This is a genomic window from Paenibacillus anseongensis (assembly GCF_009757995.1).
GTDB lineage: Bacteria > Bacillota > Bacilli > Paenibacillales > NBRC-103111 > Paenibacillus_E > Paenibacillus_E chondroitinus.
This window is the reverse complement of sequence record NZ_WSEM01000033.1, coordinates 1-57,671: the sequence shown is the minus strand read 5'-3', so window position 1 is coordinate 57,671 and position 57,671 is coordinate 1. Positions and strand designations below refer to the sequence as shown.

Below are 57,671 nucleotides of genomic sequence, written 5' to 3'. Positions count from 1 at the left end.
GTACACGCCCGGCACATCCGTAACAAACATCGCACCAGGTCCTGTCATGGCATAGACCAAGTCAAAAATCTTTAGGGAGATATGCGCCAAAATAATGATCAAGCTCATCGTAATAGGCTTCAGCTGCGGTAAAATCACCTTCCGAAGCACTTGCCATTCCGTTGCGCCGTCCACACGTGCCGCTTCCCGGAGTTCTTCGGAAATGTTCCTTAATCCGGCCAAATACATCGCCATGGCGAATCCCGACATTTGCCAGATAGCCGCAATCGCAACAGCAATAATAGCGACTGGAAGGCCGACATCAATCTGGCCTACTGGAATTTTGGGAATAATTTGCGTGCTTACAAACCAGCTGGGCACATTCGTAACCCCAAGCGACTTCAGCAATAAGTTAACACCAGTCGTTGGATTCAAAATCCATTGCCACACAACCCCGGTTACAACAAAAGAAAGCGCCATCGGAAATACGAATATGTTTCGAAAAAATGCTTCCCCCCGGATCTTCCGATCAACCATCACCGCCAGAAATAAGCCAACAAACATCCCGCCGGCGATGAATAAAGCCGTAAACATCACCGTATTTCTTAAATCCGCTTGAAATCGGAAATCATTAAATAAAAAAGCATAATTACTGAATCCTGCGAAGGTCAGGTTTTTAACGAGTGTATTCCACTCTGATAGAGATACGTAGCCGGTCCAGGCTATAAAACCATACACGAATATGGCGATTGCTACTAAAGACGGCATCAGCATAGCGATAGGCACAAGCTTCTCCGACTTCCAACGAAAAGCGTTCATCGATTCACACTCCAGAAAAACAGGGCCAGATGCCTAAATCCAACATCTGGCCCTGACGATTTTTCAAACCTATTTCTTCATGCCATTGGCAGTTTGTGCTTGTTTCAGCGCTTTTGCCGCTTGCTCTACATCACCTTGCGTTACAAAGATATTAATTGCTTGGTTCGCTTGTGTCGTAAAGCCTTCAGGCGCTGCCGAGCCGTGAGCCATACTTGGCGTCAGCTTGCTCTTTTTAAAATCTTCGATTGTCGTTTTGCCATAGATGTCGTATTTGGAAACGTCCGCATCCACCCTTGCCGGAATGGACCCCTTCAACGGGTTAAACACATCTTGACCTTCTACCGAGCCAAGAACCTTCAGGAACTCTTTAGCTGTCGCTTGGTCTTTGGAATCCTTCGGCAAAGCAAACGTATCCGTTACGACCATGAAGCTGCCGTCCGTATTCGGGGAAGCCACCCATCCAAAATCCTCATTTACTTTCAGTTTCAAATCCGTTGTGAAATATCCTTTTGCCCAATCTCCCATGTTGTTCATTGCCGCTTCACCATTGGCCACCAACTGGGCGGCATCCTGCCAGTTACGTGCAGCATGATCTTTATTTGTATAAGAAAGCATCTTTTTAAAAGTTTCGAGTGATTTTTTCACTTTTGCATCGTCGAATGGAATTTCACCGGTCCATAATTTTTTGTAATCGTCAGCGCCAAATTCGCCGAGCAAGACATTTTCGAACAACATGGTCGCTGTCCATGGTTCTTTATCACCCAGTGCCAGAGGCGTAATGCCCTTCGCTTTCAACGCATCAGCTACTTTAACGAATTCATCGAAATTCGTAGGCGCTTTCAAACCATTCTGGTCAAAAATTTTCCTGTTATAGAAAATGACGTTCCCCCGATGAATATTAACCGGTACCGAGTAGATATTGCCGTCCTTGCTAACCATCTCAATCAGGTCTTTCGGAAACTTATCCTTCCAACCTTCCTTGTCATATAGGTCATTCAATGGGCTGACTTTACCAGCTGCCACCCAGCCTGTATTCAGCTCTGCCCCACCATGAACTTGGAAGGCCGAAGGCGGGTCTCCGCCTTGCATGCGGCTGGCGAGAACAGCTTTGGCATTGGTTCCGGCACCGCCGGCAACAGCCGCATTAATGACTTCAATGTCCGGATATTTATTTTTGAACAGTTTAATAAGTCCTTGAAGGCCCGCTTCTTCACCGGCACCCGTCCACCAGCTGAAGATTTCCACTTGTTTCTTGCCAGCAGCCGGAGCCGGCGTAGCTGGCGCTGCCGATGCGGCAGGCGTGTTTGCGGCCGCAGCCGGAGTTGGAGCCGGACTGTTCGTCGCCTCGTTGGTAGTGGTGCCGCATGCCGTAAGAAGCGAACCCGTTAATGTTACAGTCGAAAGAATCAAAGATAATTTACGTTTCACAGTACTTCCCCTTTCAGATCGCTTTTGTATGAAACCGCTTTACAAAATTATCTTACTCAATTGGGGAAATTCTTTTAATGAGGTAAATCTATCTTTTATTCCGTTATTTTGCACAAAACGCAATCCCTGTTAGTTAAGCATGCTTTGACCTATAATCCCCGGGCGACATGCCCTTTTGCTTTTGGAACCATTCGCTGAAATAACGGGGGTTGGGGTAACCGACAGACTCTCCAATCTGATAAATCTTGAGGTTGCTGGTGCCAAGAAGCTCACAGGCTTTCTCAATGCGCAGCATCGATAAATAATCGCTGAACGATTTGCCCGTTTCTTGGCGGAACAACCTGCTTAAATAGTTCGAAGTCACAAACAATTCGTCCGCAATCTGATTCAGATGCAGATCCTCTGTGAACCTGGCGCTCATCATTTGAAGCGCTTTCTTAATCAAGTAGGAGCTGGGCTCCTCAGCAACCTTTTGCTCCTGTTTATCAGGGGCTGCTGCCTCGTTGGCGCACAGCATCTTTGCTTTCTGCAAAGCCACCTCGATCTCTTCCACATCCGAAGGTTTAAGCAGATAATCTACAGCTCCTAAGCGAAGCGCTTCTTGAGCGTATTTAAAATCACCATACCCGCTCAGGAAAATCACCTTAGTGCTCGACAGCAAACGACTTTCTTTTTCCAATTCGCGCAATCTGGCAACTAATTCAAGCCCCGTCATATTGGGCATGCGAATATCCGACAACAGAATATCGACGGGATGCTCCTCCATATATCGGATAGCTTCAACCCCGTCTTGAAAGACTTGAACCAGTTCGATGCCGAGCACTTCCCAATTGATATGTTCGCTTAAGCCTTCCCGAATCCAGGTTTCGTCATCAATAATGACGGCACGGCAACCGGTCGTCGTAGTCATCGAGTCATCCTCCGTCCTATTTCAATTTTCCGTTCATTTTCATTGAGAGCTGGCGTAATTCATTCGCTGCATCTTTAAAAGATATTTCCGGCTTGGCAAAAGATGTAATGATTTTGGCCAAAGCCCTTTCTTCAATTTCCACCATTGCCGGATAATAACTGATAGATGGCTCAATTTTGGCCATATCCATACTCTTTAAAATTAAGGCAAAGTCCGGTCTCGTCTCTTCAAAAGAGGGATCGGCCAGAATGGAGCGTCTTGCCGGAATCCCCCCCTGCTGCGCATAAATCATTCCCCCGCGTTTCCCGGTTGCATATTCAAGAAATTTCCACGCGTCCACAGCGTTTCTGGAACTTGCATTAATGGCAAGCGTCCAACCATGCTGAAATGGGACACGCTTAATATGGCCAAACTGATCTTTGGTGCCTGGAATTAGCGCGATTTTGATAGCATCTTTATTGGGGTCGCTGTTTTGCTTGATCATTGGATACGCCGCATTCCAGTATGGCGCAGCCATAGCGATTTCCCCTGCGATTAAAGCATCACGAGTTCTGGTGAAATCCCAGCTTAGCAAATCCTGCGGGACCACTTTCTCCTGAACCAGTTTCTCCAAATATTTGCCCGCTTGAACCGATTCCTCCCGATCCAGCAAGACGTTCCCGTCTTCCTCATTCAGCACGTCGCCTCCATACGACCACAACAGGGATGCGAAGATCTTGGATCTTTCTTCCGGCACAACAGCGGGCATCGCAAGCCCCCATCTCGTAGGAGAAGTGGCGTTTTTACTTCTGGTATACGTTTGGGCTAACTCGAATAATTCGTCCCAGGTTTCCGGTGGATGAGGAATTAAGTCGCTTCGATAATACAAAAAGTGCGTGCTAATATCTGTCGGCAATGCATAAGTCGTATCTTGATATTGGTAAGTGGCCAAAAAATCGCTCACATCAAACGACTGGATATCCGTCAAATTTTTATCATTCATGAAGGAATCTAACGGAAGAATGGCATGCACGGCCGCAAATTGGGCAATAGAAGTGTTCGGAATCGAGACAATATCGAATGACTCTGTCCCAGCCAGCAGCTGCGTGCCGACAGAAGTGAAATAGACATCTCTTCCCAATTCAATATACTCCACCTGGATCCCCGTATCCGCTTCAAACGTCTGGGAGATTTGACGCATCGCCGTCGATTCCGTACCGGTACGAATCAACACTTTTATCTTTTTGGGGCTCGCTAATGCTTTAGGAGAATCCACGGTCACCCGATCCAATAAGAGCAAGCTGCTTAACGCCCAGACGAGAAGCAAAACGAACGAAACCAACATCAATCGATTGAAATGCAGCATTTTCAAATGTTATGCCCCCTCTTGATCCTCTTGCAACGCAGCCAATCGATAAGGGATTGTAACCGTTACCAACGCACCTTGATCCTCACCTGCCGCTACCTCAATGCCATACTCCGTCCCGAAAGCCGTCTGAATTCTCTGCTGCACATTTCGCAGTCCCACATGGTTGTTTGAAGTTGCATTTTGCAGCAAAAGACGGACATGTTCCAGATCGACCTGCCTACCCGTATTCGAAATGACGATCAGAACATTATCTTCGCTTCGAAATGCTTTGATCATCACTTTTCCGCCATCCTGACTCTTGGATATCCCATGTTCTAAAGCGTTTTCAATTAGTGGTTGCAAAATAAGTGGCATCACATTGACATAAGCAACTTCGGGTTCCAGCTCAATTTCATAGTACAGCTTGTCTCTATAGCGGAAGGATTGAATTTGCAAATAGTTCTCCACATGCTCAAGTTCTTTCCCCAGTGTTGTCCATTCCTGACCGGCATTAAGGGTGAACCGAAAAAACCTCCCCAAAGCCGTTACCAGCTTGCTGATGGATTCCGCTTTATGCTTCTTGGCCATCCAATAAATCATATCCAGCGTATTATATAAAAAATGAGGATGGATCTGCATTTGCAGCGCTTGAAGAAGCGCCTCGCGTTTTTCCTTCTGCTGCTTTTCATTTTCATGAATGAGCCTTTGAATACGGTCCATCAACCGATTAAAGCTGAATTGCAAGATGCTGATCTCTTGAATGGGTCCTTGCGTATCCCGTACATGAAGATTGTCTTTCGCCGCAAATGCCATTAACCTGGCAAGATTAATAACCGGCTTCGAAATAGCGGTAGCCAAAAGAAACGAGACAATTACGGCGACAAGCGCGCCAATGGCCGACATCATTAACAAATACCGCAATATTTTTTGATTGGGGCCGATTAATTCATTGATGGGGACGACCGCCGTCATCTTCCATCCGCTAATTTGGGAGGTATCGAAGGCGAGCAGCCATTTGCCATCAACAATCTGCAGCCCTTGGCCTTGAGCGGGCAAGGCTTGAATGGCTTGGCTTATTTTATTATTTTGAGACAGCTGGGGGTCCTGTTGATAAATCACATCGCCGGAAGCATCCGTGACTAATAATGAGCCTGTTGAACCAATTTGAACGTTTCGCAAATGCTCGCTTATAAAACGATCGTTAAATTGCACAAATAAATAACCGCGAAGCTTTGCCGTATTACTGTCAATGAGACGCCGAGCAGCCGTTACGGACGCGCGAACCGGTGTTTCGAAACCGTCTTTTAGACGGTAAATCGACCTTTTATCGCTGAACCAATTCATCTTTAAGGGCTGACGCTCAATCTGATCCATAACAAACTGAATATTGACGCGATCAACTTGCTCATACGTGTAAAATAAATTTTCTGTCGAAAGAACCTCATGTCCAGCCGTTATAAAATAGATGGCACGAATATGCTCAAGCCTGCCACGAAACAGGTTGGAATAGACCATATTTTTAAATTTCTGATTGGCTTCGAACAGTGGATAGGAGGAGTCTAAGGGGCCGTTTAAAAAATCAAGCGACTGTTCATACAACAAAGTCCAAGTGAGCCGATCAATCTCGGAAAGATTGGCATCCAAAGCACGCTGAGTTTGCCCAACGGTCTGCAGCAAATACTGACTAACCTGCTTTTGAAACAATTCATTTTCCTTTTTGTAGGTAATATACGTGATAACGACTAGCGGAAGAATCATGAGCAGTAGAAAAACGGACAGCAAGATCGTGCGAATAGAGATTAGTTTGCTGACATTATTGAAAGCGCTCACCCTTTCCACCGATTAAATACACGAATAATCTATCACGTTCCATTTGAAATGTTTGTCGAAATAAGCGAAAGATCACATAAAATAATAATAAATTGTTGCAAAAAAAGAGAAGATGCTCCGGAAGCACCATCTCTACATGATTGTTTATGAAGTTTCACTTATTTTTTCGAAACAGGAATCCAGATTTCACTTCGAAAGTTAGGGGATGTTACGTCTTTGCTTTCATTCCATAAGATTTCCGGACCATCCACTTGTTCGTAGCTTGACGATGGAAACCACTCGGAATAGATGCGGCCCCATACCTGTTGCAGCGTTTCCGGGAAAGGACCCACAGCCTCAAATACGGCCCACGAAGAGGCGGGAACTTCAAGTGCAGCCAGATGATCTGGGCACTTTTTCGTGGTAGCCGCTCCTATATAATGGTCGAGCTCCCCTTTCTCTTCCATCCTCCCTTCTGAAAAGTTGGCTGACCCGCTAATGAGCCCGCTTGGCGTCACATTCGAAAGCGATTTAAGTTCTTGAATGAGCTCTGCGTTTAAGCTTCCCCACATCGCGGCGATCTCTGGATTTACTCCCTCAAAAATAATCGGTACCCTTTTCTTCAGTCCCACGATGCGAAATGCTTCTTTCTCTTCAATCCGGTAGTTCATGACATCTCCTCCTTTAATGGTGAGCTGGAAGGTCAGTCTTGGGTAAGCTTTTAACGTTTGCCCTGTCTCTCTTGCCTCGGTTGGCGTTATCCCATGTATGCTTTGAAAAGCTCTGGTAAAAGAATCCGGTGAATTATAGCCGTATTTGACCGCCAAATCAATAATCTTGATTGCGCTATGGTTCAGCTCAAATGCAGCAAGCGTAAGCCTTCTACGACGTATATATTCCGATAACGAGACACCGGCCAGGAACGAGAACATTCTTTTAAAATGAAACTCCGAACACATCGCTATTCTGGCTGTTTCTTTGAAATCAATCTCTTCCGTCAAATTTTGTTCGATATAAGCCAAAGCACCATTCATGTTTTCAAGCATCTCCAAGCTCACCTCCCTCGCTTATCTATACAATAACAATTGTACAAAGACAGCATCCGACTTTTCGTGCATAATCTTGTAGGGTTCTTGGTTAAAAGAAGAAGAAGAACAAGAACAACAACAACAAGGACAAGAAGAAGAGACTGTCTTGAGGTTTTTTAACCTGTGGACAGCCTCTTGTTGTCATGATAATCAAAAACTTTGCACCCGCGCTTGCTTTTCCTTCATAATCGGCATCAACAGCCATGCTCCAACCAGGAGCAAACAGCCGCTGAGTACATAGACCGAAAGCAGTGAGGACATATCTTTTAAATATCCTGAAATCGACATGCCCACCACCATCATGCCCATAAAAATGGGGGTTATCGCCCCTCCGACCCTACCCATATAAGCGGCTTCTGTATTTTTCATGATAAGAGTTTGAATGCCGACTTGAATGCAAGGGTAAAATAACCCGCTGAGCGCTTGGAGCGCAAAGGACAGCAGCAATATCTTCGATGCTCCGACTGCAATGGTACATATGGCGCTGACCAGCAAGCCCACTGCAAGCAAAACTTGCGGCTTCACTCTCTTGGCTACCGTCATGATGAAAGCTCCGCCAATCAGCATGGCCGCGCCGTTCGTCATTAGAAACCACTGCATAAATGATTTATCCTGATCTAAATTTTCAATCGTGATAAAGATCATTAGGGGCTGAATCATCCCCGCAGCAAGCCCTGAAGCGGCAAAAGTTGCACCCAGGGTTCGTAATGAACGGTTAGACCATACATAGCTGATTCCAGCTTTCATCTCGGACATAAAACTACCTGTATTATGCGCGTTCGTTTCCTCTGCGTCACGAGGCAAAAACGACAAGATGACGGCAGAGGTCAGGAAAAATAAAAAGGTCAACAAAAGGGAAACCTGAATACCGAACTGCATGAAAATAAAAACACCAATGATCGGACCGACAATGGTAAAAATGCCGATTAACGATTGCGATAAAGCCATGACACTTTGCAGTTTGTCAGCGGCAACGTGTTTCTTATAGAGCTTCATCGCGGAGGGTTGCGAAAATTGAGATAAACTCGCTGAGATCAGTGTTCCAATTAATAGCGCATACCATTCACCCATCACTAGAGCGAGCAACACGACTAACACGGAAATAGCTGATAAAAAGTCACTCCAAACCATTGTGCGCTTAGGTTTCCAGCGGTCCGCGAACGTCCCTCCGATGATGGCGAATAAAAATATCGGAGCAAATTCAACGACGGAAATAAGTGAAACAAACTTAGGATCATTATTTGTTAGATCCGTCACATATAAAAGTACGGCAAAATTTCTTATCCATACGCCTAACTGCAGGAACACCCGCGACAGGATAATCGTTCGCACATATCGATTCGTAAACACGTTAATACCCCATATCTTTTAAAATTCTAGACAGCATACGCAGACGTTCGCCATTGAGCTCATCATCTTCGCTAAGTGCTTGGCTGAATAGTTTAATATCTTCGTTAATTCGATCGTTATCCGTACAGACGGCCACGGTCATTGCATCTCCTTGCAAGCCTATACGGTCAATCACCGGATTCTCGGGATCGTATAAGTTCTTATTTCGGTACGCCTCTTCACGGAAATACAGCATGCTTCTTGTTACAAGAATGGCAAGATCAAGAACGCGGTGCAGCGGCAGCTCTTCCGATTGCCTTGACCACTTCTCCCCTGTGTATCTCCAGACCTTGGCCGAAATGTCGACCTTCCCTCTGTCGTTCCATTGTGCCAGTCCCAGCGAAAGTCCTTTCGCGTCGGACGTATCGGCGTATCTGCCGTCTACTTGCTCATAATTTTCGGAAACAATGACAGGCTTATGTTTTAAAGATGTTGGTATTTTCATTTGGTTAGCTCCTTTGATTGGGTTTGATGAATTATCAATTTAGTAATTTAGTAATTTAGTAAATTAGTAATTAAGTAATTTAGTAAACCACTAACCCGATTCTATCTTGATGTTTCGGATAAGTCAACACTATTCCTGCTTAGCCATCTTCCATGTCGGTAGCACCTAGCAAGTGTGCCGCTACGAGCAGGCTGGCATAACGGCGGGAAGGCCGGGCCGAGGCTGAGACTCGGCTGTGGGAACTACAAGGCGCTATTTCTGCGAAATAGGCCGATTTTGCGACGAAGGGGAACTGCGGGGCCTTATTTCTATGGATTGGGCGGATTTTCCGCCAAATTCTTAGAAATAAAGCCCTGGAGTTCCCCGTAAAGCTCTGCAACAGCCCTGAGGGCTCAAATAGCACCCTCAGGGTCCACTATCCGCCGCCGCACGCAGCCCAGCAAGTCAGCGGCAAGAGCTGGCAAACCAAAAAACCTGATCTGCAAACAGATCAGGTTCATCACTTCCAAAATCCTTACTCTCAGGCGCCCCCTAGTCGCTTTTCGTTCAAATGACTCGCCAACTGACTCGTCCGCCGTTTATTCAGCGGATATAAAAATACAATGATCAGAAAAATGACCAGATAGACGATGCCTGGTACTAAAGTGGCTAACGTGTAGATGCCATCTAACGCTTCTTTGGTCTGAACGGATCGAGCCGCATCATAGCCAACCGAACCGATAGCCACGCCGCCGATCCCGCCTGCAAGCGCTTGCCCGACCTTGCGGGCAAAGGAATACACGGAATACACCGTACCATCCTCCCGCACGCCGGTCACATACTCCTGATAATCAATTACATCGGTGACGAATGCCCATACGACTAAGTTGAAAAACGCAAAGCCGAACATACCAATAGCGGAAATAAGCACGAATTGCCAAGCTGTCAAATACGGCAAGAAATAGAGCGTAAGGTAGACAACGGAGGAAAGCAGCATACCTGCTGCGGCTATTTCCTTTTTACCAAACTTGTGTACCAATGATTTCACGAAAGGAATCGCGATAAATACCGCAGCTGTCTGAATTAATCCAGCCATACTCAACATCGAAGCGCTTCCAAAATAATTTTTAAACAAATACACATTCACTGCGCCTACCAGCATCGAAAGCATCATAAACGTGAGCGATGCAATCAGAATAGAGATCAGCGGTCTATTTTTTAACATGCCTTTTAAAGTTGTTCCTAGATGGACCTTATTCTTCTGCGCTTCCGGTATCCTAATCCGTTCCGTTGATAGTTTGTAACAAGCCATGTAGCAGGCAATCGACAATATGCCAAAAATAATAGCGGCCAGCATGAACCTGTTGGAATCTGCTTTATTGTTAACAAACAGGATCAACGGCCCGATCACATTGATAATTAAACTCGCGAGCATAGCCCCCATCGTCCTGAATGTCGATAATGTCGTGCGCTCCACCGAATCGCTCGTAATCACAGACGCCATGGAACCGTATGGAATATTAACCGTGCTGTACAGCGTTCCCCAAATCAGATAAGTGACAAAGGCATAGGCCATGTAGAACCCGTCGGACATCCCCGGGATTTTCACGAACATTAGAATACCGGATATGACGAGCGGAAAAGACATTCGGAAGATCCAAGGCCGAAATTTGCCTTGAACCCCCGCTTTTCTAGTGTCGATGAAACGCCCCCACACGACATCTGCAACAGCGTCCCAAAGTCTAGCAATGACAAAGACAAGGCCGATCGTCGCCGCATGAATTTTGAAAATATCCGTATAATAAACCATCAGGAACGAGCTCACGAGGATAAAAAAGAAATCATTCCCGAAGTCGCCGAACAAGTACCCCAGCTTATCTCGCATCCCAAAAGGACGGCTTGCCTTGATATTGCCCGTTGTTTCAGACACATTGTGAATAACCAAATTACTCATCGTATCCCCCCGCTACATGTGTAACTCAGATCAGATCCTATTTCTTAGATTTCTTATAACCGAAGTCTGGAATAGCCAGCCATCTTTTGCGAAGCTCATGTGCCGCATATTTTGGCTTCCGATCCCTTGTGAAAATGCCCTTTTTGTTTCCTTGAACCCGTATAACGCCTTGAGATGTGTTAAAATCCGCAAAATTCCAAACCTGCTCGCCAACAAAGGTGCTGAATTCATCAAATACTTCGTGATTCGCCCGCAGGTACTCGACCTGGAATTCTTCGGTAAACATCACAGGGTCTACATCATGCAAGCCGGCAATCGTGTCCGCCCCATACTCGGTCATGATAATTGGCTTACCCGGGCAGCGTTTGCCCCAGCCATCCAGTTCCTCGCGCAGCTTGATTTTGGCTGCTTCCATATCGCCGCTTTGCACATACCAGCCGTAGTACCTATTCAGTGCAAGCACATCAACAAGCTCTGCCACTTTGCACGTTTCAGGCGTTGACTTCAGGTGTGTGACAATGGTCACAGGTCTTTTTTGCGGATCAAGTTCCTTGGCAAGCTCGACGAGCGGCTTGAAGTAAGCATCCGCTCCTTCTTCTTCTGAAGCCGGCTCGTTGGCAATAGACCACATCACGACACAAGCGTGATTTTTGTCACGCGCAATGAGTTCCCGAATGACATCCTGATGATGCTCTTGCGTTCGAAGCTCCTCCCAAGTTTTCCGCTTCGCCCCGCCTCCGAACATCGCCATGAAATTCAAATGCAGCCCGACAGCAGGCGTCTCGTCAATGACAACAAGACCTTCAAGATCGGCCAGCCTCATTAACTCCTCTGAATAAGGATAGTGAGCTGTACGGAATGAGTTGGCACCGATCCATTTCATCAAGCGGAAATCGAGAACATTCGCCGCTTCGTTAAATCCTCTTCCATGAATCGCCGAATCCTCATGTTTCCCGAACCCTTTAAAATAAAAAGGTTTATCATTAATCAGGAATTTCCCGTCTTTAACTTCAACGGTTCGTACACCAAATGGCTGTTCGTAAACATCTACAAGCTGTCCATTATCGCTAATCTCAACTTTAAGCGTATACAAATAAGCATTCAAAGGTTCCCATAGCTTCACCTCTTCGATCTCGATCATCCCCTGAAGTCCGCTGCTTTCTCCCACAACAAGGCCAGACTGATCAACAACCGTTGCCTTGACTTGTCCTTTTCCCGCTATCTCGATCTCATACTGAACAAGTCCTTTATGCTGGTTCAAATTGGTTAAAATAGTCACATCTTTCACATACACATGTGGTGTCGTATAAATCTTCACCGGTCTATGGATGCCGGCATAATTGAAAAAGTCAAAATTCGGGCTGTTTTTCGCAACAAGGCCACGACCCGGAACTTCCTGCTCACTGTAGATTCCTACCGGCAGCGTCGTCTCATCCACGATATTGTTCACGGCGACTGTCAACCGATTATGGCCTGTAGTTAAAAAGGAATTAATTTCCGCTTCAAACGGTGTAAATCCCCCCTTATGCTCCATAACCGCTTCCCCATTCACATAAACGACAGCTCGATGAGTAGCCGAACCAAACCGCAAGACAATACGCTCCGACATTAGCAAATTCAAAACCGTGAAATCCCGCTCATACCAGACCCAGCCAACGTGGTTTCGAATATCCGCCGTAACGCCTACATCGTTGAAGGAGGACGGCACTGACATCGAGATGGTCTCAGTAAGCGCTGAAGCGAACCATTTCTCTTGAAAGCCCTTTCCAAAATCTAATTTAAAATTCCAAATCCCACTAAGATCTATGATTCCCCGTGACTCTGATACGATTGGATATAACATAATACCCGCTCCTTTTTATTCTCATTTGCAAACTCAACAATTAAGATTATACTAAGTTAACCGACATTCTAAGTAGGACGAGAAATGCATTTAAGGGATTATTTTAACGTCCTTGTATATAGTAAGGAGATTCTTATGAGCGAGTTGCAACTTCATCTATCCGCAATTAGCACCACATTGTTTCACTTAACGGACATTAACACCGTCGTTCTGACGAGCAGCGGAACTGTTTTGTTAAATCATGAGCACGATAGTATCCCTGAATTTCTAAATAGCTGGCAGAAGGAAGATATCGCGTTCCTTGCCGCGGAAGCTCAAATCTCTCCTGTACAATGCTGCAAATACACGAATATATGGGGGGTTACCTACTTAGCCAAAGCTTTTCACTTACATGAGGAACGTACCAAAATCATGGTTACGGGGCCTTTTTTGCTGCAGGTTCCAGACGTCAATAAACTGTACTCGAAGTTCAAGCTGGATCAAGGAAAGCGAATTGAATTAGAAGGTTTTTACAGAGGAATGAAATTAATCAGCGCCGCGAGGGTCCAAAGCATGGCCAATGTGTTCGAGCAAATCGAAGGCATTTCGCAAACGGATATTCGAGAGCTGGAACTCCAAACGGAACCTGTTCGGTCCCCCCGTCAGAGCAAAATCGAACTTATGCTGCAGCAGCCTGATGAGGCCTTTATCGACCTGATTGAATTGCGTTATCAAATTGAGCAGGAAATGATGCAAGCCGTCCAGCATGGGGATCATGAAACTTTGCAAAAAGTGCGCTCCAAAATGAAAAACCTGTATGACTTCTCCGAAAGGTTTCCAAACCAACCGGTAAGAGCTTTAAGAAATGCGCTTATTATTTTAAATACTTTGCTACGTATCGCTGCCAAAAATGCAAATGTTCAGCCCTTTTTCTTGCATCAAATTTCAGAGAAATTTGCAAAGCAAATCGAAAGGACCGAAACGATCGATTTTCTCAATAAAGTAATGACGCTCATGTTCGACGAATATTGCCGTCTCGTGCGCCAGCATGCGGTAAAGGGCTATTCCCCGCTCGTTCAAAAGGTCGTTCAATTTATTTCCCTGCATTATAATAAACCATTAAGCTTAGAGGAGCTTTCACAGGAGTGCCACGCACATCCAGCCCATATTTCAAGGCAATTCAAAAAAGAGACAGGAATGACCTTGACCGACTTCCAGCAGAAACAGCGGATTGAGGAAGCAAAACCGTTGCTGCGTAATGGCGATTTAGCCATCAAATGGATTGCCGAATCCATTGGTTTCGATGATGCCGGCTACTTCACACGTATTTTCAAGAAACTCGAGGGCATGACGCCAACGCAATTTCAAAAGAGTTAAATGAAGCGTCCTTCGTCTGCTTTACATTGGAATATGGACAAGTTAAATGATACAATATGGGAATAATATGAAAAAAAACAAATCTGAGGAGTGACACAAATGGCATTAGATTTTTACTTGAATTTCAATGGGAATTGTCGCGAAGCGGTGGAATATTATGCAGAAGTATTCGGTGCTGAACAACCGAAAATCATGACCTTTGGCGATACGCCGTCAGACCCGGCTTACCCGCTCCCGGAAGAAGCGAAATCCATGGTTATGCACGCCAGACTAACGATTAGCGGCAGCACAGTGATGTTCTCCGATGTCTTCCCGGGTATGCCTTTTGTAGCCGGAAATAATATTTCCTTATCCATGGTCAGTAAGGATATCGAAGAAATCAAATCCGCTTTCCATAAGCTGAAAGAAGGCGGCAAAGTAGGTATGGAACTCCAAGAAACTTTCTGGAGCAAATGCTACGGCAGCTTGGAAGACAAGTTCGGCATCCAATGGCAGTTTAACTACGATAACGGCGAAGTCGTCTACTAATTCCACGGATGAACAAAAAACACGTCCTCTCTTTCCAGGGAGAAGGCGTGTTTTTGTTTATAGAATGGGAGAGATCAGCTTCGAGATGGATTCCAGGAATCGTATGCGAAGAGAGCGCTTCTCATATTCCTCCAATGTTAGTTCCATACAGCCTTCCATGTCCTTCCAAAATGTGGCTTCCAGCTTTTTCGCAGTTTCCTCGTGATACATCAGCGCATTCGTCTCAAAATTAAGCCGCAGGCTTCGAATATCGAAGTTAGCCGTCCCTACCGATGCCATTTTCCCATCGATAATGATCGTCTTCGCGTGTAAAAATCCATAATCATAGAGGTAACATTTCACGCCGGCGCGAAGCAGTTCCCCCACATAATAAAGAGAAGCCCAATGCACAAACAAATGATCCGCTTTCTGCGGAATCATAATACGAACATCAATGCCAGACAAAGCAGCTATGCGCAGAGCATTGAGCATGCTCTCTTCGGGAATAAAATACGGCGTCTGCAGCAGGATCCGTTTTTTGGCCATATGAATCATTTTGAGGAATGTGTACACAAAATGAGGCCATTCCTCGTTGGGCCCACTCGCCACGATCTGTATCGGTACCTGCTGCGAATTGCCTCCTTCTTCACGTTCTGGAAAATAACACTGATCCACTTCGACTGCTGTCGAAGAAGCTAAATTCCAGTCCAAGATGAAACGGGACTGAAGCGCTCGAACCACACTCCCCGTTAAACGGAGATGTGTATCCCGCCAAAATCCGAAACGAGGATCCATGCCGAGATATTCATTCCCCACATTGAACCCGCCCATATAGCCAATTTTGCCATCAATAATGACTAACTTCCGGTGATTGCGATAGTTCACTCGATAGTTCAAATAAGGGATTCGCGAAGGGAAAAAAGCTGCTTTCTGCCCGCCTGCTTTCAGAAAATCCCGAAAGAAAGAATCCTTTAAAGAACGTGAACCAATATCATCATACAAAAATCGAACGATGACCCCCTGCTCCGCCTTTTTCGTTAACGCCTCAATAATCCGCTTCCCCAGCGCGTCATTTTTTACGATGTAATACTGCATATGAATATGCGATTTCGCGGCTTCGATTTTCAACATCAAATCACTGAATTTGCTTATCCCATCCGTGAAGATATCGACGCTGTTATCCTGGGTTAGAAATGCGTCATTCGAGGACACGTTCAAATAAATCAAATCACGGTATTCGCTGACCATCGGATTCAGATAGGTCATCGTCCCGTTCATCAGCTGCTCCCGCTGCTCAGAGATGACCGTCTGCATTCTTTCCTGCATACGCTGATTCCATTTGTACAGCTTTCTGCGGCTTAAATTTTGCCCTAACATCACATAGAGCAGAAAACCGAGAATCGGAATAAATAGCAGCACCATTAACCATGACCAGGTAGCCGCCACGTTCCGGCGTTCCAAGAATACGACCGTAAGAGCAAGTAAAATATTAACAATAAAAAGTACAGTAAGTGCGTGCGATATCCAATCCATGTTGCCACTCCTAACCGTTGTTGTCAGTGGATCAGGAATATTATACCTTATTTTCGGCAATTTCGAAAAAAACCTCGTATTCTGGCTTCAGAACACGAGGCTGATCTTGTATTAGGCTATTTTTTTAATTAGGCATAACTTCCGTAAATAGTAAACGCCACCTACTTTAATAACATCATCCGAATATGCTTCTATGAGTGTTCCTGAGTCTTCTAATTCGCCGTCAAACCACACCTCAACAGGTGTTTGAAATAGCATGCAAAGATACATATCCGCGTCGGTTAAACAATCTGTCGTCTTGCTCATCTGAACAACTGCCTCCCTCACCATTTTTCACCTGACAACATACATATCGTCATTTGTAAATGATAAATGAAGAGGAGGTAGGTAAAAAAGACTGGAAGCTATGAGCCTCCAGTCCTGCTTTTTCCCTTTATTTGACCATTTCCTTATAAAGTCCGATATACTGCTGCGCGGACTTCTTCCAGCTAAAGTCGCCTTTTTTCATGTTCATCTGAATTTTCAACCAGGCGTCACGGTCATTTTTGTAGAAAAAGACCGCACGGCGGATCGTATGCAGCATATCGTGCGCATTATAATCTCTAAAGGAGAAACCGGTTCCCTCGCCTGTAAACTCATTATATGGCAGAACCGTATCCTTCAGTCCACCGGTTTCACGGACGATCGGCACAGAGCGATACCGAAGCGCGATCAGCTGACCAATCCCGCACGGCTCAAATTGTGAGGGCATTAGGAACAAATCAGAAGCCGCATAGATTTGATGCGCCAATGCCTCGTCAAAGCAAATTTGAGCAGATACTTTGCCAGGATGCTTCAATGCCGCTTGCTTGAACATCTCCTCATAGTCGTATTCGCCTGTCCCGAGTACAACGAGCTGGATGTCTAGCGACAAAATTTCTGGAAGGACATGCTGGATGAGATCTAGCCCTTTTTGCTGCACCAAACGTGTTACGAGGGCAATCATCGGGACATCTTCTCTCACTTCCAATCCTAGCCGCTCCTGAAGTGCTGTCTTGTTCAGCTGTTTTTTAGGCAGTGAATCCCGGTATGTAGACACCAGATGCGGATCATTCATCGGATCAAATACTTCATAATCAATCCCGTTCACGATTCCCGTCAGCTGATCCCTGCGGTGGCGCAGCAGGCTATCCAAATGTTCGCCAAAGTACGGCGTTTGAATCTCCTCGGCATAGGTCTGGCTAACCGTTGTAATACGGTCCGCGTACAGAAGCCCTCCTTTTAGGAAGCTCGCACCACCATGCAGTTCAAGCGCTGTTCCGGTAAAATGATCCTCGGATAAGCCAAACAGCTCCTTAAACAACGATTGGCTAAACACACCTTGATATTTCAAGTTATGAACAGTCGTTAGCGTTTTAATCTCGCTATAGAATGGCAAATGTTGATAATGAGCCTTCAACAGCACGGGAATCATGCTGGCTTGCCAATCGTGACAGTGAATAACATCCGGCTGGAAGTCGAGCAGCGGCAGCGTTTCGATAACGCCTTTGCAGAAGAAAGCAAAACGTTCTGCCTCATCGCCATAACCATAAACGCCGGAACGATTGAAATAAAATTCATTGTCCACGAAATAAAAGGTAACCCCATCCTGCTGCAGAACTTGAATGCCGATATATTGCTTTCTCCAACCGACATAGATATCATGCGTCACAGCCGTAGTCATCGCTTCCCGGTACTTGGCAGGAATCCCGCCATATTTAGGCAAGATAACCCGTACATCCAGCCCTTGCTGGATAAGTTCTTTCGGCAATGAACCGATCACATCGGCAAGACCTCCCGTTTTAATAAAAGGAACTGCCTCTGAAGCTGCAAAGAGTACTTTCATCTTTCCACTCCTCCTGATAGTCGAAAAGCCGCCTATGGGAAGGCAGGCTTTTCGGATTATATCTAGTTATGCGCTTAAGAACGATACCGATTAGATCACTTTCGTTTTTGCCGCGATGAACGGCGCTTTGTTGTCACCTGTCAGGACACGGCCGCGGGAGATGAAGACATCCTTATCGAGAATCGCATTCTCAATAATAACATTTTCTTCGATTTCGCAGTTTTGGAGGATAATACTGTTTTTCACGTAAGCTCCCTTACGGATTTTCACTCCGCGGAACAAAATGCTGTTTTCTACCTTACCTTCAATGGTGCAACCGTTTGCGATCAACGCGTTTTTGGCTGCGGCGGATTCCAGGTATTTCGCAGGCGGTTCATCCTTTACCTTTGTATAGATCAGGTTCTTCTGGAAGAACAATTCTCTCCAGATCACTGGATTTAACAGCTGCATGCTGTGCTTGTAGTAACCTTGAATCGAATTCACGATGCCTACATGCCCTTCAAATTTATAGCCATACACACTAAGCTTATCAATATTTTTCATGATACCGTCGCGAACCAGGTGATCATACCCTTGAGCCAGGCAGGATTCTACCATGTCCAGCAGCAGCGCTTTGCTCATAATATACATTTCCATGGAAATGTTATTCGTCCGCAGTCTGCCCGTGTGATCCTCCATAAGCGTTACTTGTCCGTTATCTTTGACCGCCAAGCGGCGGAACTTCCCTTGAATGTCCTCATCCGTTTGCTTATAGATGACAGTAATGTCCGCTTGCGTATCCTCGTGATGGCGGATAACATCGCGCAAATCAAGATTGCACACCATATGGCTGCGGGAAATAACAACCAGCTCTTCTTTCCCACGGTAGAAATAATCCCGATGGCTATAGAATTGGTATAGGTCACCACGTGAAATGCCTGTTGGCTCATCCAAGACGGATGGAAGGACGAACAATCCACCGCGCTTTCTGTCCAAATCCCACTCTTTTCCCGACCCCAGGTGATCCATCAAGGAACGGTACTTGTGCTGTGTAAATACGGCCACATTGTCAATCCCAGAATTCACCATGTTCGACAATGTAAAATCAATTAACCGATAACGTCCGCCGAATGGTACCGATGCAGGGCAGCGGAAATAAGTCAGTTCTTCCAAATCGTCCGGTTCATTCACTAAATTAATGACACCCATTACATGTTTCATCTGAGATCATCCCTTCTGTTTGGCAGTCGCTAATACTCGTTCATTGCCGCCTATGAGTGTAATTTCACCGTGACCGTCTACAACAGCGCCATCTTCCACAATCGTGTTTTCCCCAATAATCGCTTTGTTAATCGTTACATTATTACCGATTTTTGCATTTGGCATAATAACGGAATCCTTTATTTGGCTGCCTTCCCCCACTTGTACACCAAAGAACAAGACAGAATGATCGACATCTCCGAAAATCGCACAACCCTCATTCACGAGTGAACGCTTAATGTTCGCAGTTGGCGCCACATATTGAGCTGGTTGATATGGATTTTGGGAGTACACACGCCAATCTTTATCATTCAGATTCAGCTCATTATGATCATCGAGCAAATCCATATTTGCTTCCCACAAGCTGTCAATGGTACCGACGTCTTTCCAGTACCCCTCGAACGGATAAGCGTACATCCTTGCTTCATTCCGGAGCATCATCGGGATAATATCTTTCCCGAAATCCTTACTGGAATCCGGATTCTCTTCGTCCGCAATCAAATACGATTTCAGAACGCTCCAGTTAAAAATATAAATACCCATGGAAGCCAAGTTGCTGTTCGCTTCTTTTGGTTTTTCGGCAAATTCAGTTATTTCCTGATTCTCATTTACGCTCATAATTCCGAAACGGCTGGTTTCTTCCCATTTCACTTCGATAACGGCGATACTTGCATCAGCTTTCTTCTCTTTGTGGTAGGAAAGCATCTTATCGTAATCCATTTTGTAAATGTGATCACCCGAGATGATCAAGACATACTCCGGATCATACTGCTCAATAAATCCAATGTTGCGGTAGATGGCATTGGCTGTACCTTTGTACCAGTCTCCGCCTTTTTGTTCCATGAACGGAGGCAACACAGTAACACCGCCATTTTTGCGGTCCAAATCCCACGAACTGCCGATTCCAATATACGTGTTGAGCACGAGTGGCTGATATTGCGTCAAGACACCAACGGTATCTATGCCTGAATTCGTGCAATTGCTAAGGGTGAAATCAATGATACGGTATTTCCCGCCAAAATGAACAGCAGGTTTGGCCAAATTATTCGTTAGTACGCCTAGTCTTCGTCCTTCTCCACCAGCGAGGAGCATGGCAACACATTCTTTACTGCGCATCTCTGATTTCCCCCTTCAACTTCGTTTTCTCTAGTTGGAATTCTTTTACACATTTTATATAAACAGCCGCAAGCGGCGGAATACACAGTGACAAGCTATAAGGCAGTTCGTGATATTTTCTTTTTTCACTTGTGATCGGCAGCTTGTTCCCTTGGCCGGAACCTCCGAACTCTGGAGCATCGCTGTTGAAAACAACCTCGTACATGCCATTGCGCGGAACGCCGATTCGATAATCGGGATGCACCACCGGTGTGAAATTACAAATGAGAATCAGATCATCCTCAGCCTTATTTCCTTTGCGCATGAAAGTGACGACACTTTGGCTTTCATCATGCGGATTAATCCATTTGAAGCCGTCCGGACTATGATCCTTTTGCCATAAAGCCGGCTGGTCCAAATAAAATTGATTGAGCGCCTTCACGTAAACGTGCATTTGCTCGTGTTTCTCATAACCGTCCAGCAGGAACCAATCCACTTCCTCCTGGTCCTTCCATTCGTCGAATTGACCGAATTCGCTGCCCATGAACAGCAGCTTTTTGCCAGGGTGACCTGACATATATCCGTATAAAACGCGCAGATTGGCAAATTTCTGCCAATAATCGCCTGGCATCTTATGTAGGAGTGAACGTTTCCCATGGACAACCTCATCGTGAGAAAAAGGTAAGACATAATTTTCACTAAAGGCGTACATGAAGGAGAACGTGATTAATTTATGGTGATATTTGCGATGAACGGGATCCAGCTTCATATAACGCAGCATATCGTTCATCCAGCCCATGTTCCATTTATAGTTAAATCCAAGCCCGCCATCATGCACAGGTGCTGTCACCAACGGCCAATCCGTAGAATCCTCGGCCATCATAAGCGCATCCGGATAATAAGAGAACACAACTTGATTCAATTTTCGCAAGAAAGCGACAGCTTCGGGATTATCATCCCCTCCCCATTGATTCTTAAGGGGCTTCTCATTCCATCTGCCGAAATTCAAGTGCAGCATGGAAGCTACAGCATCAACCCGGATACCATCGATATGGTACATATCCATCCAGAAAATTGCGTTTGAAATAAGAAAGCTTTGCACTTCCGGCCTGCCAAAATCAAATGTAAGTGTCCCCCATTCCAACTTCTCGGCTTTGCGAGGGTCTTGGTATTCATAAAGCGGCTTTCCGTCAAACTGCCTTAAGCCATGAGCATCCTTGCAGAAATGCCCAGGGACCCAGTCCATAATGACGCCAATCCCTTTTTGATGACAACGATCGACGAAATGCATGAACTCTTTCGGTGAACCATGCCTGCTCGTAACAGAGAAATAACCTGTCGCTTGATAGCCCCATGAACGGTCAAACGGATGCTCGGCAAGCGGCATTACTTCAATATGTGTATAACCCATCTCCACAGCATAATCGACTAGCTCATCCGCAAGCTGGTCATAGGTATATAATTCTTCACTATGTCTGTCTTTTTTGCGCCACGTACCTAGGTGCACTTCATAAATCGACAAAGGCTTGTTATAGGCGGGAGCCAACTTCTTCTGCTCTAACCAAGCCTCATCCTGCCATTCGTAGCCATCCAAATCGACAACGCGAGAGGCAGTGCCTGGACGCACTTCCGAATAAAAGGCGTATGGGTCAGCTTTCAACAAAATTTGACCTGTCTCACTAAGGATTTCGTACTTGTAATGATCACCTTCACTGGCCTCAGGAATAAACAGCATCCATACGCCGAGTGAACTGAACTTCTCCATGCGGTGTTTACCGGATTGCCATTGGTTGAAATCGCCAAGCACGTTTACTTGTTTGGCATTAGGCGCCCATACAGCGAAACGAACTCCCTCATAACCTTTCCTTTTGCTAACATGCGCCCCTAGGATGCGATAGCTGTGATACAGGGATCCTTCATGAAGTAGAAACAAATCTTCTGAGCTGGGTGTACCAACATTTGCCCCCATGTTATCCCTCCCATAATCGACCTTTTTCTTCAAAATATGGATGTAATAAATAATCACATACAGTACAAATACAACATGCAGGTGGAGAATTCCTTCAAACCCTCATATTAAAAAAAGGAAAATCCTTAATCCTGGGTGAATTACTAAAGTGACAGTCATTTGAAAGGTGGAAACCAGATTATGAAAGACAAGGTGAAAGGACTTATCGTAGGTTTAACGATCGGTTCGTTAATTAGCGGTACAGCTGCTTTTGCGGCTAGCAGTCAAATTGAAGTGGCGTTCCGCAGCATCAAATATATGTTTGATGGTGTCGAAAAAGTGCCTGCAGATGGAAAAGGTTTTGTTTACGAAGGTTCTACTTACGTCCCTCTTCGCTTCGTGAGTGAAGCTCTGGGAAAAAAAGTCGAATGGGATGAAGCCAATGAAACCATTTGGATCGGAATCAACCCGAATCAAATCGTTGCTACTTATCAAGGCGGTACGGTGACAAGAGGTGAGTTCGATACTTTCTTTGCGATGCAGGGCATTTTCAATAATGGCCATGCAGCTTCAAAAGATAACCCTGAGTATCAAAAAAGCGTTTTGAACCAATTAATTCAATATAGAATTCTGTACGGTAAATCTTCCGAGGCTGATCAAAAAGCGGCGAAAGATACAGCGTCTGCACAAATGGCAACTTGGAAATCCCAAAATGGCGAAGCCAAGTTTCTGGAAGAATTGAAGAACTTCAAAGTTACTGAAACGGAGCTTCAATATTACCTCGTCGGACGATTAACAGCAGAAAACTATATCAAATCCAGCGTTACTGATGCACAAGTTAAAGCCAAATATGACGACAACCTCAAACAAGATAAAGATTTTTATACGATTGCTTCCGTCCGCCATATTTTGATTGGTTTAACAAATGCGGACAAGAGTGTGACCCGTACGAAAGAAGAAGCGCTTAAGCTTGCTAAGGATGTCGAGCAAAAACTTAAGAATGGTGAAGACTTCGCGAAGCTGGCTAAAGAATTCACAGACGATCCTGGCTCCAAAGAAACCGGCGGTCTTTATGAAGATGCAGAAGTTAGCGGTTGGGTACCTGAATTTAAGAAAGCGGCGATTGAGCAACCTGTCGGCGCTGTAGGCGACCCCGTTGAAACACAATTTGGTTACCATGTGATCAAAGTCGAATCCAGATCCGTGAAATCTTTCGATTCCGTCAAGGATTCAATAAGACAATCACTGGAGCAAGCTCACTACCAACAATTTGTAGAAAAAGAATTGCCCGGTTTGATTGAAAAGATCGATTTAAGTGAATAAATGGTGTACAATGAATGTTTGTTAAAGTATACAAGTTGAAGGATGGAATGCAACATGTTTTATGCAAAAGACTGGGTAGATTATGAACTTCTCGACACCGGCGGCGGCGAAAAGCTGGAACGCTGGGGTACGATCGTATTGAGAAGACCTGACCCGCAAATCATTTGGCCTTTGGAAAAAGAAACACCCGCATGGCGTCAAGCCGATGCTCATTATCACCGCAGCTCCAGCGGCGGCGGACAATGGCAGCAGCATGCTGAACTGCCGGAACGCTGGACCATCACCTACGACCAGAAGCTGAGCTTTTATATTAAACCAACCAGCTTCAAGCATACGGGCCTCTTCCCTGAGCAAGCCGTCAACTGGAAATGGATGATTGATAAAATCCAAAACGCCGGAAGACCGATCAAGGTATTGAACCTATTCGCTTATACAGGTGGAGCTTCACTTGCCTGTGCTTATGCAGGAGCAGAAGTTTGCCACGTTGATGCCTCCAAAGGTGTTGTGCAATGGGCGAAGGAGAATCTGCATCTAAGCGGCATGGGTAGCCGTCCTGTACGTTTCATTACGGATGACGTATTCAAATTCGTGCAAAGAGAACAGCGCCGCGGCAGCAAATATGATGCGATCATCATGGATCCTCCCTCTTACGGGCGCGGACCTAATGGCGAGACTTGGAAACTGGAGGATGACCTCTTCCCTTTCATTCAAACCTGCCAGACGATCTTGACCGATAATCCTTTGTTCCTGTTAATTAACTCTTATACAACAGGTATTTCGGCTACGGTCCTGCAAAACATCTTAACGATGGCGATGAAAAGCAAGCATGGCGGTACGATCTCAAGTGGAGAAATCGGCCTGCCGATCACTCACTCCGGCTTAATGCTCCCTTGCGGTATTCTGGGACGCTGGGAGTCCTAATATGACTGGAGCTAAAGATGTTTCGGGAGCATCGCAAATTCCGATCCTTTTCGAAGACAACCACATTCTCGTGGTAGAGAAGCCCGTGAACATGCCAACACAAGAGGACGACTCGCGTGATCCTGATCTGCTGAATGTCCTGAAGGCGGATATCAAGCTCCGGCACAACAAGCCTGGCAATGTCTACCTCGGGCTTGTCCATCGGCTTGACCGTCCTGTAGGCGGCGTGATGGTCTTCGCCAAAACGTCTAAGGCCGCGTCACGGCTGTCGGACGCGGTAAGAACTAGGCATCTCGACAAAACGTATGTCGCTATTGTGCATGGCAAACCGCCACAGCCGACGGCAACGCTGCGTCACTGGCTCTGGAAGGACACGCGGACGAATACCGTCAGCGTTGTCAAACCAGGCCAGCACGAAGCCAAGGAGGCTGTGCTGGATTATAAGCTGCTCGGCAGCCAAGACGGTCTCAGCTTGATTCAGATCAAGCTGCATACCGGGCGGCCGCATCAAATCCGCGTGCAGATGGCCGCCATCGGCTGCACGCTGTACGGCGACCAGCGCTACGGCAGCGCGGTCAACAAGCCCGGCCAGCAGCTAGCGCTCTGGGCGACGGCTCTATCCTTTGAGCATCCAACACTCAAAGAGACGATGCGCTTTCGGTCGCTGCCGCCTGTGCAGCGGCCATGGAGTGAATTTACAATCCCAGAATTGTAAATTCACGCCGAATCGGGGGTCGCTACTGCGATTAATTAGCGACTTTCCCCAACAAATAAATAAGCAGTTTCTGATTATGGGCGGAAACGCGGCTCAGGTAAGTGTCCAGCAGTTGTTCACGGACTAACGTACCTCGCTCGCATTCCGCTTTTCCTTTGTCTGTTACGTGCACCCACACGATACGGCGGTCTTTCTCATCCCGCACCCGTACGATTAATTCACTTTTCTCCATACGATCTAATAGCGTTGTAACCGCAGCAGGTGTTGTAGATAGATATTCGATTAGATCTGAAGGCTTCATACGCTCGTTCGTCATAAGCAATTCTAATACGTTAAGTTGCCCTTCTGTAATCGTAGGTGCTAATCCTACTTCCATCTGGCTCTTCAATTCCTTAGACAATTTCAGCCACAGCTTTCCAAACTCATCGGAATACAACCTCACATCAACTCGCTTCCAACATCTACTATAACGCAAGTATAGCACGCATTTTCACTGGTTAAAAGGTTAATGCCGTTAATACTTTCCTACAAAAGCTGCACATTTCCGGGACATGCTGTGGCATGTTGTCGAGCCATCCACAACTTTGTCCGAACTTGAAGAATGTCTCGACTTCTTTTAACATTCCGCCCACTTCTAACATATACTGTGAAGCAGTCAGATTTGCAGATTACGCTAAGGAGTGGTTCAACGTGGACGATTGGAAAATGGAGCTTGGCAAAAAGGCACTTGAGGCCGGCATGCTGAAAGACCCACAGTGGCTGGATCGATTAGACGAACCGATGCCCCTGTGGGTCTTATTAGAGTTAGCTTTTATGCTGATGGAGAAGCTGGATCCACCTACGGTCAGTTATGACTGAGGGAAACGCAGAACATCTATAATGGATTCTGTTTTGGTAACAGGGATAAGCTGTTTGCCTTGCGCTTTACGATCTTCCAGTGGCGCTGTCTCCGTCGAGAAGCGAAGCTTCTCTCCATTACTCATTACGGCTGTAATCTGATAATCCATTTTCACTATGAATGTTCGGATTAAACCTGTTCCGTTCGGTCTCACACGCTTGCCTTCTTTAAATTCAAAGGTGAGAATACCTTTTCCTCCACGCCCTTGAATCGGATAATCTACGACAAGGGACCGTTTGGCATACCCAAGGTCTGAGATAACGAGCACTTCCCCCTCATCCCCATAAATCCACTCAGCCGAGACGACATCATCGTCATCTTTGAGCTGGATGCCGCGCACACCCGCGGCTGCACGGCCCATCGGGTTTACTTCTTCCTCGCGGAAGCGGATGCTCATGCCCAGCTTCGTGACAAGCAGGATTTCCTTCGTGTTATCGCTGAGATGAACATGAAGTACTTCATCTTGCTCAGCAAGCTTACAAGCAACAAGTCCATTGGAGCGATTCGTCATGTACTCTTTGAGCTCCGTACGCTTCACTTGGCCCTTGCGAGTGACGAACACAAGTGATTTCGTTGGATCCTCAAAGCCTTTGACCGGAATCACATTAACGATACGGTCTTCTTTGGCGATTGGAATGACATTGACGATAGCGGTACCATTTTCTTTCCATTTGTACTCTGGCACTTGATGGACGGGCAATAAGTAGTATTGACCTTTTTTCGTGAAGATCAGCAGGCTCTCAATCGTATTCACGTCTAGCAAGAAGCGCAAGTAGTCGCCTTCCTTGAGACCTGTATTTTCCAGTTCTCCGCCAGATCGTGTAAACGACAGCTTGCTAGTGCGTTTCAAGTAGCCTTCGTTAGAAAGCGTGACGAACACGTCTTCCGGATTGACGAGCACTTCCAGATTAACTTTCAGCTCCTCAACCTCGCCCTGAATCGCTGAACGGCGCTCAATGCCGTATTTCTTCCGTATTTCGCCCATTTCATCTTTAATGACACCTAAAAGCTTTTTCAAGCTGCCCAAAATGCCACGCAAATAAGCAATTGTTTTTTCAACATCTTTCAACTCTTTTTCAAGAGTTGTAATTTCTAAATTCGTTAACCGGTATAATTGCAAGACGAGAATGGCGTCCGCTTGACGCTCGGAAAAGCCAAATTTCTCCATCAGATTGTTTTGAGCATCCTGCCGATTTTTGGACGCTTTGATCGTTGCGATCACTTCGTCCAAGATGTTAAGCGCTTTGACTAGCCCTTCTAGCACGTGAGCGCGGTCTTCCGCTTTCTCAAGCTCATATTGCGAACGGAACGTGACAACTTCCTTTTGATGTTCAATGTAAGCTTCCAGAATTTCGCGAATGCCCAATTGTCGCGGCGCTTTATTAACAATCGCCACCATATTGAAATTGTACGTGACTTGCAAGTCCGTCTTCTTCAGCAAATAAGCTAAAATCCCTTGCGCATCCGCTTCCTTTTTCAGTTCAATGACAATTCGTAATCCGTTACGTCCGCTTTCGTCCCGAACCTCCGCGATACCCTCGACTTTCTTCTCAAGACGGATGTTTTCCATTGCCGTTACAAGACGCGCTTTCACGACCTGATACGGAATTTCCGTGATCACAATTTGTTGTCTTCCGCCGCGCATGTCTTCGATCGCTGTTTTGGACCTTATGTAGATACGGCCTTTGCCAGTACGATAAGCTTCACGAATCCCCTCTTCGCCCATAATAATCCCGGAAGTAGGGAAGTCAGGACCTTTAACGATGGTCATTAACTCTTCAACTGTCATCTCAGGCTTGTCGATCATCGCTGTACAAGCATCAATTATTTCACGCAAGTTATGCGGCGGAATTTCAGTCGCAAAACCTGCCGAAATACCGCTTACGCCGTTCACTAGCAGATTCGGATAACGCGCTGGGAGCACAACTGGCTCTTTCGTGGAGTTATCAAAATTATCTTTGAACATGACGGTACGTTTCTCAATATCACGAAGCAGTTCCATCGCAATTTCTGAGAGCCTTGCTTCTGTGTACCGCATCGCTGCCGGCGGATCATCATCCAGTGATCCCCAGTTTCCATGGCCATCTACAAGTGTATGACCCATCTTCCAAGGCTGTGCCATACGAACCATACCATCGTAAATAGACGCATCTCCATGGGGATGATAGTTCCCCATCACATCGCCGACCGTTTTTGCGGACTTGCGGTATGGTTTATCAGGGGTATTCCCTGAATCGTACATCGCATACAATACGCGTCGTTGTACAGGCTTTAAGCCGTCCCTGACATCCGGGATCGCGCGATCCTGGATAATATATTTGGAATAACGCCCGAATCGATCGCCAACTATCTCTTCCAGATAGGCCGGTAAAAATTCTTCTAAAATACCCAACTTTCAGTCACCACTCTTTTTGGTCTACTCTACATATTCGGTAAAATCGACGTTCTCGATAATCCAACGTTTACGCGGATCCACTTTATCGCCCATTAAGGTTGTTACTCGGCGCTCCGCTTTCGCAGCGTCTTCAATCTGAACCTGCAGCAGCTGCCGGCTCTCCGGATTCATGGTTGTTTCCCATAACTGCTCCGGATTCATCTCGCCAAGTCCTTTGTACCGCTGTAACTCGGTATTCTTGCCAAGCTCTTTCACAACTTGCTGCAATTGGTCGTCGGTCCATGCATATTTATAGCCGCCATTTTTGCCTTTTCTCGTCACTTTGTAAAGCGGCGGCTGCGCAATGTACACCTTGCCTGCATCAATCATAGGCTTCATGTAGCGGTAGAAGAACGTCAGAAGCAGCACTTGAATATGTGCGCCGTCAGTATCCGCATCCGTCATAATAATAATTTTACCGTAGTTCATTTCTTCAACTTCGAACTCAGAGCCGACTCCTGCTCCGATCGCCGCAATGATCGCTTTATACTCGTCGTTTTTCATAATATCGAGCAACTTTGCCTTCTCAGGGTTCATTGGCTTCCCTTTTAGCGGCAAAATCGCTTGATGCTTGGAGTCGCGCCCTTGTTTCGCGGAACCTCCTGCAGAATCTCCCTCAACGACGAACAATTCATTGCGCTGCAAATCCTTGGATTGCGCAGGGGTTAGCTTGCCGCCAAGGTTAGAACTCTCGCTTTTCCCTTTTTTCCCGCTGCGAATTTCTTCTCTAGCTTTACGAGCTGCTTCACGGGCTTTAGAAGCTTGAACAGCCTTCTTCAGCATCATCTGCGCGATTTGCGGATTTTCTTCCAGGAACACCGTCATCTTGTCCGAAACAACCGCATCCACAGCACTTCTTGCAATAGCGCTTCCAAGCTGGTCCTTGGTTTGACCGACGAATTCGACATCGCCCATCTTAATATTGATTACGACCATCATACCTTCTCTCAGGTCGGTACCGTCAAGGTTTTTCTCTTTCTCTTTGAGAATGCCCGCTTTACGTGCATATTCATTCATGACCCTTGTATAAGCCGTTTTAAAACCCGTTTCATGCGTACCGCCGCCGCGGGTCGGGATTGCATTCACGAATGAGGCGATCGTTTCGGTGTAGCCATCATTGTACTGAAGAGCCACTTCCACTTCAATTTCGTCCTTCTCAGAGGCAAAATGAATAACGGGATGAAGCACGGTCTTCTCTTCGTTCAGGAATTCAACGAATTGGCTGGCGCCGCCTTCATATTGGAACGAATCCTGTTTATCCGTGCGCTCATCTTTTAAATTAACCTGTAACCCCGAATTCAAGAAGGCAATCTCTTGCAATCGCTCGGATAAGGTATCGTAGGAAATGGTGGTGCCGCCTTGGAATACGCGTTTGTCTGGCTTGAACGTAACTTTAGTCCCTGTCCGGTTCGTATTGCCTATAACTTCAAGCTTCGTAACCTGTTCACCCACATGCTCAACACCAGCATCATCGACCCAGTATTCAAAGCGCATCTTGTGCACTTTGCCCTCGCGATAAATTTCAACTTCCAGCCACTCTGAGAGAGCATTCGTAACCGAAGCACCAACGCCGTGCAGACCACCGGATTTCTTGTATCCAGAACCTCCGAACTTGCCTCCGGCATGAAGAATCGTAAACACGACCTGCGGCGTAGGAACTCCTGTCTTATGCATACCTGTCGGAATCCCCCGACCGTTATCTTGCACCGTGATGGACTGATCTTTATGTATGGTCACACTGATTTTGGAACAGTATTTGGCAAGATGTTCATCTACCGCATTATCGACAATTTCCCAAATCAAATGGTGCAAACCGGAAGAACTCGTGCTGCCGATATACATCCCTGGTCGTTTACGAACAGCGACAAGCCCTTCCAGTACTTGAATATCATCGACATCGTAATCCGATGTTGGGGCTTTTCCATTAGCAAATTCTAGTTGCTCAGTCATTGAAGCCCTCCTTTTTCTAATATAGGGTTCTTTGATAGGAGTTTCGCGACTCCAAATATCTTGTTAATTCAATATATCCTTGCGGGAGAAAACAGTAAAGGAAACAATCAGCGAAATCGCGGCCCAAACACTTAATACACTTAGCGAGAAGGCCAAATCCATACCTTTTATCGGCGGCAGACCTCCTGTAAGATATTTGGTTAAGTCCAAGTTGACCATAAACAAATACTTCGCTGTTTCCCAAGATGACACCATGTTCGAAAGAATCGTCCCCGAAATTAAGACTGCGAGCATGACCCCCATACCGGCAGCTGTTGATCGAATGAGAACAGAGATCATTAACGACATCAGTGCGACGACTAATGCCGAAAACCAAACTAATCCAAACTCCATCAAGAGGAAAAACCATTGATCAACCGCTCTTACCAGGCTGAAGTCCACATCCGTGCCATTGATCTGAATGCCTGTAAAAATAGGCATCGTCCATCCGTTATAGCCGAAAACAAGGCCGGAAATCAAGTAACACAGCACACCGGTCGAAAGAACTGTAAGCGAAGTAAAGAAAATAACAGTTATTAATTTGCTCAATAGGATTTTCCATCGCCGGACCGGTCTTGTCAACAATAATTTAATAGTCCCCGTAGAATGCTCGGATGATACGATATCTGCGGAAATGACCATGATGATCAACGGAATGAATAAAGAGACGGCATTTTTGACAAATTCACGCGTGAAAGTAACGGCATTAGGCGAGCTCGGATCGACATCTTGATCCAGATAATAATTAGCAATCTGAATCTGCACTTTAAGCTGCTGCTTCCATTCGTCTGGCGTACGTGCAGAGCTTAAACGCTTTTCCCAGTCAATAATTTTCTGGCGCTGATCCGCCTTCCAGTCTGTTGTACCAAATTGCTTTTGTGTATTTTGAGCCACTCGCATTTGTGCATAAGTAAACATAGGAATAAGGGCAAGCAGGATCAGGATGATCACATAAAATCGTTTTTTCTTGATCATTTTGATGCATTCATTTTTGACGAGTTCATACAGAATACGCATTTCTTTCACCGTCCCCTATTGTATGGTTTCACCCTCGGTTAGGCTCAAGAACAAATCTTCCAGCGTTGGGTTCTTGATTTCTACAGCGTAGAGGCTAATTCCTGCTTCCATCAATTGCCTACTTATTTGCGGGACATGCTCTTTATCCATCTGGGTAACAATTTGTCTCACTGAATCATGTGTATGCGTGGGATCATCTTGGCCAATTTCCTCAATCGCGTTCACAAGTGGAGACGCATCGAGAAGCCCCTCAGCCTTATCGGCCGGAGACACGGACCAAACCACTTTGCCGCCTTGCGCAATCAACTCATTCACCGCTCCTACTTGAATGACTTGGCCATGGCTAATAATCGCTACACGGTCACACATTTGCTGAATCTCGCTTAATAGATGGCTGGAAACAAACAAGCTCAATCCATCAGCCGCCAAACGCTGAATAAATTCCCTCATTTCCTTGATTCCTTGCGGATCAAGTCCATTGGTAGGCTCGTCCAAAATTAACAAGCTAGGCCGCCCAAGAAGCGCTTGCGCGATACCAAGCCGCTGCCTCATGCCAAGGGAATAGGTACGAACTTTATCATGAATTCGCCCATCCATCGAAACAATTTCAACAACCTCATGAATTCTCTGCTCGTCAACATCCGGCAGCATTCTAGCAAAATGCTCGAGATTTTCCCATCCCGTTAAGTACGAATACAACTCCGGATTCTCTACAATGCAGCCAACATGACGCATGGCTTGATTGTGCTCCTTGCGAACGTCAAATCCACAAATGTGAATCGTCCCTTCCGTTGGCCGAATTAGATCAACAAGCATTCGAATGGTTGTTGTTTTCCCGGATCCGTTAGGCCCTAAAAAACCGAAAATTTCACCGGCATAAACATCAAAGGAAATTCCCTTGATAATCTCTTTATTTTTAATTTGCTTTCTCAAATTTTTCACGGATAATACGGTATCAGGAACGATTACTGCTTCTGTCACTTTGCCTGCCCCCATTACTTCAGAATTTGTAAAATTCGATCTGCAATCCGCTCATAACCATCCGCATTAGGATGAAAATGATCAGCCGAAGACAAATATTTAATCAAATTTTGTTCAAACAAATCATAAGTTGGGACAATCACCATTTGTGGATAACGATTGATCATTTCGAAAACACCATTATTCCAGCGCTGCACAATAAGCGAACCTTCCTGTTTCGGATCCATATCTAAAAATGGATGAAATAAGCCTACGTACATCACCGTTGCCTTTGGATTGGCCTTATTAATCGCTTCGAGAATTTTCTGCACTTTATCGAGCGCCGGAGCCACACGACTTACCGCTGCCTCAGGGTTAAACTCTGTCTGATTATCCCCTTGAAAAAGTCCGTCTCCACCTGCAAAAATATCATTTCCGCCGATAGTAAGCAAGATAATATCTGCCTGCGCAAGCGCATCCTGTGTCTTCTTTAGCGTCAGATCAGCCAGCAGCTGGTCGCTCTTGTAACCTGGAATGGCTAAATTATTAAGCACAAATACCGGTTTGCCTGTTTCCTTCTCCAGCTTTTCACGGACGCGGCCCACATAACCTTTGCCTGTATTGTCACCCGTTCCTGCCGTTAATGAATCGCCGAGCGCTACAATTTGCAGCTTTGCTTTGCTTTCAATCATCGATTCCTTCTTCGGAGCCTCTGTCGCCAATTGAAGCGATCCGGAAGCCTTCGGAAACCATATCTGATTCGCCGCGTAAGCAAATCCTACAGCGAAAACAATCGTCGTAATAGATGCGGTTAAGCCAATTGTTCCCCATATGAAGCGAGATGATCTCAAAAATGTCCCCTCCTGCGAATAAATGGCATAATTCATACTAAGAGTATAGCTTCTAGAATAAATTTGCAAACGCTGCATAAAGGTAGTGTCAAAAAAACGATCATATGTTCGTTTGGATAGTATAACATATTTAGCCATAAATCAAACAGTCTCAAATATTTTAGCTTTGAGTGATTGATATCCTCGAAATAGAGGACTCCAGTTCCGCTATGATTTGGCTTAGCGGAATTTCTCGCTAGACTTTGTGTGTCTGGTGAGGTGGAAGGTTGCAAAATGGTGAGTACAACGGTTGGATTGTGGAAGGTGGTTCTACTGTTGGTGGGTGTGCGGTGTTGTTTGATGGTGGTTCTACTGTTGGTGGGTGTACGGTGTTATTTGATGGTGGTTCTACTGTTGGTGGGTGTGCGGTGTTAATTGATGGTGGTTCTACTGTTGGTGGGTGTGCGGTGTTACTGACGGTAGTGCTACTGTTGTTAGGTGTGCAATGTTACTTGATGGTGGTTCTACTGATGGTGGTGTTGATATTGTGGGGTTCGTGATTTTCAACTTACAAGTGGCGCAATTCAAGTAGTTGCGTTTACAATACTATAACGGACTCAGTTGCCGCTATTGGCTGCTTTTATGAGTTATTTGGGAATCTAACGGACGCAGGTGACCTTAATCGTCTTGAAACTAGCTGAAACCACTGTAAATCCGATAAATAACAGCTCCTCGGTCCGTTAGATTCTCAAATTGGGCTAATTTGGCCGAATAGCAGCATGTGGGTCCGTTAGCAGAAGAAATAGAGTACTGGAAGGTTTCATTAGGAAAACCTTGGCATACTTCTCCCCCACTTTCAAACAAAAAAATAAACCTAGCGGCATGAATTTCACCGCCAGGTTTATGACTAAACAGCATCCTGCAAAAACTTATACTGCGCTTGAATCAAGCCGTAATAAATTTTCTGTTCCTTCATCAATTCATCATGATTGCCGATTTCCATCATGCGGCCATGATCCAGCACAACGATTTTGTCCGCGTTGCGAATCGTAGAAAGCCTGTGCGCCACGATGAAGGAAGTCCGCCCGGCAAGAAGCGTTTTGAGGGCTTCTTGAATTTTCAGCTCCGTATCCGTATCGATACTGGCCGTCGCTTCATCCAGAATGAGTACTCGTGGATTCGCAAGCAATGCCCGCGCAAAGGAAATCAACTGACGTTGCCCCATCGATAACACATTTCCGCGTTCCTGTACCTCTGTGTCATAGCCATTCGGCAAGCCGACGATAAAGTCATGCGCATGAACAGCTTTAGCAGCCAGTTCAATCTCTTCGTTCGTTGCATCCAACCGACCAAAACGGATGTTATCTCGAATCGTGCCCGAGAAAATAAACGTATCCTGCAGAACGACGCCAATTTGGGAACGCACGCTTTGAATCGTAACATCGCGAATGTCAGTGCCGTCAATCAGAATACGTCCCTCTGTAGGATCATAGAATCGGCAAAGCAGATTCATAATGGTACTTTTACCTGATCCTGTGTGCCCAACTAACGCGATAGATTGCCCTGCATGCACATCCAGATTAAAACCTTTTAATGCCGGACGACCAGCCTCGTACTCGAATACGAGATTTTCAAACTTCACATTCCCTTTGATGTTAGGCAGGTCTTTCGCGTCTTCAAGCTCAGCGACAGAAGGCTTTTCGTCGATAAATTCGAAGATCCGCTCAGCAGAAGCCATTGCAATTAGCAGTTGCGAATACATTTGACCCAGGCGCGTAATCGGCTCCCAGAAATAACCTATGTAAGTAGCGAAAGCAACCAATAAACCGACTGAAATTTCCTCCGTTTGGATCAAATAAGCACCCATCCAGAAGAGAATGCAGTATCCGATTGCTCCTGTAATCTCGATGAGAGGACCGAACGTCTGATTGAGCATCGAAGCGCGATTCCAGGATAGACGGTTAACCATATTCATTTTGGTGAAAAACTGAATATTTTCTTTTTCCTGCGAATAAGCTTGGGTGACCCGTATCCCTTGAATACACTCATTCAAATGGGCATTCAGCCGCGATTGTTTCATCGTTACATCTTGCCAGGCATGGCGAATTTTCTTGCGCAGCTTGGTAGAAATCATGAACATGATCGGAACCGTTACAATAATGGCAGCCCCTAATTTAAAATTAAAAGTCAGCAAAATAATAATGATCCCAACAAGCTGCACAACGTCAATCAACAGGTTGACGACCCCGTTTGTAAACAAATCTTGCAGTGAGTTCACATAATTCGTTACACGAACAAGAACAGATCCTGCTGGACGTGTATCGAAGAATCGGAACGACAGCTTTTGAATATGGCTGAATAAATCATGCCGCAAATCATAAATGACGCGTTGTCCAATCATATTCGTGTACTTAATTCGGAACGTGTTTGCCAGCCATTGGATGATATATACGCCAAGCATGACACCGACGATGATTAGCAGCAAGTTCGTATTTTTAGGTACAATAGCATTATCAATCGCTTCTCTGATCAGTAGGGGTACCGTCAATTTGGTGATAGCTCCAACCAACATCATAATAATGATAATCGGGAGCATTTGTTTCTTATAGGGCTTCATATAACTAAATAAACGTTTCAATTGACCCCAATCGAAGGGCTTATCAATCAACTCATCGTCCTGGTAGACAAATCGTTGCCCGACTTGAGAATCTTCGTTCTTGGCAGACGCCTCGGCTTGATTCGATTTCGTACTCAATGTGCTAACCTTCTTTCTTGCAAAGAGGAATGGTTTCGCGTTGTCGCATCTAATTCACTATCTTTGGCTGCAGCAACTTGATCATCTTCAGTCGCTTGCTTAGGTTGATCCGCGTATTGAATATCGTAAGTTTGACGATAAAGGCCTTCCTGCTGCAGTAGCTCGTGATGTTTACCTCTTTGAACGATTCGTCCTTTATCCAAGACGATAATTTCATCAGCATGCTTCAAGGAAGAAATCCGATGCGCAATAATAAATGTCGTTCTTCCCTTCATGACTTCACTAAAGCCTGCTTGGATCTCGTGTTCTGTTTCCATATCAACAGCGCTCGTTGCATCGTCAAGCACCAGGATTTTGGGATCTTTGATCAGTGCTCGAGCAATGGCAATACGCTGCTTTTGACCGCCTGATAAGCCTAATCCGCGCTCGCCGACAACAGTATCATAGCCTTCCGGCAGCTCAGAAATGAAATCATGCGCTTTAGCCAGTTTCGCTGCTCGAATAATTTCATCCATCGTAACATCTTTGCGTCCATAAGCGATATTGTTAAGAATAGTGGAAGAGAATAAGAACGTTTCTTGGAAAACGGTTGCAATCTGGCTGCGATAGCTTTCAATCTCAAGCGAACGAACGTCTTTACCATCCAGCATGACTCGGCCGTCTTTCACATTGTACGCTCTCATCAGCAGTGAAATCACCGTCGTTTTACCTGAACCCGTGCTGCCTAGAAGCCCAATAACTGAGCCTGCTGGAGCATCCAAATTGAAATCATATAACGCTGGCTGTTTTTCGGGATAAGCAAATGTCACATTGTCGAAACGCACATGACCTTTCACTTGGCTGCTTGTTACAACGGCTGCATCCGCTTGATCTTTCACATGTAAATATTGATGCAAAATATCGAGAATTTTCTCGCCAGAAGCTTTCGTGTTCGTGAAGTTGTTGATATGGAAACCAAGTCCCCACATCGGTCCGATAATGTACCAGATTAAGCTGAAGCAAGCAACCAACTCACCTAGGGAAATCGTATCCTGGATGACCATGTAACCCCCAACGCCAAGCAGCATAACGACGCTCAGATTCGCCAGAATTTCCATGATCGGAAAGTACTTCGCCCAAATCCCGGAACTTTCAATATTCATCGCCTTGTAGTCCTCATTACGGGCTGAAAACTTAGTCACCTCATGAGCTTCACGCGCGAACGATTTGACGGTCCGAACCCCTGTGATGTTCTCTTGTACCGCGGTTGTCATCGAACTAAGCGATTGGCGCACCATCCGGAATGCGGGATGAATTTTGCCTTCAAAACGAATGGCCGTAAACGCCAGAAATGGCATCGAAATCATGGTCAGTAAAGCTAACTTCCAATTGATGGAGAACATCATGCTCATACCAAAAATCAGCATTAGTAGAACGTTTAATAGTTGAGCAAAACCAAATCCGATGAATTGCCGAATTGCTTCCAAATCAGCCGTCAATCTGGACATTAAGTCCCCTGTTCTTGCTTGATCGTAGTACTGAAAGGATAAATACTGCAGCTTGTTATAAAGCGCATTCCGCAAATGATACGCAACCCGGTTGCCCAATCGGCCCCCTAGCAAGCCATGCAGGAATTGAAACATCCCTTTCATAGAAACGACAATCACAACAATAATTGCTAATTTTGGAACGAGTTCAAATTGCTTTTTTGCGATCACGTTATCGATGAGATACCGGAGTAAATTCGGATAAACGAGACCTAATGCAGTTGCTAGGGCTAAACATAGAATAGCTCCAAAAAACAGTTTTTTCTCTGGCCAAAAATAGGGCTTCAGTTGCCTGAATACATCCACTTTGGTGACCCCTCCTCAAGAAGGTGAATTTGGAAAAGCTAGGTAAGCGTTTTAATACTTAATGAATCTTAACACCATCCCTATATGCGGGCAATCAGAAGAATGCGTGATATATTCGCTTAAAAGCCCATAACTTCACAAAAACGTGCAGGAATCCACCCTATTCTTTAAAATCATCCCAATAACCATCAATGTAAGCCTTTACATAGCGGTACGTGAAAAAGGGCTGATCACGTTCAATTGAACATGACCAACCCTATTGTTTAAATGTTAAACAAACGACTTTAATTGATGCTGTTTGGATATTAGTTCGTTCAAATCAATCTTCATTTCAAGGGCATCGCGCATCCCTACGGCGTGCTCATTCAGCTGCCCAAGCAGCTGATTTTTCTGTTTCAGCAACCAGTTTTCGAGCTGATTGGCATATGCCTCTTCAAGCTCGGCAGTTTGAAGCTCAACAAACTGAGCGACCGGCGCCGTCATCCGATTTTCCAAATCTGCTCTCAGCTTGCTTTTGCCATCCCCTTCAAAAAATTGCTTCGGGTTCTTGAAATGACTTTGCAGCAATTTAAGTGAGATCTCTGGCGCTTCCATTTTGGAGCTGATTTCAGGCGTAACAAATGTGTTGGATTCGTATGAACCGCTCTCGAAGCCATCCATAACTTGGCGAAGCTGCTCTTCCCAACGTTTAACACGATTCCCGGATATCAGATTCATCCGATTCTCAACCCGCAGCGTCGTAGCAAGCACTTCTTGCGAAAGATCATAACCAATCATGCGCAGCAGCTCACCCCAAGCCGACTGGAGCGCTTGCTTCGGATCTCTGGCTTCCTCACGGAACGTGGAAGGATTAAAGGCGTAATTGTACAATTCACCAAACCGGTACATCGTACGCTGCTTCACATAATACAGAAGTTCCTGAATCTCTTTCTTCAATTCTTTGAGTTCTGCTTCGAAAAGCGTACGCTCTAGCAGCTCAGCACACTCCCGCTCAGACTGCTCCAGTTTCCTAAGCTGCTGCTTCCGTTGTTCTTCCCCTGTTTGCGCACTCTCGAGCCATTGCTGCATTGTGGCAATCGCGCGGTGCAGCTCCAGATTCGCTGAGTGTATCGCAACATCGCTCAGTTCATTGAAAGTAAACTGCACAAACTCGCCTTCAAACGGACGGATGCCCGACTGCGCGACAAGCGCTTCGTTGCCGTTAATTTTCCCTTCTGCCGCTAAATAACTGGATATCGGATAAATCCGCGGATTGCGGATACCGTGCTGCAACAGATTTGTTTCCACATGGGTCATCACACCCTGCAATTCTTCCGGGCTTGCTGCAAGATCGGCAGCATTCACGATGAAGAACATTTTATCCATTTCAAAGCTGTCTTTGACACGTCCAAGCTGTAAAAGGAACTCGCGATCCGCCTGCGAGAACGCATGATTGTAATAAGTCACGAAAAGAATGGCATCGGCATTTTTAATATAGTTAAAAGCAACGCCGGTATGGCGAGCATTAATGGAATCTGCACCAGGTGTATCAACGAAAATAATGCCTTGTTCCGTCAAGGGATTCGAATAATATAATTCTATAAATTCAACAAAACAAGACTTGGACTCATCCGCAACGTAGCTTGGAAACTCTTCTTTGGTAATTTTCAGCTCGGTGCCCAAATGATTCTGCGCCAGCTGCCAGCCTTTCTCAACGGCTTTAAGGAAAGAATAATGCGGTTTTCCTTTAGCGGAAACGTCAGCTGGCGAAAGAGCGCCAATGCGTTTCAAAGAGGACGCCATATCACTAGCTTGCACGCCCAAAATTTCAAGTGAATATAGGACGTCTTGAAGAATCGCGTCCGCTTTCTTCATCTTCACCTTGGCCGTACCATGCGGCCAGCCCTCTTGCGGCGGCATGATCTTATTAATGGCCGCCGTCGTTGGGTTCGGCGAGACCGGCAGCACTCTTTCGCCAATCAAAGCATTGGCGAAAGACGACTTGCCGGCGCTAAATGCGCCGAACAACGCAATCGTGAACGTCCGCTGACGCAGACGTTCCGATTTCTCGCGCATGGCGCGCGCGATCGACCGCATCGACGGCAGTCCGTCGATGATGTCCGAAGCCGCCAGCAAGTCGGCGGCTTTGCGCTCCATGCGCCTGCCGTGTTCACCTGAGGTGAACGCGGTCGGCGCGGAGGCCGCTGCCTCCACTGGGGCAGCGGCTGAAGGCCCTGCGGCCGCCGATGCTGTCGCAGCGGCCTGCAGGATCTTATCCATGGAGGTGACATGCAGCCCCCCGCTCAGCGGGGCGGCTGCTTGCTCCTCCATGGGCGTGTACTGCTGCGCGTCCGGCAGTGCCGGCGCAGCTGGCCTTGCCCAGCTCGCCATGCGCAACAGCTGGGCCGTTGCTGCCGCCTCGGCTTCCTCGAGGCGGCGCAGTTCGCGGGCAGCGCCGAGGCGGCTGCCCAGCGCTTCCAGCTCGGCCGCAAGCGCAGCGGCGGCCACAGCACCGTGCTCGCGAACCGCAGCCGCGATCAGGTCGATCACCGCAAACGCCTGCTTGCGGTACTGCTGTTTAATATCGGACGCAACTTGCTTCATGAAGTTGAGCGTGTATTCGCCGCCGAATGTGGCGCCAGCATTTACTTGCGCTGCAAGCCACTCTGGCGTGACTTCCACGCGCAAAGCTTCAATCTGAGCCAAGAGACCCGCATCATGCTGCCCTTGATTTTGCGCAGCTTTCTTCAATGCGTCCCGCAAATGCCAATCCAGCTGTGCTTCTACCTGCTCCGATAAATCCGCTTGAAACGCGTTGAGCCGTTTCTCCGTTTCCAGAGCCGTCTGTGCCGCTCTGGAGAAGAACCCTACCTTGAACCCTGGCTTGCGGCTCTCTAAATACGCATGAGCCTGATCACGGGTCAAGGCCGGTGTAATGTTGGCATTTTCAATGATCGTGCCAACTTCCTTACGCAACTGTGCCGTCAATGCTTCCGGCAGTCCTTTCAAGACCGTCAGCTCCTGCTGCTTGGCATTCGCTAGCGCCTCAACCTCCTGCACATCGCCTTCCTGGCTGATTTGCTCCATAAGCTCAGCCTTCTGCGGCTCATGCTGCTCAGCCAGCCATTTGCCATGTTCGTCGGCAAGATAGCGTGCAGAGGCGTCAATGCTGAAGCTGCGCAGCTCGTCGCCACGCTCAATCAAGCGGCTTAATAGCCATTGCAGCTTCCCATACTCATTATGAGGATGACTCGGCTCTTTCATGGTGACAAAAAGCAGATCATCCGGCACGATCCCCCAGTTCAAGAAGGCTTGTTTCGTCCCCTCTTGATACTGCGAAAATGGCAGTTCCCACTCTTTGTGCTTATCGATCATATTGACAATGAGATAGAGTGGTTTACCCCACTCCTTCATTTTCTTCGTAAACGCGAGATTCACTTCGGATTGTACATGATTGTAATCCATCACATAAAATACGACATCCGCCAAGTGCAGCGCAGACTCCGTAGATTTATGGTGAGCATCGTCCGTCGAATCGATCCCCGGGGTGTCTAACAACGCTGTATGCTCGCCAAGAAAAGCAATGGGATACGATATTTCCACCGTTTCAATATCTGTACCATTCACACAATAAGCTTCAAGCTCATCGAGCGGAATCGTATTCGTCTTCCCTTGTAGACTTGCATTTCGATGTGTAACATGAGCGCCAGGTGCCCCATTGCGGATACTCACGATATTAGCACTCGTTGGTATCGGGGAGGATGGCAGCAGCGGATGCCCGCATAGCTGGTTAATTAAGGTTGATTTCCCTGCTGAAAAATGTCCGCAGAAAGCGATGTTCATTCTGCCTGAATCAATCTTCGCCAACAGTTGCCCCAGCTTGCCAGCATTATCCAGATCCCCTGTTGTTTGCAGATTAACCTGCATCTTCTTGATTGCATCCGGCATGACCGAGATGTTTGTATCGATTGCTTGCGTCATTCGTCCGTTCCGCTCCTTATTTACCGGTCTTCTATCCAATCCTATATCTATGAGGATACAGAAAAAAATCTCCCAGAGGGAGATTTAATTTTTTAGGACATAACCACTTTTTCTTTTTCAGGCAAGAAAATTTCAAAAACATCGCGATGCTGCAAAATCGTAATATCCGATTCTTTAACTTTCATCACAACAACCTCAGTTTTTGTTTTCATCTTGTCTATGTAATTCTGAGGAACTTCACCTGATTCACTGACTGTAATGCCTTCAATGACTTTTTCCTCATTATCGGCTAATGGAGTATTAATCACTTGTTCGAAAATATCAGAGAATTGTTCAAAGCTATTGGTATATACGGCGATGCATTTCATTTAAATCCCATCCTTTGTCTGCATATCATTTGTTTGTAATAGTTTTCCTAGTTGAGCTTGGTTTCATACGTTTCTTACCCTCGCGACAGTTATCCAAGAGAGGACATATCTCGCATTTCGGGTTCTGCGCTTTACAATGATAACGGCCAAAAAAGATCAGGCGATGATGGGTTTGTGTCCACTCTTCTCGTGGAACCTTCTTCATCAGCTTCTTTTCTACCTCAAGCACCGAATCATCGATGCCCGCTAATCCCAGTCGCTTGGATACGCGCTCTACATGAGTGTCAACGGCAATGGCAGGTACTCCAAAAGCATTGGAGACAACGACGTTTGCCGTCTTTCGGCCTACACCAGGCAGCTCGACTAAGTGTTCGTGCTTCTCTGGGATCTCACCATCAAACTTGTCCAGTAATAACCGACACAGTTTTTGAATATTGCTCGCTTTATTTCGAAATAGTCCAATCCGTCTGATGTCTTGCTCCAGTTCCTCCAATGAAACGGCCAAGTAATCTTCGGGGCGCTTATATTTCTGAAATAAATCCAATGTCACCTTATTTACGGTTTCATCAGTGCATTGCGCGGATAGCAAAACAGCAATCGTTAATTCAAAAGGATTACTGTGACGCAGCTCGCAATGTGCATCCGGAAATAGTTCACCAATCGTATCCAAAATATGCCTTACTAACTTCTGCGTCATGTCTTTGCTTCCTTAGGGTCGTAATATTCTTCAGTTTAGCGAATTGTGACGTTAGAATCAATGCTTGTGAGCGTCAAAATGCGAACATTTTCTAAAAAATTGCCATATTTATTTTAAAAATCATAAAAAAACCGCCTGCAGCAGGAGACTAGCTCCTACGATACAGACGGATGGGACGAATATTTTGTTCAATTCTTACTTCTCAATCTCAACGATTTTATTATCCAGCACATAGATCGTGATGATATCGCCGGACACGAACGAGGATGGACCCACAATATCTGTTCCTTTATGGTAATAAGCTCTTGGGTAAAGGCTATAGGAAGTCTTATCTCCAGCAGTAGTTGATTTCAAATACATTTGATTAACAACTGAGCTGTAGTTATCAACTTCTCGTTTTGCAGTAGCGGCCACTTGAATGATAAGCTTATCGCTTGCATCTTTCATGACTTGTACACGATCGCCAACTTTAATGGAGGCGAAATTATAATCCGATCCACCGTTCAGCTTCACGCCGAAATTGGTTCCTGCATTGATGACTTGGCTTTTCCCAGTAAAATCTTGAACCGTCAACGAGGAGCTAGCCGCATTCACAGCTGTTACTTTCCCGATTACAGGAGTTGCAATCTCAGCTCTAACAACTGTTGCACCATTGAATGAAAGCTTCACATAATCATCCACTACAAAATCATTGATCGAACCTGCGGTTTGATCCGGCTTCACAATCGGTACACCGTCAAGTGAGATGACATACTGCGTATTCGATTCATCCGTCACAGTAATTTGCTTGGAATTTACATTTGTAATAACCGTTTTGTACATAGCTGTTTTACTAGTTGTAATTTTAGTCACGATGCTTTGGTCGAAGCTAATTTGAAGGGAGATCGTGTCTCCAACTTTTAGATCCGAGAGTGTACTATTTGGCTTATTCGCCAGTTCCACGACAGGTGCATACTGCAGCTTAAACGACAAGCTTTGACCGCTGTCTGTTTTTAGCGTAATATCATTCGTTTGCAGGTTTAATTGCGTGATTTGTCCGTTTAGCTGTGTGGACATCTGAACTTGTGTAACCTTTTTCTGTGCAACCAGCAAATCTACATATTTTCCTACTGTAAATGTACCGCTAAAGTTAGATAAAGGAAGCTTCGTACCTGCATATGAGATTGACACGCTATCTGTCAAAATATACGCATGAGGCTCACCTTTGTTATCGATAACCGAAAGCAGCTTCAAATTTTGATCATAGCCAACTATTTTAGCAAAATATAAATTTTCAATAGAGCGATTTGCAACTGTAATCAACGTTACTTTATTATTGAGAACTTCCAGTTTCAACTGATCGCCAGCAGCAAGATCGTAAATACTCGCGTTCGTTAATCCATTGATCACGACTTTCACATTCTCAGACAATTCATACGCATCAACAGGTTTCCCCGTCGTTTTATTAATCAATAAAGTCGATTTATCTTCAGAAAACTCCTTAAAAGTCCCCTCAATACTTACACCGACATCCGCTTGCTTTTTAACAGAAATCTTCACTACTTCACTGTTCTTAATCGTATATTCGACGACATCGCCAATGTGCAGGGAATTCAGATCCGCCAAGCTGTTATCCGTAGAAGTAATAATTAAAGCAGAAGAGAAACTGTATGATTCAGGTTGACCTGATTCCGTATCCAGCAGCGTAATTTGTGCCGCGTCCTTGTTCAGGTTTTGGATCGCCCCATTTGCCGTTTTGTTAACCGGCACTTGTTTGACGATGATAGACGTGTATTTGTCTGTGTTGACAATTTTGCTTTTACGCAATTGAATGGTACTGCCGGTTACAATGTCCCCAAGGCTGAGTCCGCGACCTTCCGTATCCGTTACGGCCACATCCGACGCCAAATCATAGCTTTCAAAATCATCCAATGTAGCTTTCATCGTGCTCATGTTTAATTTGAGCAATTTACCTTCTTTAATGTCCATCTGCAATTCGTCTTTAATGATTTCAACATAGTAAGCAACGCCGTTTACTTCAACGATTGAAACTTCATAAGTTTCTTGAAGTTCTTTCGGGTCAATAGCCGTATCATTTTTGTTTCCGTAGAAAACAGTGTTTGGTGAGATCTTATATGTACTTGTGTTGCCTTCTTTGTCCATTAGTCCAATGGTGCCGCTTGTGAGGGTGGTCAAGTATCCTTTTTTCGCATGCGCAGGCAAAGATGTCAATTCTTTCTGCGAGCGGCTTAGGAATGCAGCCATCTGAGCGCGGGTTACTGCGCCTTTCGGCTGGAATGTCCCGTCTTCAAAACCATCAACAACTTTCAACGCAACCGCAGCATTTACATATCCAAGTGATGTAGTGCTGATGGAGCTGTTATCGTTAAATGTCGTTTGTGTTTCGGATAAGCTTTGAGCGAAAGCGCCTTTGCCGATCGCACGAATAACGATTTCTGCTACCCATTCTCTTGTTGCCTTGCGTTGTCCCCAATTCTCTTTGGACTTATCGCTTGAGCTTCGCTCTTTCTCTTCTTCGTTCGTAATTAATCCTTTTTGAAGCGCGACAGCTACATAGTTCCTCGCATAACTATCAACAAGCATAAAATCAGGGAATACGGTTGTAGATGTCATGTTATTAACTTCATCCTGCAACCCCATCATGCGGACTGCCATAATCAGTACGTCCTGTTGGGAAACCGAGTTTTCAGCGCGGTAGGCACCATCTTCATAACCTTCAATGATTCCTTCAAGGGCCAATTTTGAAATATGACGAATTCCCCAATAATCTGATTTTACATCCGGGAACGAAAGCTTTACGCTATTTTTGGACGTTCCACTCGTGGAATCAGCGGCCAGAACCGGTGTTCCAGCTAAACTTGTTACAATTAAAGAACTTAAGATTGCGCTTGCCAACTTCTTATTTCTCATCTCTAAATTAACTCCTCTGCTCTTCCATTTAATTAGGTCGTTTGATTGGGTAGGGAAGCTCCAGATGCCCCATTAAGCTGTCTACTTGTTTGCCATCCTTCAGGACGTATAAAGCTTTCACTTCCGGAAATTGAAAAACCGTTTTCTTCAGGGCTTGCAAAAACATTTCTTCCCCAGGGGCGCCCAATTGCGTTTTGGGACCAAACGTGAGGTCCACTTTCAATTCCCCTTTGGTTTTATCAAAGGCTGAACTTGTAAACTTTAAGTCGTCAAATAAAGGAATGGCTTTAGGATCATCGCTCTTCTTAAGAGCGTTCAAGGCTGCCCCATACACATCTGCATCCTTTTTGTAAGTAATCGTAACTTCTTTCTCTACAAGCTTCATTTCATCTTGATCGCTATAGTAAGCCTTGATCTTTTTGTGCAGCTCAGGTTCCGGTGTCGGAGTCGCCGCAACTGTTGGCGCAGGACTTTGAACCGTTGACGTTGAGATTGGGTTCGTTGATGTCTGCGGTGCAGAACCGCTAACCAACTGATTTTTTTGACCGCAGGCAGTTATAGACAATGTAATGGCACTCACAAGAAGTGCACCTTGAATAAAGCGTCTTGTTTGGGTCATTTCACACACTCCTTCGCGTTTTGCATAGCAAAACTAGCATCGTAGCCTAAAATTAGAGTTTTTACCTCCTATTTGAGGTTCAAGTATTCTTTGATAGCAGCAACGAGAGCAGAGGCTAATTTGTCTTGGAACGCATCCTTGTACATCGCACTTTCATCGTTCTTATTAGACAAATACCCTACTTCCAGCAGAACAGCCGGCATGGTCGTTTTCGTGATGACTCTAAAATCAGCTTCGCGTACTTTGCGATCAGGAAACCCTGTTGCCGGAATCGCATATTTGTGAATGACATTCGCAAAAGCTGCGCTTTCCGGACGGTTGTAATACGTTTCTGTACCGGATACCGTAGCCTTGGCACTGTTACCGTGAATAGATAAGAAAAGGTCCGACTGAATGTTATTGGCAAAGGATACCCTGTCATCCAGCGGTATGAACGTATCATCAGAACGAGTCATCAAAACATTAAGACGCTTGTCCTGAAGGAGAAGCTGCTCTACTTTCTTCGCCATAGACAGTGTAAAATCCTTCTCATGTCTGCCAGTTATGGATAATGCGCCAGGATCATTGTCGCCGTGACCCGCATCAATTACGACAGTTAACTGATGTTCGGCAATTGTCGCTTTCCACTGATTAGGCAGCTTGGACGGCTGAACCTTATAATCAGCACTACTTTTCAAATCCAGAATAACTCTTACAGTAGCCGGATTATCGTTAAAATTGGAAAAGCGAACTTTCTCGACCAGCGGATGCTTCGAACTCAGCTCTCCCGCATTTTTGACCAGCATTTTCTTGAGAGACTCATCTAACACTGTGTTAGGGAAATCCAATACAATCCGATTGGGATTGGCTAATTTCATTGATGTCGGTACAAGCGTGCCGTCTTTGGCCGTTACCGTTAGCTCCTTATCGGTCAACACGATAGATTGCACCAGATGGACATTCGGATCCGGTATGTTGGACCCAGTGCCAGTGCCAGTACCTGTACCACTCCCAGTCTCTGTACCGTCTCCTGGTTTGACTGGATTTGTTGGTGTTGTTGGATTGGTAGGTGTTGTTGTTGGCGTGTTGCCATCTACGACATCTACCGGACCTGTTACTGGCTTGGAATCGCTATCGTCTTTTTTGAACATATGTACGGAAGAAGTGGATGCGTCCCATGTAAATTCAATACCCATTTGCTGTCCAATGAAACGGAGCGGCAGCATCGTATTGCCTTTATCAATGATCGGAGCAACCTCCATGACTTCCTTTTTGCCTTTAATCAGCGCTGTTTTGCTATTGATCGTCAATTGAATGTTCACATCGTCTTTAACAATGGTTACTTTGCTCGTGGCTTCATCCCAAGTTACCTTTGCACCAATTTCTTCAACAATAATGCGCACGGGTACAATTGTATTTCCACTAACAATGCGAGGTTGAACTTCACTCGAAACCAATCTTTTCTCATTCATAAAAAGCTTAATTGCATTAGACGCTTCCGCCCCCAATGCCGTAGTAGGCAGCAGTATCACAGAAATCAGCAACATGAAACAAAATGCAGGAATTTTCATCATTCACCTCTATATATTGTCGGAATTATAGTCGTAATCACAAAAATGAGAACTCTGTCTCTCAAAACCTAGCAGCAATTGTCCTTTATCTCAAATTAGTCACTTAGCCCGACAGCAAAACCCCCGTCCGTTCGACAATCTAGTAATCTATTAGACGTATCAAACTACCAAAAGTTGCATAAAAAATTAACAAAAAAAAGACACATCCCATGGGGTCCCCATAGAGATGCGTCTTCGACCCGAACTTATTTATAAGCCAAACGCTTTGCGTGAGCTTGCTCGTAAGCCGTAATTTTGTCTTCATGCTGGAGTGTTAAACCGATATCGTCCAAACCTTGCAGCAAAAACTGACGACGGTGCTCATCGATGTTAAAGCTAATTTCCAATCCATAGTCGTCTGTAAGCTTGTTGTTCTCCAGATCAACATTTAGCTTGTAGCCTTCATGTTGCGCTGTGCGGTTAAACAAATCATCTACTTGTTCTTCCGAAAGCTTGATTGGCAAAATGCTGTTTTTGAAGCAGTTGTTATAGAAAATATCCGCATAAGAAGGTGCGATGATGACGCGGAAGCCAAAATCTTGAATCGCCCATGGCGCGTGCTCACGGGAAGATCCGCAGCCGAAGTTCGCTCTGGAAAGCAAGACGGAAGCGCCTTGATAGCGATCCTGATTCAGAGGAAAACTCTCGATCACGTTACCCGCTTCATCCCATCTCCATTCGAAGAACAGGAATTGGCCGAAGCCGGAACGCTCAATTCTTTTAAGAAACTGCTTAGGAATAATTGCATCTGTATCTACATTGACACGATCCACAGGACCGACGAGGCCTGTATGTTGTTTGAAAGCTTCCATGTTTTCATTCTCCTTAATCAACCAAAATTAAGCTTGTTGGTATTCTTTAATTTCCCAATCACGAACATCATAGAAATGACCTTTGATCGCTGCAGCAACAGCCATCGCTGGGGATACGAGATGCGTACGTCCACCGCGGCCTTGACGGCCTTCGAAGTTACGGTTGGAAGTCGACGCACAACGTTGACCTGGTTGCAGAACGTCAGGGTTCATCGCCAAACACATGCTGCAGCCAGCATCACGCCATTCGAAGCCTGCAGCTGTAAAAATTTTGTCCAAGCCTTCTTTTTCAGCTTGAATTTTGACGCGGCCGGATCCTGGAACCACGATAGCCGTAACGCTAGGATCAACAGAGTATCCTTGTGCGATTTTTGCAGCTGCGCGAAGATCTTCGATACGTCCGTTCGTACAGGAACCGATGAAAACATAGTCAACTTTCAGATCTGTCATTGGTGTGCCTGGTGTTAAATCCATATATTCAAGCGCTTTTTCAGCTGCTTTACGTTCATTTTCGGTTTCAAAGCTTTGTGGATCCGGAACAAGTGCTGTTACGCTTGTACCCATGCCCGGGCTAGTTCCCCAAGTTACTTGCGGAATCAAGGAATCAGCGTCAAACTCAACAACCCAGTCATACGTCGCGCCTTCGTCCGTTACATACTTGGACCATTCCCCAACAGCTGCATCGAAATCAGCGCCTTGAGGCACGTACTCACGACCACGCAGGTAGTTGAAAGTCGTTTCGTCCGGAGCAATCAATCCTGCTCTAGCTCCGCCTTCGATGGACATGTTACATACCGTCATACGCTCTTCCATGGAAAGACCGCGGATGGCTTCGCCTGTATACTCGATAACGTAACCAGTAGCAAAATCCGTGCCGTATTTCGCAATAACGCCAAGGATCAAGTCCTTCGCTGTGACGCCTGGTTTCAGGCTTCCCGTAATGCGAACTTCAAGTGTTTTGGCTTTGGATTGTTGCAGCGTTTGCGTAGCAAGAACGTGCTCAACTTCACTTGTACCAATACCGAATGCAAGCGCTCCGAAAGCACCGTGTGTCGATGTGTGGCTATCGCCGCAAACGATCGTTTTACCTGGGTGCGTTAGACCAAGCTCAGGTCCCATAACGTGCACGACACCTTGGTCGATACTGTCAAGATCAAATAGTGTAACGCCGAAGTCACGGCAGTTTTGTGAAAGTGTATCAATTTGTTGCTTGGAAATAGGATCTGTAATATTGAAACGATCCTTCGTTGGAACGTTGTGATCCATCGTTGCGTAAGTCAAATCAGGTCTACGAACTTTACGACCCGATAACCGAAGTCCTTCGAACGCTTGCGGTGATGTAACTTCGTGTACCAACTGCAAATCGATGTAGATAACGCTTGGTTTGCCTTCTTCCTGGTTAATTACGTGATTATCCCAGATTTTTTCGAACATCGTCTTTTTACTCATATCCAGTCACCTCTTGTCATTATCCGCTCAATTTGTTAATGTCTTACCCTCATAACGTAGTTTAGCACGATTACTCTCATTGCTCCAAGATATAATAACTATAAGCTTGATAGATTAATCCTATAATTTAATAAAACGTTGACATAGTTTGTGATAATGATTATCATTCTCTGTGTGGGATTGAAACACCCATCATTTCTATCCATTTATAGATACATATTATAGGAGGGTTTATTTGTGCGTAAATTTGTAAAACCACTAACGGTTACAGCTTCACTCGTCATGCTTTTCCTAACTGCTGCTTGCGGTAATGCGGCTAGTACCACCAGTTCAACAGCTTCGCCAGCTGCTGCTTCAGTTAAACCAGCTGCGTCTGCTGCCGCTACGGCTGCTGCTGACACTATCAAAACCATCACACATGACCTAGGGACGACAGAAATTAAAGGCACGCCTAAACGGATCGTCACTTTAGAGTGGACCTATGCGGAAGACCTGCTCGCAGTTGGCATTCAACCTGTAGGTTCTGCTGATAAAAAAGGTTATGCAAATTGGGTTAACGTAACGCCTGCTTTGGACGCCTCTGTTGTTGATGTAGGAACTCGTCAAGAACCTAACTTGGAAACTATTACAGGTCTCAAGCCTGATCTCATTATTACCAGCACACTGCGTTCAAGCAAAAACTATGAGGCACTCAAAAAAATCGCACCTACTATCGTTTTTAACTCCTACCCTGCTGAAGGAAAAGGCGATCAATATGCGGAGATGGAAAACACCTTCAAAACGATTGCTGATATTGTCGGTAAAAAAGCGGAAGGCGACAAAGTGCTTGCCGACCTTCAAAAAGCATACGCAGATACGAAAGCAAAACTTGCCGCTGCTAAAAAAGATGGCGCTGAAGTCGCACTTACACAAGCTTTCAGCAATCAAAACAACGCAGATCTTCGCATGTTCCTGGACAACTCCATGGCTGTACAAGTTCTTCAGCGCATCGGATTGAAAAACGTATTTAAAGCTAATAAATTTGAAATGTACGGCTACTCGACTGCTTCCGTAGAAGCACTGCCTGCTGTACAAAACGCCAACTTTATCTACATCGTACAAGACAACGATAATGTGTTTGAGAAACAACTCAAAGATAATGCCGTTTGGAAAGGTCTTTCCTTTGTAAAAGAGAACAAAACCTACAAGCTGCCTGGCAACACTTGGCCGTTCGGCGGTCCATTGTCCGCAAAACTATTTGCCGAGTTGACAGCTAATGCATTAACCAAATGAGCCAGATTAAGTTAAAATCAGACCCTTTTATACATCGGCAAACGACATGGAAAGCCTTTTTCGTATTTGGAGGAGGCCTTCTGGCTCTGCTTCTGGTTCTGTTCCTGAACATCACACAGGGAGAAGCCAACCTTACTGTTCATACCATCGTGAACGCTTTGCTGCATCCACAAGATACCCCCGACCATCATATGGTTCGGGGGCTTCGCTTGCCGCGGGCGGTCATCGGCCTCCTCGCCGGAGCCTCGCTCGCGGTTGCTGGAGCGCTGCTCCAAACCGTTACACGCAATCCGCTGGCATCCGCTTCAACACTGGGCTTGAATGCAGGTGCTTATTTTATCATCGTGCTTGCAGCCGTTTATTTCCCTGGCTTAAAGTCGGATCATTCACTGCTATTGGCACTCATTGGCGCATGCGGTGCAGCCGTCATGGCTTACTTCATGTCAGGGGGACGCAAAAGTACTCCGCTACGCATGGCTTTGGCAGGCATGATCGTTTCCCTCGTATTGTCTGCTTTTACAAGCGGTCTACAGATCATGTATGAGAATGAGACCAACGGTCTGTTTATGTGGGGCTCAGGCGCATTAGGGCAAAATGATTGGCTTGGTGTACGCTACGCTCTTCCTTGGGTATTGATCGGGCTGGTTGCTGCCCTTTTGTTCAGTCAGAAGTTAGATATGCTGGAGCTAAATGAGGAAACGGCTGCTTCACTAGGTGAGAATGTAAATTTAATCCGTTTCATAGCGCTTGCTGCTGCCATTTTGCTGGCCGGAGTGACGGTAAGTGTCGTAGGTCCGATTGGCTTTGTCGGGCTCATCGCCCCACATTTGATCCGATTGATTGGCCTCAGACGTCATAGGTTTTTGATCCCGGGCAGCGCATTATGGGGAGCGGTTGTGCTCATTTCGGCGGATACGATTGCGAAAATGTTTCGCAGCACGCTTGGCGAACTGCCTGCCGGCTCCGTCACCGCCGTTCTTGGAGCTCCTTGGCTCATTTGGCTTGCTGTTCGCGGCTCCAAGATGCAAGCTTCGTCGGATAGCGGATCTTCGATGGGCGTCGGCTTCATCGGCAGCAAAATTCCATATCCCTTGCTTATTTTGCTGTCATCCGCCTCTCTGCTTGCGCTTATTCTGACCGGATTATCCGCGGGAGCTTTAAAGATTCCGTTTGCAGATGTCCTTGCCGTTCTATCCGGCGGCGGATCCGAGATGTCGAGCAACGTCATCTTTAACTTACGCTTGCCTCGCGTGCTCGTAGCCGCACTTGCCGGAGCATCGCTTGCGATTGCCGGCTCCATGATGCAAGGCGCCGTTCGCAATCCGCTTGCCGACCCCTCCGTTGTCGGTGTAACGACAGGTGCTGGTATGGGAGCGCTTCTTGTCCTCACCATCTGGCCAACGGCTTCAGGCATGTGGGTACCGATCGGCGCGATGGCCGGCGCTCTCCTCTCGGCCGGCAGTGTGTATGTGCTGGCATGGAAAAAAGGGTTGAATCCCGTCGTATTAATCCTTGTAGGGATTGCGATATCTGCACTTGGATCAGCTGTCATCCAGTTCCTGATCATTAAATCCAAACTCGGTGCTGCTCCCGCTCTTACTTGGTTGGCTGGGAGCACCTATGCCAGAGGTTGGCTGGAATTCTGGCAATTGAGCGTGGCCATGGTTATCCTCTTGCCGATCGCTTGGCTGCTTGGCCGCCGTGTGGATTTGCTTGCCTTCGGAGATCTTGTATCGCTCGGACTTGGCCTCAAGCTGCAGAAAACCCGCCTGATAGCCGCAAGCATCGGGGTTACGATAGCGGCGATCGCAGTTGCTTGCGTTGGCACCATATCGTTCATCGGGCTGCTCGCTCCGCATGCCGTTCGGATTTTCATGGGCCAGCGTCACCAGAAATCGGTTGTCCTTTCCGCTTTGATCGGCGCCATTTTGTTAGTCATTGCGGATATTATCGGGAAAGTGATCGCCATTCCCAAAGAAATCCCTTCTGGCATCGTTGTTGCTGTCATTGGCGCACCATATTTACTGTTCCTGATGTACCGGAGTACGGTAAAGAGGTAACATATTGGGGTATGAAGAGGCTGTCCGCAAGTAGATTTATTCTGCTTGTGTGACAGTCTCTTTTTATTTATGGATTATGCTAAAATACGATCATGAGCTATGATAAATAAACACGTTTAACCCTCATCATTCACTTTAGGAGTTGTAAAATCATTGGAACTACGCCAACTACAATATGCCATTCAGATTGCCATTGAACGGAACTTCTCGCGAGCCGCAGAAAAACTTCATATCGCCCAACCTTCACTCAGTCAGCAGTTGTCCAAGCTAGAGAAAGAAATTGGCGTTCTCCTGTTCCAGCGCAGTACAAACTCCGTTGAACTTACGCATGCCGGCTCTTTATTCGTCGAGAAATCACAAAAAATTCTTGATATGGTGGAGCAGCTCAAAAAAGAAATGGAAGACATTTCACAGATGAAAAAAGGGCGCCTCGTCGTCGGCAGTATGCCAATCACGGGATCGACGATCCTTCCATTTGTAGTCCCTGCTTTCCAAACCGCTTATCCGGATATAGAAATTTCACTCGTTGAAGAAACTTCAGCGAACCTAGAGACATTGACCATGAACGGGCAAACCGATATTTCTCTCCTGTCCTTGCCGCTGAGGGAAGAATCACTTATATATGAAACGCTGCTGGAAGAAGAAATTGTCCTTGCCGTGCCCCCGCGCCATCCGTTAACGCAGGCCCAGGAACCGATCAGCATCTCGCAATTGGAAAAAGAGGCCTTCATCGCTTTAAAAAAAGGGCAAGGTTTTCGAAAGCTTACACTTGATCTCTGCCAAAACGCCGGGATTGTCCCTAATATCGTGTTCGAATCCAGCAACATGGAAACGGTCCAATCGCTTGTGGCGGCTGGTATGGGCATCGCATTCGTGCCATATTTGATCTCAAAACGCAGCTTCAGCGAGTTGTCTCCCGTTCACCTTACTTTGGAAGGTAGACCGACCCGAACACTTGTCATCGCTTACCGCAAGGGCAGATACCTCTCCAAAGCAGCCGAAGCTTTCGTCAGCACGATGAAAGAGGTTATGCGAACCATTGGATAGCTTTACACGTACAGGGGGAAACGAACTGTCATGAACAAAACACAGCGTTTGATCCAGCTTATGATGGCCGTTAATGAACGCATGGCTTTCACGACCAAAGAGCTCGCCCAAGAATTCGGCGTCTCGGAACGCACCATGCATCGCGATTTACAGGAGCTAAGCGAGCTGGGAATGCCGCTTTATACGGAGTTCGGCCCGCATGGCGGCTATCGCTTGCTGAAGAAGCGGATGCTCCCTCCTATTTTGTTCACGGAACAAGAGGCAGTCGCGATGTTCTTCGCCTTTCAGACGCTCCAGTATTATGGAGCGCTGCCTTTTGCTGCAGAATCGACGTCAGCGCTAGGCAAGTTTTATCATTATCTTCCGACGGATACGAAGAAGCGAATTGATGCACTCAAGAATCGTGTGTCATTTTGGACACCTACCCGCACACAAAGTTCTCCTTACTTGGAGCAGCTTCTGGAGGCTTCGATCGATGGTCTTCCCCTTCACATCACCTACGCTTCCAAAGATGGTGCAACGGAACGTACCATACAGCCCATCGGCATTTATTCATCGAATGGTTATTGGTATTTTCCATCTTATTGTTTTCAAAAAGATCGCATCCTGCTATTTCGCACAGATCGTTTGCAAAGCTTGGCCCCTGCTGAGCCGGATCACCCTAGCAAAGACCTCAGGAACTTTACCATTCTTGATTGGTTAACAGATGGAGTAAGCCAGAAAAACGATTCGTCCGAGCACATAAGACTTCGCGTCAAACTTACACCTGCAGGTGTCCGAGCATATGAGCGAAGCAATGGCAGAGATGAAGATGTCACGATTCATGCCGATGGGAGCGGAGAATTAGTCAGTGAGATGCACCAGAGTAATCTGCTGTATTTCTCAAAGTATTTCCTAAGCATGGGCGCAGATGCCGTCGTTGAAGAACCACCCGAAATGGTGCGATGGATTCGCGAACAACTTCAGCGTATGCTTCACGCATACAGCACCATGGAAGATTCGCAAACATGAACATTTTTTGCACCTTTTCAATCCATGACAAGAATTGTCATCGTATAGAGTTAAACTATAAGTGCAAAGTAACTTGGTGAATGACAAATGGAGGTATAAAAGGATGACGAAAAGTAAACAGCTTCAAGGGCAGGTAGCACTTGTTACAGGGTCTAGCCGAGGTGCCGGCAGAGGGATTGCCTTAGTGCTTGGTGAAGCAGGTGCCACCGTTTATGTGACTGGCCGCAGTACAAGGGCACAATCGACTCAGACAGATCTTACAGGTACGATCGAGGATACAGCAGATGAAGTGACTGCACGTGGCGGCGCAGGAATTGCGGTTCGATGTGATCATACGGTTGAAGCCGATGTTCAAAAGCTGTACGAGCAAATCAAACAGGAACAAGGCACACTTGATCTTGTAGTCAATAACGCTTGGGGCGGTTACGAGGACATTGAAAAAGATGATTTTTTAGCTCCATTCTGGAAACAGCCTTTGAAACGTTGGGACAGCATGTTTGATGCCGGCTTACGCGCACAAATGGTGTCCAGTCGGTATGCCATGTCCACCTTCTTCCTTGAGCAGAAGCGCGGCTTAATTATTAACACGGGTGTCTACTCCGGCATTGGAGGCGATTACCCGGTGAATGTATTTTATGACACAGTGAAACGTGCCGTTGTAAATATGACCCGTGCTATGTCTCTAAATCTCAAAGCAAACCAGTTGGATGTAACCGCATTGGCATTAGCTCCCGGTTGGATGCGAACAGAAGCTGTGTATAAACATTATGGCCTCGAACCTGGCGATCCCGACTTCATGCGAATTGAAGAGTTACACGCTACGGAGTCCGTTGAATATATTGGGCGCGCCGTTGTGGCGCTGGCCTCTGATCCGCAGGTTCAACTGAAAGCAGGACTGCTTCACGAGGTTGGTTCCCTAGCTGCCGAATATGGTTTCACGGATATCGATGGCAGGCAAATGCCGCCGTTTCGTGTCTAAATCTTTTGCGATTCCATGACCCATTTCTTTTCAAAATTATGCCAATTCCCCTAACCCTTCCTCCTCCTAAAGCATACAATATAATAAAATCTTATCGTTTCTCTAATTAATTTTGATAAAGAGATACCAAGTGCCTAGGAGGCGGAAACCATGATGTTAGTAGAAGCAATTGAGCAGTCATTCTGTAAATTGCAAGAACCCTCATTGGAGCAACTAAAATCTGCGCTTCAGTCCGTAAACAGCTTATTTCACGAGGTGCCTGATCATAAAACTGAACCCCTGAATCTCGCTTATGGCCGCAATGTCATTTATAGCTCCAAAGAGCTTGAAGTCATTATCATCCACATTCCCGCTTCGGCCGCAACAGCCATTCATAATCACGGAGCTTCGATAGGAGCTGCCTGCTTGGTTCAAGGCCATATTGTCAATTCCAAATTCCATCTGGACACGGAAGGTTACCCGGTTGTTCACAGCGATGATTTAATTCGAACAGGCGATTATTTTACAGCTCCGAAGGATCAAATCCATCAGCTTAGCAATCCGTTCCATGAGCCCGCCGTATCCATTCATGTCTATAGTCCACCGCTTACTGACGTTCATCGTTATTTGCCATACAGTGATGTTCTCGATTACGTCATTTGAATAAAGGAAGTACTGCGGCTAGAATTAGAAGTGGACACATCGTTAAGTGACCCCAATAATAGACTTAACG

Annotated in this window: 45 protein-coding genes (1 of these 45 running past the window's edge); 13 read left to right on the top strand and 32 right to left on the bottom strand. The window is 46.0% G+C overall.

Annotated elements, in window-relative coordinates; genetic code table 11:
- The 10 genes from GON05_RS30465 to uidA all read right to left on the bottom strand — a co-directional run.
- A protein-coding gene (locus GON05_RS30465) for a carbohydrate ABC transporter permease (protein WP_157324608.1) crosses the window boundary here: on the bottom strand, positions 1 to 798 show its 5' portion. Its footprint begins 129 nt before the window's first position; 798 of the gene's 927 nt are visible here — the first part of the coding sequence; it begins with the start codon at positions 796 to 798; its stop codon lies off the left edge, out of view.
- A gap of 69 nt (positions 799 to 867) precedes the next feature.
- Positions 868 to 2,226 (bottom strand): ABC transporter substrate-binding protein, encoded by a 1,359-nt coding sequence (locus GON05_RS30460; protein ID WP_181646353.1) that lies wholly within the window; start codon positions 2,224 to 2,226, stop codon positions 868 to 870.
- 133 nt (positions 2,227 to 2,359) lie between these two features.
- Positions 2,360 to 3,136: a response regulator transcription factor gene (locus tag GON05_RS30455; RefSeq protein ID WP_157324606.1), complete on the bottom strand. Its 777-nt coding sequence runs from the start codon at positions 3,134 to 3,136 to the stop codon at positions 2,360 to 2,362.
- A gap of 16 nt (positions 3,137 to 3,152) precedes the next feature.
- Positions 3,153 to 4,481 carry an ABC transporter substrate-binding protein gene (locus GON05_RS30450; protein ID WP_246239603.1) on the bottom strand — a complete coding sequence of 443 codons (1,329 nt, stop codon included), beginning with the start codon at positions 4,479 to 4,481 and terminating at the stop codon, positions 3,153 to 3,155.
- Between the two features lie 9 nt (positions 4,482 to 4,490).
- Positions 4,491 to 6,293 (bottom strand): sensor histidine kinase, encoded by a 1,803-nt coding sequence (locus GON05_RS39960; RefSeq protein ID WP_157324602.1) that lies wholly within the window; start codon positions 6,291 to 6,293, stop codon positions 4,491 to 4,493.
- A gap of 158 nt (positions 6,294 to 6,451) precedes the next feature.
- The gene (locus GON05_RS30440; RefSeq protein WP_397369801.1) at positions 6,452 to 7,318 is read right to left on the bottom strand and encodes an AraC family transcriptional regulator; all 867 of its coding nucleotides are present in this window, start codon (positions 7,316 to 7,318) and stop codon (positions 6,452 to 6,454) included.
- A gap of 192 nt (positions 7,319 to 7,510) precedes the next feature.
- On the bottom strand, positions 7,511 to 8,710 hold the full coding sequence (locus GON05_RS30435; RefSeq protein ID WP_181646352.1) for an MFS transporter: 1,200 nt from the start codon (positions 8,708 to 8,710) through the stop codon (positions 7,511 to 7,513).
- Between the two features lies 1 nt (position 8,711).
- Positions 8,712 to 9,194, bottom strand: coding sequence for a DUF6530 family protein (locus tag GON05_RS30430; RefSeq protein WP_157324598.1), 483 nt, complete (start codon positions 9,192 to 9,194; stop codon positions 8,712 to 8,714).
- A gap of 520 nt (positions 9,195 to 9,714) precedes the next feature.
- Positions 9,715 to 11,127 carry an MFS transporter gene (locus tag GON05_RS30425; RefSeq protein ID WP_157324596.1) on the bottom strand — a complete coding sequence of 471 codons (1,413 nt, stop codon included), beginning with the start codon at positions 11,125 to 11,127 and terminating at the stop codon, positions 9,715 to 9,717.
- Between the two features lie 37 nt (positions 11,128 to 11,164).
- Positions 11,165 to 12,970 carry a beta-glucuronidase gene (gene uidA, locus GON05_RS30420; protein ID WP_157324594.1) on the bottom strand — a complete coding sequence of 602 codons (1,806 nt, stop codon included), beginning with the start codon at positions 12,968 to 12,970 and terminating at the stop codon, positions 11,165 to 11,167.
- A gap of 135 nt (positions 12,971 to 13,105) precedes the next feature.
- Between uidA and GON05_RS30415 the strand changes: the two genes are divergently transcribed.
- Positions 13,106 to 14,326 (top strand): AraC family transcriptional regulator, encoded by a 1,221-nt coding sequence (locus tag GON05_RS30415; RefSeq protein WP_157324592.1) that lies wholly within the window; start codon positions 13,106 to 13,108, stop codon positions 14,324 to 14,326.
- 99 nt (positions 14,327 to 14,425) lie between these two features.
- Entirely contained in the window at positions 14,426 to 14,854 is a 429-nt protein-coding gene (locus GON05_RS30410; protein WP_157324590.1) for a VOC family protein, read from the top strand.
- 57 nt (positions 14,855 to 14,911) lie between these two features.
- Here GON05_RS30410 and cls read toward each other — a convergent pair whose 3' ends face one another.
- The 6 genes from cls to glgB form a co-directional block, all read right to left on the bottom strand.
- Positions 14,912 to 16,366 (bottom strand): cardiolipin synthase, encoded by a 1,455-nt coding sequence (gene cls, locus GON05_RS30405; protein ID WP_157324588.1) that lies wholly within the window; start codon positions 16,364 to 16,366, stop codon positions 14,912 to 14,914.
- Between the two features lie 111 nt (positions 16,367 to 16,477).
- Positions 16,478 to 16,672, bottom strand: coding sequence for a hypothetical protein (locus tag GON05_RS30400; protein WP_157324586.1), 195 nt, complete (start codon positions 16,670 to 16,672; stop codon positions 16,478 to 16,480).
- A 127-nt stretch (positions 16,673 to 16,799) separates the two neighbouring features.
- Entirely contained in the window at positions 16,800 to 18,230 is a 1,431-nt protein-coding gene (glgA, locus tag GON05_RS30395) for a glycogen synthase GlgA (RefSeq protein WP_157324584.1), read from the bottom strand.
- Positions 18,231 to 18,320: 90 nt separating this feature from the next.
- On the bottom strand, positions 18,321 to 19,430 hold the full coding sequence (gene glgD / locus GON05_RS30390; protein WP_157324582.1) for a glucose-1-phosphate adenylyltransferase subunit GlgD: 1,110 nt from the start codon (positions 19,428 to 19,430) through the stop codon (positions 18,321 to 18,323).
- A gap of 6 nt (positions 19,431 to 19,436) precedes the next feature.
- Entirely contained in the window at positions 19,437 to 20,585 is a 1,149-nt protein-coding gene (locus tag GON05_RS30385) for a glucose-1-phosphate adenylyltransferase (RefSeq protein WP_157324580.1), read from the bottom strand.
- Positions 20,575 to 22,533, bottom strand: coding sequence for a 1,4-alpha-glucan branching protein GlgB (glgB, locus tag GON05_RS30380; protein WP_157324578.1), 1,959 nt, complete (start codon positions 22,531 to 22,533; stop codon positions 20,575 to 20,577). The genes GON05_RS30385 and glgB overlap by 11 nt, the downstream gene beginning before the upstream one ends.
- Before the next feature lie 180 nt (positions 22,534 to 22,713).
- Between glgB and GON05_RS30375 the strand changes: the two genes are divergently transcribed.
- From GON05_RS30375 to GON05_RS30365, 3 genes are read left to right on the top strand one after another with little or no spacing between them, the layout of a single operon-like run.
- On the top strand, positions 22,714 to 23,835 hold the full coding sequence (locus GON05_RS30375) for a peptidylprolyl isomerase (RefSeq protein WP_157324576.1): 1,122 nt from the start codon (positions 22,714 to 22,716) through the stop codon (positions 23,833 to 23,835).
- A 54-nt stretch (positions 23,836 to 23,889) separates the two neighbouring features.
- A complete protein-coding gene (locus GON05_RS30370) occupies positions 23,890 to 24,756 on the top strand; it encodes a class I SAM-dependent methyltransferase (RefSeq protein WP_127451529.1) in 867 nt (288 codons plus the stop codon).
- 1 nt (position 24,757) lies between these two features.
- On the top strand, positions 24,758 to 25,471 hold the full coding sequence (locus GON05_RS30365; RefSeq protein ID WP_157324575.1) for an RluA family pseudouridine synthase: 714 nt from the start codon (positions 24,758 to 24,760) through the stop codon (positions 25,469 to 25,471).
- Positions 25,472 to 25,502: 31 nt separating this feature from the next.
- Here the strand turns inward: GON05_RS30365 and GON05_RS30360 are convergent, their stop codons facing one another.
- Positions 25,503 to 25,907, bottom strand: a complete 405-nt coding sequence (locus GON05_RS30360; protein WP_127451825.1) for a MarR family winged helix-turn-helix transcriptional regulator — start codon at positions 25,905 to 25,907, stop codon at positions 25,503 to 25,505.
- A gap of 254 nt (positions 25,908 to 26,161) precedes the next feature.
- On the opposite strand from GON05_RS30360, the gene GON05_RS30355 reads away from it, so the two are divergent.
- Positions 26,162 to 26,329 carry a hypothetical protein gene (locus GON05_RS30355; RefSeq protein WP_157324573.1) on the top strand — a complete coding sequence of 56 codons (168 nt, stop codon included), beginning with the start codon at positions 26,162 to 26,164 and terminating at the stop codon, positions 26,327 to 26,329.
- Here the strand turns inward: GON05_RS30355 and gyrA are convergent.
- From gyrA to GON05_RS30330, 5 genes are all read right to left on the bottom strand, one after another.
- Positions 26,320 to 28,761 (bottom strand): DNA gyrase subunit A, encoded by a 2,442-nt coding sequence (gyrA, locus tag GON05_RS30350; RefSeq protein ID WP_157324571.1) that lies wholly within the window; start codon positions 28,759 to 28,761, stop codon positions 26,320 to 26,322. The genes GON05_RS30355 and gyrA overlap by 10 nt on opposite strands.
- A gap of 24 nt (positions 28,762 to 28,785) precedes the next feature.
- A complete protein-coding gene (parE, locus tag GON05_RS30345; RefSeq protein WP_157324568.1) occupies positions 28,786 to 30,753 on the bottom strand; it encodes a DNA topoisomerase IV subunit B in 1,968 nt (655 codons plus the stop codon).
- A 63-nt stretch (positions 30,754 to 30,816) separates the two neighbouring features.
- Positions 30,817 to 31,809 carry an ABC transporter permease gene (locus GON05_RS30340; RefSeq protein ID WP_157324828.1) on the bottom strand — a complete coding sequence of 331 codons (993 nt, stop codon included), beginning with the start codon at positions 31,807 to 31,809 and terminating at the stop codon, positions 30,817 to 30,819.
- 15 nt (positions 31,810 to 31,824) lie between these two features.
- Positions 31,825 to 32,805, bottom strand: a complete 981-nt coding sequence (locus tag GON05_RS30335) for an ABC transporter ATP-binding protein (protein ID WP_157324566.1) — start codon at positions 32,803 to 32,805, stop codon at positions 31,825 to 31,827.
- Positions 32,805 to 33,620 carry a GDSL-type esterase/lipase family protein gene (locus GON05_RS30330; RefSeq protein WP_181646351.1) on the bottom strand — a complete coding sequence of 272 codons (816 nt, stop codon included), beginning with the start codon at positions 33,618 to 33,620 and terminating at the stop codon, positions 32,805 to 32,807. The genes GON05_RS30335 and GON05_RS30330 overlap by 1 nt, the downstream gene beginning before the upstream one ends.
- A gap of 266 nt (positions 33,621 to 33,886) precedes the next feature.
- Between GON05_RS30330 and GON05_RS30325 the strand changes: the two genes are divergently transcribed.
- On the top strand, positions 33,887 to 34,159 hold the full coding sequence (locus GON05_RS30325) for a hypothetical protein (RefSeq protein ID WP_157324562.1): 273 nt from the start codon (positions 33,887 to 33,889) through the stop codon (positions 34,157 to 34,159).
- Positions 34,160 to 34,506: 347 nt separating this feature from the next.
- Here the strand turns inward: GON05_RS30325 and GON05_RS30320 are convergent, their stop codons facing one another.
- From GON05_RS30320 to leuC, 10 genes are all read right to left on the bottom strand, one after another.
- Positions 34,507 to 36,354, bottom strand: a complete 1,848-nt coding sequence (locus GON05_RS30320; protein WP_246239587.1) for an ABC transporter ATP-binding protein — start codon at positions 36,352 to 36,354, stop codon at positions 34,507 to 34,509.
- The gene (locus GON05_RS30315) at positions 36,351 to 38,186 is read right to left on the bottom strand and encodes an ABC transporter ATP-binding protein (RefSeq protein ID WP_181646350.1); all 1,836 of its coding nucleotides are present in this window, start codon (positions 38,184 to 38,186) and stop codon (positions 36,351 to 36,353) included. The genes GON05_RS30320 and GON05_RS30315 overlap by 4 nt, the downstream gene beginning before the upstream one ends.
- Positions 38,187 to 38,456: 270 nt before the next feature.
- Positions 38,457 to 42,146: a dynamin family protein gene (locus GON05_RS30310; RefSeq protein ID WP_157324560.1), complete on the bottom strand. Its 3,690-nt coding sequence runs from the start codon at positions 42,144 to 42,146 to the stop codon at positions 38,457 to 38,459.
- A gap of 92 nt (positions 42,147 to 42,238) precedes the next feature.
- A complete protein-coding gene (locus tag GON05_RS30305) occupies positions 42,239 to 42,514 on the bottom strand; it encodes an NAD/NADP transhydrogenase alpha subunit (RefSeq protein ID WP_127451514.1) in 276 nt (91 codons plus the stop codon).
- Positions 42,515 to 42,539: 25 nt separating this feature from the next.
- A complete protein-coding gene (nth, locus tag GON05_RS30300) occupies positions 42,540 to 43,211 on the bottom strand; it encodes an endonuclease III (RefSeq protein WP_157324558.1) in 672 nt (223 codons plus the stop codon).
- A 195-nt stretch (positions 43,212 to 43,406) separates the two neighbouring features.
- Entirely contained in the window at positions 43,407 to 46,121 is a 2,715-nt protein-coding gene (locus tag GON05_RS30295) for an S-layer homology domain-containing protein (RefSeq protein ID WP_157324556.1), read from the bottom strand.
- A gap of 28 nt (positions 46,122 to 46,149) precedes the next feature.
- Positions 46,150 to 46,740 carry a GerMN domain-containing protein gene (locus GON05_RS30290; protein ID WP_157324554.1) on the bottom strand — a complete coding sequence of 197 codons (591 nt, stop codon included), beginning with the start codon at positions 46,738 to 46,740 and terminating at the stop codon, positions 46,150 to 46,152.
- 68 nt (positions 46,741 to 46,808) lie between these two features.
- A complete protein-coding gene (locus GON05_RS30285; protein WP_185157256.1) occupies positions 46,809 to 48,191 on the bottom strand; it encodes an N-acetylmuramoyl-L-alanine amidase family protein in 1,383 nt (460 codons plus the stop codon).
- 344 nt (positions 48,192 to 48,535) lie between these two features.
- Positions 48,536 to 49,141 (bottom strand): 3-isopropylmalate dehydratase small subunit, encoded by a 606-nt coding sequence (leuD, locus tag GON05_RS30280; RefSeq protein WP_127451503.1) that lies wholly within the window; start codon positions 49,139 to 49,141, stop codon positions 48,536 to 48,538.
- Positions 49,142 to 49,168: 27 nt separating this feature from the next.
- A complete protein-coding gene (gene leuC, locus GON05_RS30275) occupies positions 49,169 to 50,590 on the bottom strand; it encodes a 3-isopropylmalate dehydratase large subunit (RefSeq protein WP_157324551.1) in 1,422 nt (473 codons plus the stop codon).
- A gap of 237 nt (positions 50,591 to 50,827) precedes the next feature.
- On the opposite strand from leuC, the gene GON05_RS30270 reads away from it, so the two are divergent.
- The 6 genes from GON05_RS30270 to GON05_RS30245 all read left to right on the top strand — a co-directional run bounded on the left by GON05_RS30270 (position 50,828) and on the right by GON05_RS30245 (position 57,601).
- Entirely contained in the window at positions 50,828 to 51,862 is a 1,035-nt protein-coding gene (locus GON05_RS30270) for an ABC transporter substrate-binding protein (protein WP_309491811.1), read from the top strand.
- A complete protein-coding gene (gene fhuB, locus GON05_RS30265) occupies positions 51,859 to 53,922 on the top strand; it encodes a Fe(3+)-hydroxamate ABC transporter permease FhuB (protein WP_157324550.1) in 2,064 nt (687 codons plus the stop codon). The genes GON05_RS30270 and fhuB overlap by 4 nt, the downstream gene beginning before the upstream one ends.
- A 153-nt stretch (positions 53,923 to 54,075) precedes the next feature.
- On the top strand, positions 54,076 to 54,969 hold the full coding sequence (locus tag GON05_RS30260) for a LysR family transcriptional regulator (protein WP_127451497.1): 894 nt from the start codon (positions 54,076 to 54,078) through the stop codon (positions 54,967 to 54,969).
- 30 nt (positions 54,970 to 54,999) lie between these two features.
- Positions 55,000 to 55,980 carry a helix-turn-helix transcriptional regulator gene (locus tag GON05_RS30255; RefSeq protein WP_157324548.1) on the top strand — a complete coding sequence of 327 codons (981 nt, stop codon included), beginning with the start codon at positions 55,000 to 55,002 and terminating at the stop codon, positions 55,978 to 55,980.
- A 103-nt stretch (positions 55,981 to 56,083) separates the two neighbouring features.
- Complete coding sequence (locus GON05_RS30250) at positions 56,084 to 56,959, top strand: SDR family NAD(P)-dependent oxidoreductase (RefSeq protein WP_157324546.1); 876 nt, start codon at positions 56,084 to 56,086, stop codon at positions 56,957 to 56,959.
- A 150-nt stretch (positions 56,960 to 57,109) separates the two neighbouring features.
- Positions 57,110 to 57,601, top strand: a complete 492-nt coding sequence (locus tag GON05_RS30245) for a cysteine dioxygenase (RefSeq protein ID WP_157324544.1) — start codon at positions 57,110 to 57,112, stop codon at positions 57,599 to 57,601.
- Positions 57,602 to 57,671: the final 70 nt, after the last annotated feature.

Bases quoted from the DNA above. Each gene is read 5' to 3' on its own strand.
- GON05_RS30455 (WP_157324606.1), bottom strand. From the start codon at position 3,136: ATGACTACGACGACCGGTTGCCGTGCCGTCATTATTGATGACGAAACC.
- GON05_RS30450 (WP_246239603.1), bottom strand. From the start codon at position 4,481: ATGCTGCATTTCAATCGATTGATGTTGGTTTCGTTCGTTTTGCTTCTC.
- GON05_RS30440 (WP_397369801.1), bottom strand. From the start codon at position 7,318: ATGCTTGAAAACATGAATGGTGCTTTGGCTTATATCGAACAAAATTTG.
- GON05_RS30430 (WP_157324598.1), bottom strand. From the start codon at position 9,194: ATGAAAATACCAACATCTTTAAAACATAAGCCTGTCATTGTTTCCGAA.
- GON05_RS30425 (WP_157324596.1), bottom strand. From the start codon at position 11,127: ATGAGTAATTTGGTTATTCACAATGTGTCTGAAACAACGGGCAATATC.
- uidA (WP_157324594.1), bottom strand. From the start codon at position 12,970: ATGTTATATCCAATCGTATCAGAGTCACGGGGAATCATAGATCTTAGT.
- GON05_RS30415 (WP_157324592.1), top strand. From the start codon at position 13,106: ATGAGCGAGTTGCAACTTCATCTATCCGCAATTAGCACCACATTGTTT.
- GON05_RS30410 (WP_157324590.1), top strand. From the start codon at position 14,426: ATGGCATTAGATTTTTACTTGAATTTCAATGGGAATTGTCGCGAAGCG.
- cls (WP_157324588.1), bottom strand. From the start codon at position 16,366: ATGGATTGGATATCGCACGCACTTACTGTACTTTTTATTGTTAATATT.
- GON05_RS30400 (WP_157324586.1), bottom strand. From the start codon at position 16,672: ATGAGCAAGACGACAGATTGTTTAACCGACGCGGATATGTATCTTTGC.
- glgA (WP_157324584.1), bottom strand. From the start codon at position 18,230: ATGAAAGTACTCTTTGCAGCTTCAGAGGCAGTTCCTTTTATTAAAACG.
- glgD (WP_157324582.1), bottom strand. From the start codon at position 19,430: ATGAAACATGTAATGGGTGTCATTAATTTAGTGAATGAACCGGACGAT.
- GON05_RS30385 (WP_157324580.1), bottom strand. From the start codon at position 20,585: ATGCGCAGTAAAGAATGTGTTGCCATGCTCCTCGCTGGTGGAGAAGGA.
- glgB (WP_157324578.1), bottom strand. From the start codon at position 22,533: ATGGGGGCAAATGTTGGTACACCCAGCTCAGAAGATTTGTTTCTACTT.
- GON05_RS30375 (WP_157324576.1), top strand. From the start codon at position 22,714: ATGAAAGACAAGGTGAAAGGACTTATCGTAGGTTTAACGATCGGTTCG.
- GON05_RS30370 (WP_127451529.1), top strand. From the start codon at position 23,890: ATGTTTTATGCAAAAGACTGGGTAGATTATGAACTTCTCGACACCGGC.
- GON05_RS30365 (WP_157324575.1), top strand. From the start codon at position 24,758: ATGACTGGAGCTAAAGATGTTTCGGGAGCATCGCAAATTCCGATCCTT.
- parE (WP_157324568.1), bottom strand. From the start codon at position 30,753: ATGACTGAGCAACTAGAATTTGCTAATGGAAAAGCCCCAACATCGGAT.
- GON05_RS30340 (WP_157324828.1), bottom strand. From the start codon at position 31,809: ATGCGTATTCTGTATGAACTCGTCAAAAATGAATGCATCAAAATGATC.
- GON05_RS30335 (WP_157324566.1), bottom strand. From the start codon at position 32,805: ATGGGGGCAGGCAAAGTGACAGAAGCAGTAATCGTTCCTGATACCGTA.
- GON05_RS30310 (WP_157324560.1), bottom strand. From the start codon at position 42,146: ATGACGCAAGCAATCGATACAAACATCTCGGTCATGCCGGATGCAATC.
- GON05_RS30305 (WP_127451514.1), bottom strand. From the start codon at position 42,514: ATGAAATGCATCGCCGTATATACCAATAGCTTTGAACAATTCTCTGAT.
- nth (WP_157324558.1), bottom strand. From the start codon at position 43,211: ATGACGCAGAAGTTAGTAAGGCATATTTTGGATACGATTGGTGAACTA.
- GON05_RS30295 (WP_157324556.1), bottom strand. From the start codon at position 46,121: ATGAGAAATAAGAAGTTGGCAAGCGCAATCTTAAGTTCTTTAATTGTA.
- GON05_RS30290 (WP_157324554.1), bottom strand. From the start codon at position 46,740: ATGACCCAAACAAGACGCTTTATTCAAGGTGCACTTCTTGTGAGTGCC.
- GON05_RS30285 (WP_185157256.1), bottom strand. From the start codon at position 48,191: ATGAATGAGAAAAGATTGGTTTCGAGTGAAGTTCAACCTCGCATTGTT.
- leuD (WP_127451503.1), bottom strand. From the start codon at position 49,141: ATGGAAGCTTTCAAACAACATACAGGCCTCGTCGGTCCTGTGGATCGT.
- leuC (WP_157324551.1), bottom strand. From the start codon at position 50,590: ATGAGTAAAAAGACGATGTTCGAAAAAATCTGGGATAATCACGTAATT.
- fhuB (WP_157324550.1), top strand. From the start codon at position 51,859: ATGAGCCAGATTAAGTTAAAATCAGACCCTTTTATACATCGGCAAACG.
- GON05_RS30255 (WP_157324548.1), top strand. From the start codon at position 55,000: ATGAACAAAACACAGCGTTTGATCCAGCTTATGATGGCCGTTAATGAA.
- GON05_RS30250 (WP_157324546.1), top strand. From the start codon at position 56,084: ATGACGAAAAGTAAACAGCTTCAAGGGCAGGTAGCACTTGTTACAGGG.
- GON05_RS30245 (WP_157324544.1), top strand. From the start codon at position 57,110: ATGATGTTAGTAGAAGCAATTGAGCAGTCATTCTGTAAATTGCAAGAA.